The organism is Porphyromonas uenonis DSM 23387 = JCM 13868 (genome assembly GCF_000482365.1).
In the GTDB taxonomy this organism is placed as follows: Bacteria; Bacteroidota; Bacteroidia; order Bacteroidales; family Porphyromonadaceae; genus Porphyromonas; species Porphyromonas uenonis.
This window is the reverse complement of the sequence record NZ_KI535310.1, coordinates 8,956-66,626: the sequence shown is the minus strand read 5'-3', so window position 1 is coordinate 66,626 and position 57,671 is coordinate 8,956. Positions and strand designations below refer to the sequence as shown.

The window sequence follows — 57,671 nt, the reverse complement described above, 5'->3', positions numbered from 1 at the left end:
CCTTCGTGCGCATCGTGGGGAATGAGATTAGTTGCTACCCGATGAAGGGGACGATAGATGCGACCCTGCCCGATGCAGCTGCGACGATCCTCAGCGACTACAAGGAGACGGCCGAGCACTACACGATCACTGATCTGATACGCAACGACTTGAGCTGCGTGAGCCACGACGTGGCGGTGAGGCGCTTTAGGTATATCGATGAATTGGTTACTAGTCGTGGACACTTGCTTCAGGTGAGCTCGGAGATCGTTGGGCAGCTTGCTCCCGACTGGCGTGCTCATCTCGGGAGTATCCTGAGCGAACTGCTCCCGGCGGGCTCTATTAGCGGAGCGCCCAAGGAGGCGACCGTACGGGCTATCGCCACAGCGGAGGGGGAGCCGAGAGGCTTTTACACGGGCATCTGTGGATACTTCGACGGGGAGACGCTGGACAGTGGCGTGATGATACGCTTCATAGAGCAGCAGGCGGATGGAGCGCTGCGCTACCGTAGCGGTGGCGGGATCACGATCAATAGTCACTGTGCGGAGGAGTATCGGGAGGTGTGTCAGAAAGTTTATCTACCATTCGTATGAGTCGAGTACCGTTATTACTAGAGAGCATCCGCTACGTAGATGGCGAGCCGGAGCTGCTGCCCCTGCACCAAGAGCGTGTCGACCGGTCGCTCGCTGAGTATGGCGTCAAGCCTCGCTGGCGACTGGCGGACTATCTGGCGCAGCACCCTTGTCCGGCGTCACTCATGGGGGTGGTCAAGTGTCGTCTCCTATATGATGCGGAGCCTCTGGAGGTGGGCTACGCTCCTTATCATCGGCGTACGATCGGATCGCTAAGAGCTGTCGCTGCGCCTGCGCTGGACTACCATCTCAAGTGGGCCGACCGGGAAGCTTTGCAAGCACTACTGGAGTTGCGTGGTGAGGCGGATGAGATCGTGATCGTCAATGAGGAGGGCTTGCTCACGGACAGCTCCTACACGAATATCGCTTTGCGCCAAGGGAATCGCTGGTACACGCCTCGTGTGCCACTACTTGCTGGGGTGCAGCGCGCGCATCTGATCGCCGAGGGCGTACTGACACCTCGAGACATACCGCTCGCTACACTACCCGCCTACGATCGCATCGCCCTCATCAATGCGATGATGCCGTGGTCGGAGCGGATAGAATTAGAGATTAGAAGTTAGAGATTAGAGATTAGAGGTTAGAGGCTAGAGGGACGAGTAGCACTTTGTAGGGACGCACGGTCGTGCGTCCGTTGTATCAAAGGTTATAGCGTTGTGGTTTTAACGGGGACGGACGCTCGACCGAGCGTCCCTACAGCCGTTACACGTCTTGCTGTACTACAACGGACGCACGACCGTGCGTCCCTACAAAGGGTTACATGTTAAGAGGATTCTCTCTCGCTCTCTTGACAAAAACAGGCTCACACCCAGAGTGACGTATGCTCTAGGTGTGAGCCTGCACATGCGCTAGATAGGGAGCTATCTAGAGCATGTAACCTTATGGGTTAGGAAAGAGGTGCGACGGGATACTAGTACTCGTCAGATACGGATAGCTTAGCGCGACCCTTGGCGCGACGCATAGCTAGTACCTTGCGACCTGATGCAGTCGCCATACGAGCTCTAAATCCGTGCTTGTTCTTTCTCTTACGGTTCGATGGTTGGAATGTACGCTTCATATCGGTATGTCTCTGATGCTTATGATTACTATGGTGAAGGACTCACTCGCTATGAGTAAAGGCTTCGGTTGGCAAAGGTACAAAAAATATATTTACCCGTCGCCTCTACTTCGCAAAAAACTTACGAACAACCCTTTGTAGGGTCACACTTGACGAGTAACGATTTGCGGAGTATAGGGTAGGGACGGACCTGAGTGTCCGTCCGTTATTGACAAGCGACTAATATGCCCACATTTATTTATCGGGCGGACACGCAGGTCCGCCCCCACGAATGATTACACCTATCGCTTTGACACAACGGTCCCTCTCCCGCTAGGCACGCTATCGTGCGTCCCGACGGTTTGCGTCTGACCTTTTGTCTAGGCATGTGAGTAACGGGGGCTGACAGCTGTGGTATGGTGGCTTATAAAAAGAACCATCCGCTCTTCCTTGCTAGGCAAAGAGGAGCGGATGGCATACGCTAGGAGTACTATGGTGTAGTCGTATTTGTGCTACAGCATAGTCTCACGGGTGATTACTTATTCTTGCGAAGTAGCATGCTTAGATCAACGTTCTCATCAAGTACTGGGCGAATAGCCGTACGAGTAGCTAGAGATGACGGTGCCTTAGGACCTCTGCAAGTGATCTGGAAGCTAACAATGTAGACAATTCCATCTTTTGGATCATCAACCTTATCAGAATAAGCCAAAAGCTCTAGAGGCTGATCTTTTCCTCTTGATAGGTTGTAAGCACTAAACGCATTTGATCCATCTTTTAGTGTGCCTGAAGAATAGTCCTCTGTAAAGCCGTAAGCCTTAGCAACGGTTCTGATCAACTTGTTTATCTCCTTGCCATTTGCATCAAGCTTATCTTCTGGTGCGAGAGGATCAATTCCCTTCCACGCACTCTGAGTGCCTACACAGAATTTATTGCCCTTTTTAGGGTTGTGATAGTATGCGAAGCCTTTCATCTGCCAATCCTGAGCCTTTTCCTCTGGAGCTTGGAATAGGAAAGCCATATCGCTATTTGGATCATTTTTGTAATGCGTGAACTCCCAACCCTTAGAGGTCATAGCGTAGATAATCTCTTGCTGCTTAGCCTTTGTTAGGTCAGCTGCTTTGTAAGGCATGTAGATCGCAGGGATTTTCTTCTCCAGTCCATTGTCGTAAAGACCGATGTACATATCGTCCTTGAGGTCAGCGAGAGGAATAACCTTAACAGTTACATCCTTAGTAGCAGTACCTGCGGTTACGGTCACTGTGGTCTTGCCCTCAGCGACACCTGTGATGACGCCCTTCTTGTCGACAGTTGCGATAGCGGGATCCTTAGAGATGCAAGTGTACTCAGCGTTAGCTGGCTTGGTCTTGATCTCTAGAGCTGCGGTCTTGCCAATCATTACAGTTAGATTGTCTGGACTAACAGCAAGCTTGACATCTGTGGGTGTGGGGTTATTGCCTTTGTTGTCCTTCTTACAGGACGAGAAGCACAGTGTGAGTGCTGTGAGCGCTGCGAGCGCTAGTAAGATTTTTTTTGTCATAGTTATTGTGTTGGTTATTGGTGAATGTCTATTTGTAAGATGATAGGCTCTGTCGTCTACCCTCCTGATGCAAAGATAACAATATCTTTTGAATTAACAAGCGGTGAAGAAAGTGTGAGGAGAGAGCTATCTTGCGGAAACTAGACGGAGACGGGCGCAGGGATGTGCGGATAGGGGTTGTAATCGGTGAGGGTGAAGTCGTCGTAGACGAAGTCGAAGAGCGACTGCCCTCGGTCTCGGAGGGTCATCGTAGGGAGTGGGCGTGGCGTGCGGGTGAGCTGCAGTCGCGCCTGCTCGAGATGGTTCTTATATAAATGTGCATCGCCAAGGGTGTGGATGAAGCGTCCGGGGCGTAGCCCTGTGACTTGCGCTGTCATCATGAGGAGGAGGGCGTAGGAGGCGATGTTGAAGGGGACCCCGAGGAAGATGTCGGCACTGCGCTGATAGAGCTGCAGGTCTAGTTTGTCCCCCACGACGTAGTACTGCATGAGACAGTGACAGGGGGAGAGGTGCATGAGGGGTAGGTCGGCAACGTTCCACGCTGAGACGACTATGCGGCGGCTGTCGGGCTGATGACGTATCAGGTCGAGCGCTTGCTGCATCTGGTCAATGGTCTGCCCCGTGTGTGGGTCGAACCAATGTCTCCACTGCGCCCCGTAGATGGGCCCTAGGTCGCCCGCTTCGTCGGCCCACTCGTCCCAGATAGAGACCTTGTTGTCGTGCAGGTACTGAAGGTTAGTATCGCCCTTGAGGAACCATAGTAGCTCGTGAATGATGCTGCGCAGGTGTAGCTTCTTGGTGGTGAGCAAGGGGAAGCCGTCGGCCAGGTCAAAGGTCATCTGATGTCCGAAGACACCGACGGTGCCAGTGCCCGTGCGGTCAGTACGTTCGTTGCCCTCGGTGAGGACACGCTCTATCAGGTCAAGGTATTGCTGCATAGTGGAGTGGGGAGAATAGGAGGTGTCTGAGCTATCTGAGCTATCGGAACTATCAGAGCTATCGGAGTGAATCTGATACAGATAGTCCTTGTAGGGACGCACGGTCGTATTTGTTTTGACGGGGACGGACGCTCAGATCGAGCGTCCCTACAAAGGGTTACTCGTATTGTGCGTCCGTCCGTGTCTACAGCCCTCTACGCCTCAGCGGGCGTAGAGGTCTGCACAGCGTAGTGCTGGAGCTGCTTGGGATCGAAGCGACGTATCTGCCCCTCGCACTTGTCCATCTCTCCACTGGCGTACTGTATATATACGTGTGTGGAGTGCTCGTAGAGGTCGGGACGCTCCTGCGCTGCGATGAGTAGCAGGTGTGCGAAGATGCAGTGCCCACACATCTCGACGAGACGACGAGCGTGGTAGTCGAGGAGGGTCTGATCCTTTGCCTCGGTGACGAGCTCGGTGCAAGCCTTGGCACGCTCTATCCAAGTGGCTAGTAGCTCCTTCGTCTCCTGCCACTCGGGCGAGACAGCTACCTGCTGGTACTCCTCTAGGCGTGCGAAGTATGTGCCCGTGGTGACGTGGCGGATAGCCGCTACGACCTGTAGCTGCGTGGTACCCTCGTAGATGTTGGTGATACGCACGTCACGATAGAGACGCTCGCAGGTGTAGTCCTTCATATAGCCTGAGCCACCGTATATCTGGATGCAGTCGTAGACGTTTTGGTTGGCTAGCTCGGTGCTCATGCCTTTGCCAATAGGCGTATAAGCGTCAGCCAGACGGCTGTAGTACTTCTGCTCCTTGCGCTCCTCGGGGGTAAGCTTGCGCTCACGAGCTATGTCGTCGTAAGCCTTGTACATATCCACGAAGCGGCTCGTCTCGTAGAGATGCGCACGGGTTGCGTCAGCCTTAGCACGTATGAGGGCTAGCATCTCATAGACAGCGGGGAACTTGTCGATGGCGTGCCCATACTGATGACGGTCAGCAGCGTAAGCCTTAGCCTCACGATAGGCAGCCTCGGAGATACCGACAGCTTGCGCCATGATGCCTAGACGAGCACCATTCATCAGAGACATGACGTAGCGAATGAGTCCTAGACGTCGATCACCACATAGCTCGGCTGGAGCATCCTTGAAGACAAGCTCGCAGGTGGGGACACCCTTGATACCCATCTTGTTCTCTATGCGGCGGACGGTCACGCCCCCCTTCTTAGCATCATAGATAAACATGGAGAGACCACGCGCATCCTTGGTTCCCTCCTCACTACGTGCCAGTACGAGGTGGATATCGGAATCGCCATTGGTGATAAAGCGCTTGACACCGTTGAGGTACCACTGCTGGTCAGCCTCATTGTAGGTAGCCTTGAGCATAACGGCCTGCAGGTCACTACCTGCATCAGGCTCGGTCAAGTCCATAGACATCGTCTCACCGGCGCAAACACGGGGGAGGAAGCGCTCACGCTGATCCTCAGAGCCAAACTCGTAAAGCGTCTCGGCGCAGTCCTGTAGTCCCCAGAGATTCTCAAAGCCAGCGTCAGCACGTGAGACCATGTCGGCAGCCATAATATAAGGAGTGATCGGCATGTTGAGTCCTCCGTAGCGACGGGGAAGTGCCATACCCATGAGTCCAGTCTGTCGTACGGTGTCTAGGTTTTGCGCCGTGAGCGGATCGTAAGAGACACGTCCCTCGTGGAGCGTTGGACCCGTCAGGTCCACCTCGGCTGCATTGGGCGCGATCACCTCGCCACACACCTCACCGACTATCTCTAGTACACGCTGGTAACTATCCAGCGCATCGGCATAGTCTGAGGGGGCATAGTCATACTGGTCAGCATCGGCGTAGTCACGCTCCTTAAGCCGTGCAATGCGCTCCATGAGCGGATGCTGGAGGTGGTACTGTATATGTGGATTGTCTGTATAGAAGTTTGCCATGATTCTGTCGTCTAGAGGGAATTACTTAGAGTTTTGCTTGTAGTACTTGATGAGCTTGGGGATAACCTCCTCGATACGTCCCGTGATGACGTAGTCAGCGATCGTGTTGATCGGAGCGTCGGGGTCCGTATTGATAGAGATGATCATGGAGCTCTCCTGCATACCAGCCACATGCTGTATCTGTCCACTAATACCGCAGGCGATGTATAGCTTAGGTCGTACGGTCACACCAGTCTGTCCTATCTGTCGCTCATGCTCGGTAAAGCCCGCATCGACGGCTGCACGCGTAGCACCTACCTCTCCGCCTAGGAGATCGGCCAGCTCGTGAAGCAGCTCAAAGCTCTCAGCACTACCGACACCGTAGCCTCCCGATACGATGATGGGGGCTCCGCCAAGGTTAATCTTGCTCTTGGCAACGTGGCGGTCGATGATCTCAATGACAAAGTCCTCATCATGAACGAAGTCAGCCACCGAATGGTTGATCACCTCGCCCTTGTGGTCAGCTTTGTAAATCTCCTTCTTCATCACACCAGGGCGTACTGTCGCCATCTGTGGACGATGCTCAGGGTTGACAATGGTTGCCACGATGTTGCCACCGAAAGCTGGGCGGATCTGGTAAAGGAGGTTCTTGAACTCCTTGTCCTTGTCTGTATAGTCGCCGATCTCCAGAGAGGTACAGTCAGCAGTTAGTCCGCTGCCGAGTGACGAGGAGACACGAGGTCCTAGGTCACGTCCTATGGTTGTCGCACCGAGGAGGCAGATCTGCGGCTTCTCCTGCTGGAATAGCTTGATGACGATGCTCGCGTGTGGTAGCGTTTGGTAATGCTCTAGACGAGGGTCTACGAAGAGGTGTAGCTTGTCTACGCCATAGGGCATGACCGTGTCGGCGATCCCCTCAGCGCGGTCGGTGATAGCTATCGCCTCTAGTGCCACGCCCAGCTGGTTGGCCAGTGAGCGCCCCTTGGTGAGTAGCTCTAGGCTGACGTCGTGTACGCTCCCATCTTCGATCTCTAGGTATACGAATAGATTGTTCATAGTCTGTCTTATTATATGGGTGTGCAAAAGCGGCACTCTTTCAGCCGATGGTGTGGTTTGCTAATAGGGTTTGTATCAAAGTCTCTAGGTCGGCATCGCTGCTGGAGAGGTGCATCACCTCCTTAGCCTTAAAGACGACGCTCTCGATACTCTTGACCTTCGTCGGAGAGCCCGAGAGACCGCACTGAACGATGTCTGCGCCCGTGCTCTCAGCCGTCAAGATGTCGATCGTCAGCTCCTCCGGATTGCGCTCTATACGCTTGCGCCATGTCTCGGGCAGTGCGTCTAGCTCTAGAGCCGAGGCTGCATACTTGTACTTCTGTACACGCTTAGCATTGCGCAGGCGACAGGGTGCTGCGCTGCCCGTGACCGTCAGCAGGAGTGGCTTGTGAGCACGTACCGTCTCCACGCCATGCTCCAGACGGCGGGTGATGGTGAGCTGGTCGCCCTCTATCTGATCGATCTGCTCGCAGTAGGTGACTACGTTGATGCCGAGCTTCTCACCCACCTGCGGCCCCACCTGAGCGGTGTCGCCATCGATAGCCTGACGGCCACCGAGGATGAGGTCGGGTAGTCCGCCCTTGTAGATATGACGTATAGCGCAGGCCAAAGCGTAGCTTGTGGCAAGCGTATCAGCCCCAGCGAAAGCTCTATCGGTCAGCAGGTAACCGTGGTCAGCGCCACGGTAGAGCGCCTCACGAATGATCTCAGCAGCACGGGGAGGCCCCATGGTGAGTACGGAGACACGGCAGTCGGGGTTCTGCTCCTTGATACGGAGCGCCTGCTCGAGCGCGTTTAGATCCTCGGGGTTAAAGATAGCGTCGAGGGCGGCACGGTTCACAGTGCCGTCAGCCTTCATAGCATCTTTGCCGACATTACGTGTGTCGGGGACTTGCTTGGCAAGTACGATGATATCTTTGATCATATTTAGGTCGTAGTTGTGGTTTATGCTTGTTTAGATAGTTTGAGTCGCTCGAGGACTTTGTTTTGTCCCACGACTGCCTTGTAGGGCTTGACATAGTTTGGCTCCCAGTAGGCGGTGTCGACGTATCGCTCCTCCAGCCAGTATCTGCGCGCCACGGTGGCGAGCGTTTCGGCCGTTGGCGGAGCGACAGCGGTACCCTCTACGGGTAGCGAGCCGACATAGACGATACGGCTCTCAGCGGGTGCGTGCCAATCTGATGAGATGGTGACAAAAGTTGCTTTGTCACGAGGTGCCCCCTCGGCGTCGAAAGTCTGCTGATAAGCGTTTCCATGCCCCGCATCGAGCAGCGCAACGGTCTCACCAGCGAAGCTCGGCAAGCCCGCCAATAGGAGCTGCAAAGTGGAGACGGCAATGAGCGGGATGCTCCGCCCGAAGGCTAGTCCCTTGGCCAGTGCAGCCCCTATGCGCAGCCCCGTGTAGGAGCCCGGACCATCGGTCGTCGCTATGGCTGCTATCTGGTAGCCCTGCTCTTGACACCAGCTGATAGCCTCCTCTGTGTAGCGTCCGATGAGCACCGCATTAGATATTTCTGTCTCTTGGTACACCTTAGCGTATAGGACCTGCTCGCTGTCGGTCACAGCGACGCTACACCCCTGCAGGGCGGTGTCGATAGCTAGGAGTACAGGTTTCATTGCGTTCATAAGCACTAGGGTGCCAGACGGTTGATAGTCCACGAATTGTCCTCCTGACGCTCATAGAGGAAGCGGTCGTGCAGACGACTAGGACGACCCTGCCAAAACTCTATACGACTAGGCAGCACCGCAAAGCCTCCCCAGTTGTCGGGGCGGGGTACAGTCTGCAGGGCAAACTTAGCGGCCTCCGTGACAAAGTGCGTGTAAATGTAGTTGCGGTCAGGTATCGGGTGGCTCTGAGGCGATATGCGTGCTCCGATACGGCTCTTGTAGGGTCGCGTGGCGAAGTACTGATCACTGATCTCAGGCTCTAGGTGTCGCACCGTCCCCTCGACATGTATCTGTCGCTCCAGCTCGTGCCAGAGGAAGGTGAGGCTGACGTGTGGATTGGCAGCCATCTGCTGACCCTTGCGACTCTCGTAGTTGCTGTAGAAGATAAACTCCTCGCCGAGTAGCTCCTTGAGCAATACGGTCCGCGAACTAGGGTGTCCATCGGGTGTACTGGTGCAGACCAGCACAGCCGTAGGCTCTAGGACCTTAGGATCGTCCACAGCCTCTTGTAGCCATAGTCTGACCAGGTCAAAGGGATCGTCCGTCAGATCCTTACGGCTGAGGCTCCTGCGCCCGTAGTCACGTCGTATGTCTTCGTAATGTAGATCCATAACTAATAAGGTGTCATAGGAGGGTGCTGCGAAGCCACAGATGAGCTCGCTCACCCCTCATTCGCTCACAAAGATACGGAATTTGCTCTTAACGCTCTGATCCTGCGAGCCAATTGTAGTTTCATACGGGTGAAACTACAGTTTCATAGGTAGGAAACTCCAGTTTCATGGGTAGGAAACTCTAGTTTCATGGGTAGGAAACTGACGCTTTGAGCGATTTGGCGAACAATCGTCGAGCTACCCAAAAGAAAAGACTGCCACCTCGGGGGCGACAGTCTCTTAGTTATGGACGTATGGATGGGTTACTTGTGCTTGGTTTGTATCAGGCGAGGTCGAAGGTGTGCCACGAGCCGTGCCACAGGTCGACGGTGAGGAGCTTGCCGAGGAGGGCGGGCGTCTGCCCTAAGGCTAGCTGGAGCGTTTGACTCGCTTGGATGCTACCGATGACACCAGCGGTGGCGCCGATGACGCCGGGCGGTACGGTCTTCTCTGCGCTGTGCGGTTCGCTGTACAGGTCGCGATAACGTAGACTACTAGAGGGCGCAAAGATAGTACATTGTCCTCGCCACCCCTCGATGGCTCCATGCACAAGCGGCTTGGCGGTGCTATGGGTGTAGTCGTCTAGGAGGTAGCGTGTAGGGTAGTTGTCCGTAGCGTCGACGATGATCTGGTAGTCGGCTAGTAGGGTCGCCACATTGGCTTCGTTGAGTCGCTCGGTGATGGCCTCGATATGGAGGGTACTATTGAGCGCGGTGAGACGCTTTTGCGCCTGGATGGCTTTGGGGTGTGCGAGGTCGGACTCACCGTAGAGGATCTGACGCTGGAGATTGGACGGGGAGACGACATCACAGTCGATGATGGCGATGCGCCCGATGCCTGCAGCCGTAAGGTAGTAAAGTATAGGAGCCCCCAAGCCCCCAGCGCCAACGACTGCCACGCTCGTCTGAGCGAGTAGTCGCTGACCCTCGGGACCTATCTCGGGGAGCTGTAGCTGACGCTCGTATCGTGCGCTGTCAGCGATGCCAGCGTTGCCCGTGTTGTCGTGGGGCGTGCGGGTTACATCCACTGGTCCCAGTCTTTCCAGATGACTTCGTATCCCTGTGCTTTGATAGCAGCGATCATCTCTTCGGGAGAGCGTGAGTCGTTGATAGAGAATTGCTCGAGCTCAGGATTAGGATCGACATAACCGCCAGGCTGTGTGCTACTGCCGGCACTCATAGAGTTGGCGCCGATGCGTACAGCCATATCTCTGAAGGCACTGCTCTCACGTGTGGATAGCGAGATCTCGACCTCGGGATCGAAGATGCGGTAGGCGCAGATGAGCTGTACCATCTGACGGTCGTTGATCGGGTCTGCAGGCATGTAGGAACCTACGTGCGGACGCAGACGGGGTAGTGAGATGGAGTACTTGGTCTGCCAGTGGTGGCTCTCTAGATAGTCTAGGTGTAGCGCTGTAAAGAAAGCATCCGTGCGCCAGTTGTCTAGTCCTAGGAGGGCACCGATACCGACTTTGCGAAAGCCCGCCTCGGCAGCTCTGTCGGGCGTCTCTAGGCGGAAGCGGTAGTTGGCCTTAAGCCCCTTGGGGTGAAAGCGTGGATAGCTCTCCTCGTTGTAGGTCTCCTGATAGACGCAGACGTAGTGTGCGCCCGCCTCGACGAGAACTTTGTAATCCTCGACAGACATAGGCTGTACCTCGATCGATATTTGCGCAAACATGGGGCGGATGAGCTCGATGACCTGACGGTAGTAGTCGACGCCAGCATGCTTGGGCGACTCGCCAGCCACGAGGAGGATATGGGTGAAGCCCATGTCGGCGATAGCTTTTGCCTCAGCCTGTACCTCCTCCATGGTGAGTACCTTCCGGACGATCTTGTTCTCCTGATTGAACCCACAGTAGACGCAGTGGTTGTGGCAATAGTTAGAAAGGTAGAGAGGCTCGTACATGCGTATGGTCTTGCCAAAACGCTCGATGCTGAGCTGCTGTGCTTTGGTCGCCATAGCGTCTAGGTAAGCATCTCCAGCGGGGGAGATGAGTGCCTTGAAGTCGCGTAGGGTAGGCGTAGCTGTAGCGATGGCGTGCTCTACATCTTGAGCAGTAAAGGTGTCAAACTCAGCACACTCCTGCTCCCAATTGTACTGCTGCTTATAATCGTAGAATGTCATTAGTCAAAGAATCCTTGGAGTGGTGAAGTGGCGGTGGCGGTCATATCGGTGGCGGGCTGGTGCAGACCCATCTCGTAAGCTGAGCGACCAGCTTCGACAGCTTTTCTAAAGGCGATGGCCATAGCTACAGGGTCGGCAGCGGTAGAGATAGCGGTGTTGACGAGTACCGCATCGGCTCCTAGCTCCATAGCCTCGGCAGCGTGCGAGGGGCGACCGATACCAGCGTCTACAACTACGGGGACGGTGCTCTCAGCGATGATGATGCGTAGCATGTCTCGCGTGGTGAGTCCCATATTGCTCCCGATCGGAGCACCGAGGGGCATGACGCAAGGTGCACCGACCTCCTCAAGTCGCTTACAGAGCACAGGGTCTGCCTGTATGTATGGCATGACGATGAAGCCCTCCTTGACGAGTTGCTCGGTGGCGCGGAGCGTCTCCATAGCATCGGGGAGAAGGTACTTGGGATCGGGGTGTACCTCTAGTTTGATCCAGTTGGTATGTAGCGCCTCACGGGCTAGCTGTGCCGCATAGATCGCCTCATCGGCAGTGCGTGCGCCAGAGGTGTTGGGTAGGATGATGACATTGGGGCGTGTGATGCTCTCAATGAGTGTATCGTGGAGGCCTGCAGAGGTCTCTACTCGGCGAAGCGCGACGGTGATAAGCTCGCTGCCAGAAGCGTCGAGGGCGTCTGACATTAGTTGATTGTTGGCAAATTTGCCAGTTCCGATGAAGAGGCGCGAGGTGAAGTCGTGATCTCCGATTTTCAATGACTTAGTCTGCATGTATATAGTAAATTAGAATGTATGTCTATAGGATATATTTAGGAAAGCTTGATCTGCCACGCCGTAACTGTGATACGGTATGGGCCATATCGGTGGCGTGCTCGATGGCACCGCTCACGGCGATGCCGTCAATGTTTTCGTTGCCTAAGAGCGTCTCAGCATCTTCCGGCTGTATGCCTCCGATAGCCACGATCAGAGGAAGGGTGTAGCAGCGATCAGTCTCTAGAGCTTGCTGAGCGATCTGCGAGATCCCCTCTAAGCCCAGGATAGGAGCGAGGAGAGCCTTGGTCTGTGTGTCTCGATAGGGACCCACGCCGATGTAGTCAATGTTGGCCGCCAAGGCAGGCGGTAGGTCGTCAAGGCTATTGACCGTATAGCCGATGATGTACTCTTCGCCTAGGATGCGCCGTGCCTCTTGTGGAGGACAGTCTCGCTTGCCGAGGTGAACCCCGTCAGCGTCAACAGCGATGGTGGCGATGATGTCGTCGTCGATGAGTAAGCAGGCATGGTAGCGATCGGTCAGTGTGCGGAGGCGCAGTCCCATCTCGATGCGCTCCTCGGTGGTCGCCTCCTTGAGTCGTAGCTGCACCCAGCGCCCGCCCGCCTCGAGGTACTGGGACACCTTATTATATAGCCTGTCGGGGTCTGACTCGTTGGTCACATATTGCAGGGCAAAGTGTGCGTATAGATGTTTCTTCTTCCAATTTCCTGAAAGAAACTTGGGGTAAAGTAGCTGTCGCCCAGAACGGTTTGGTTGCCCCGCAAAGATAGTGGCGAGGTAGTGGCAAGCATGCTGCACAGAGCTAACGAGGCTGTACTCCATAGCCCAGTAGCTGGCGATCGCTGCGGAGAGCATACAGCCTGTGCCGTGGATCGACTTGTCGTAGCGATGCGTGTAGCAGGGATAGATGCCGTCGCTGGTGATCAGATGGTTGATGACAAGATGTGGCGAAGTGGTGTCGTGTCCACCCTTGAGTAGGATAGCCACGTCGTGCTTCTGAGCAATGCGCTGGAGCTCTGCGGGATCGTCTGTGCCGAAGAGCGCCTGAGCCTCAGGCTTATTGGGCGTGACGAGGCTCACCTCATTCAGTAGGGTAGCGAGCTTGTCCTGCTCCTCTGCCCAGAGGCGGGGCTGCGTCTCCTCGGCTGCTGTGGGCTGGAGAATAGGGTCCCAAATGATTCGCTTGACGCCTAGCGCCTTCATCTGCGCAACGATCTGTATCGCCTGCTGTAAGTCCTGCACCATACCGAGCTTAGCCACGGTGACTGGGTGGTCGGTGAGGAGCGTCGTCAGCGATGCCTGTAGTTGGTCGGACGGCGTAGCGGTAGCAGAGACGAAGCGGTGCAGACTCTGTGCCGTGAGCGTAGATATAACGCTGTAGCACTGCACGCATAAGTCGTTTGCAATGCGGGTGTCTACGCCGATGCCAGCTCCTGATGTAGGGTCGTGACCCGCAACGGTCAGGATGGCGGGCGTTTGGTACTGATCCAGACGCTCTTGTCGTTGTTCCTGCGGTTGCGACCAGATGTCTCCCAGTACAGCGACCCCAGCGTAGCCTGCCTTTGCCACGGTCTCTTGCCTTTCGGGGGTGATGCCCCCAAGAGCGTAGACGGGGTAAGGAAGCTTGATCAATGCCTCCCGACACGAAAGTAACGCGGGATTGCCCTGATAGCCCTCCTTGCTAATGCTATCAAAGAGTGGACTGAGCAAGGCGTAGTGTGGTGTGAAGGGTAGCTCTTGCAGCTCTTGGATCGAATGGGCCCCGACCGCTATCGTCTGGTGAGGAGCGAGAGGGATATCCCTCCACTCCGACACACGACGATAGGGTAGGTAGACGCCCGCCACGTCATACTCCGCCAGTAGCGCATAGTGATCACACAGCACGACATACTGGTGATAGGCGGGCTCTAGACTGTCTAAGACTTTTCTAAAGTCAGCCTCAGAAGCTCCAGGCATACGCAGGTGTACCTTACAGATGCAGCTTCTTACGACATCAATGATATCGCCAGCTACATCTTCGATACACTGACGTTCGGGCGGTGTGATGATGATCATGGGGCGTCGGGAGGTAACTGATTACTTGTCGTCCTCGATGCGCTTCTGCAGCTGACGACTAGCACGCATCGAGCAGAAGTGCTCGCCACACATGGAGCAGAAGTGTGCCTCCTTGTGACCCTCAGCAGGTAGCGTCTCGTCGTGATACTGGAGCGCTGTCTCGCTGTCGAGGGCTAGGTGGAACTGATCCTTCCAGCGGAACTCATAGCGCGCCTTGCTCATAGCGTAGTCACGGTAGTAAGCGCCTGGGTGTCCCTTGGCAAGGTCGGCCGCGTGGGCTGCGAGCTTGAAGGTGACGACACCCTCCTTGACATCGTCCTTGTTGGGCAGACCTAGGTGCTCCTTGCGGGTTACGTAGCAGAGCATCGCTGTGCCACGCCACGCAATCATAGCACCACCTATGGCACTGGTGATGTGGTCATAGCCTGGAGCAATGTCGGTGACCAGCGGGCCGAGCGTGTAGAAAGGAGCTTCGTTGCAAAGGTCTAGCTGCAAGTCCATATTCTCCTTGATACGCTGCATAGGCACGTGACCAGGCCCCTCGATGAGGACCTGAACGCAATGCTTGTCCGCAATGCGAGATAGTTCGCCCAGTGTACGTAGCTCGGCAAACTGCGCCTCATCGTTGGCATCGGCGATAGAACCAGGACGCAAACCGTCCCCGATACTGATACCTACGTCGTAGCGAGCGCAGATCTGACAGATCTCGTCAAAGTGCTCGTAGAGGAAGCTCTCACGCTTGTGCGTCGTACACCAGTTCGCCATGATCGCACCGCCACGAGAGACGATCCCGGTAAGGCGCTTCATCGTCAGCGGAACGAACTGCCAGCGCAAGCCTGCATGGATGGTGAAGTAGTCGACACCCTGCTCAGCCTGCTCGATGAGGGTGTCACGGTAAAGCTCCCACGTAAGCTTGTCGGCCTGTCCCTTGACTTTTTCCAAAGCTTGGTATAGAGGTACGGTGCCTACGGGTACTGGCGAATTGCGAATGATCCACTCTCTCGTCTCGTGAATGTTGCGTCCCGTGGAGAGATCCATAATGGTGTCAGCACCCCAGCGGATAGCCCAGACCGCCTTCTCTACTTCCTCCTGGATAGAGGAGGTGATGGGCGAGTTACCAATGTTGGCATTGATCTTGACGAGAAAGTTGCGCCCGATGATCATCGGCTCGCTCTCCGGGTGGTTGATATTGTTGGGGAGGATAGCTCGTCCAGCAGCGATCTCGTCACGAACGAACTCAGGGGTGATGCGCTCAGGGATATTAGCTCCAAAGCTCTCGCCTAGATGCTGCGGGTACTGCTCTCGAATCTCGTCCATGAGCTGATTCTCACGAATAGCCACATACTCCATCTCGGGGGTGATGATCCCCTGGCGTGCGTAGTATAGCTGCGTGACAGGATGCTCCTCGGTGCCTACGAGTGGCTGGTCATTGAGATGGGCAAAGCGCAGATGATCCAGCGAAGTATCTTGTCTCCGCTTGCGACCGTACTCCGAGCTCTGCTCTTTCAGTCTTGTCGTGTCGCCACGCTCCTCGATCCACTGCTGGCGTATCTTAGGTAGCCCTTGGTGCGGATCGACATGATAGTCAGGATCGGTGTAGGGTCCCGAAGTGTCGTAGACCACTACCGAGCCGTTGTTGTGCCGTACGCCCTCCTCGTCGATGGTATCAGAGAGTGTGATGCGACGCATCGGCACGCAAATGTCGGGGCGAGAGCCAGTGACATATATCTTAGTAGAGCCAGGGAGTGGTCCCTGAGAGATGTTTAGATTGTCCGTTTGATCTTTTTGCTTCATAGAGTAAAGAGATTAAGTGTGTTTGGAAGAAGAGGTGTGACTTAGCCACCCATAGCTGCGGTAATGATCGTGACGGCATCACCCTCACAGAGCTGGTGCGTAGGCCAGGCATCACGTGGTATGACACGATGATTGACCGCTAGCGCCGTGTGGTCGAGCGTTGCGACGACAGGCGATACCGCCTCTAGTAGCGAGGTACCTGCCGGCAGGTCATGTGGAGTCTTATTGATCGTTACTTGCATAAGCCATATAAAAAGAAAAAGAGCCTACATACCTTCGTTAGTCTGGTATGTAAAACTCTTAGTGTGTACCGCCAAGCTCAAGGGCTTGACAAGTAGGGTGTCCCAGTATGAGAGTCTGCACGGTCAGCGTGTAGTCGTTCTCTTTGCCTACGCCAGTATTATCTGGATCAGGTCGAGGGTCTCATCTCAGCCACCACGCAGTCGCACTGTGGCACCCCTAAGAGTCTGATGCAAAGGTAATGAAAATATCTCAGAGTAGAGCTATCCCATCCGAGTTCTTAGGATAAATGGCTCTAGGACTAGATAAATAAAAAAGGGGCTGTCCTAAGACAGCCCCTTCTCATTAACCTTAAAATCTAACACCATGAAAAACACAGTGCAAAGGTAAGACTTATTCTTCATATATGCAACACGCTAGCGCAACATCTTCGTAATATTTTTTTGACTTAGAGCTCGTCAAGTCCTAGAATTAGCTCGACTAGATGCGGTCGCTGATATAGTGAGAGCGAGCAACTCGGAGGGTGAAGCCCTAGAGTTACTCGCTCTTGCTATTTCGTATTGCTAGTTCCTTACGGAGGCTTCTGTCACAGAGTGTGATAGACGTCCCGTAGGATTGCTAACTTCATTTACTTAGCTTTCTTAGCATCGCGGATGATGACCTCGATGTGGTTATCCTGCTTGAGGATCTCCTGAGCGATCTTCTGAACGTCTGCGGGCGTGATGCCGTTGAGCGTCTTTTCGTAGTCAGTCTGGAAGTCACGACCATCGAAGAAGAAGTCGACCATATGGTCGAGCCAGTAGCCGTTCTTCTTGAGATTCTCAGCGTAGTCCTTCTTCATATTGAGGATTGTCTTGTCAAACATCTCCTTGTTGGGACCGTTCTTGGCTACCTTGTCAAGCTCTGCGTAGATAATCTTGTTGAGTCTGTCTACCTTCTCAGGATCTGTCTGGTAGAAGATCTGGAAGACTGTCTCGCCCTCAGGATTGTCACTGATAGATCCTCCCGAGCTAACACCATAGGTGCCACCCTCGTCCTCACGGACGGTTGCTGTGTAGACCTGATCCATGACACCACCGAGGACCTCCATAGCTAGGTCGTTGTGGAGCGTGTAGGGTAGCTTGCCCGTATAAGCTGCTATGACCATAGCCATAGGAGTAGCGAGCTCCTTCTTGAAGTCAATGCGCATAGAGCCCTGACGTACTGCGGGTACGAGCTCCTTGCACATGTCGTGCTTACGACCCTTGGTGGGTACAGAGGCTACATACTTCTCTAGGTAAGGAATGAGCTGCTCTGGAGTTACATTGCCGATGAAGTAGAGCTGTAGGTCTCCTAGATCAGCGATGCGCTCCTTCCAGATCTGCATCACACGGCCGTAGTCGACAGCTTCTATCTCAGCAATGGTAGCACGTCGCATCTGAGGATCGTTGTTGTAGAGCGCATATATGAGCGAGTCCTGGAAGGGAACCATAGGATTGGACTCCATGTTCTTGATCTGCTCGATCGTATTGGTGCGCCAGTTTGTAAAGGCATCAGCATCCTGTCTAGGCTGCGTCATGCGAAGGTAGAGGAGCTGGAAGAAGGTCTCCATATCCTCAAGCGTAGAGATACCACTGAAGTAAGTTCTCGTGCCACCCATAGAGCCCGAAGCAGAGACGCTACGACCCGTGAGTGCCTTGGTGAGGGTAGGATTGTCAAACTTGCCTACACCACCCAGTGCGACGACGCTGCTGAGGTTCTTGATGTTGGGTAGATCCTTAGCGTTCTTGAGGTAAGCGTTGGTACCACCAGGAGCGACAGCTGTGAGTGAGATCTGATTCTTCTTGTAGTCAGTCGTCTTAAGGTAGACTACCATACCGTTGCTCAGTGTGAGGCGCGTCGTACCAAACTTGAGGTTGTCCTCACGCTTGGTTACCTTGCCAGCCTTTGGAGCCTTCTCCATCAGCTTCATATCAGATACAGCGTCCTTGATAGGCTCTACGGGGAGCTTGCGGTACTCGTTGACCTTAGTGATTAGCTCAGCCTCGGTAGGTAGCGCTAGACCCTTCTTGTCGGGAGCCGTGAGCATAAGAACCATGTTCTTGTCCCCGATGAGAGACTGTACCATCTGGTTGACTACATCTAGGGGTATATTTTTAGCAACTTGCTCCATGATGGCCTTCTCCATCTCGATACCTGGGATGTATCCACCGGTGGTGAAGTAGTCCTTGTACTCGTTAGCGTAGGCGCTGTTCTTGCGCGTCTCACGCTCGTTGTAGCTGTTTTCAAAAGCCTTGAGGAGGCCGGTGCGTGCACGCTCATACTCACCCTGTGTGAAGCCATACTGGCGTATGCGCTCTATCTCAGCCATAAGAGCCTTGAGTGCTACGTCTAGTTCGCCCTCACGTGCCGTGGCGCTGAAGGTTAGAGCGTCCTTAGTCTGAGCGAGGAAGTAGTTGCTTATATAGCCACTAGCACGGATGAAAGCGGGGTTAGGCTTGTGCATAAGGTCTGTAAAGCGCTCATCAATGATGCGGTTTGTGACGCCATATAGGTAGTTCTTCATGACGCCAGCGATGGTGCGGGTCATCTCGACAGGCATAGCGTCTGTCTTGAACATAACCATAATGTCGGTGCTGGTAGCCTCCTTGTCCTTCTCGATAGCTACGAGAGGCTCATCATTGTCCTCTACGGGGAAGTAGACACGCTCAGCAGCGTTGACAGGTGCGGGGATGTCGGCAAACATCTCTTTGATCTTCTTCTCCACATAGTCTACATCGACATCACCTACTACGATGATAGCCTGTAGATCGGGGCGATACCACTTGTGGTAGTAGTCGCGTAGCTCGTTGTACTTAAAGCCGTTGACTACGCTCATCAGACCGATAGGCAAGCGATGACCGTAGCGGTTGTTGGGGTAGAGCTTGGGGAGTGCCGTATTGAGCATACGCATCTGCGCATTGTCGCGTGAGCGCCACTCCTCGGTGATGACACCACGCTCCTTATCTATCTCCTCGTCGGCTAGGGTTACGAAGCCACTCCAGTCGTGTAGGATGAGTAGGCAGCTATCGATGAAGCCGTTGCGCTCTGTAGGTGCCTCCATAAGCGTGTAGACCGTCTCGTCAATACCCGTATAGGCATTGAGGTTGTAGCCGAAGCGCATACCGTTTGACTCAAGGTAGCTGATGAGTGTCTTGTCAGGGAAGTTCTTCGTGCCATTGAAGCACATGTGCTCTAGGAAGTGAGCCAGACCGCGCTGATTCTCCTCCTCGAGGATAGATCCGACACGCTGAGCGATGTAAAACTCAGCACGATTCTTCGGTTGCTCGTTGTGACGGATGAAGTAGGTCAGCCCGTTGGGGAGCTTGCCCGTACGTACTTGTGGGTCTATGGGTAGTGGTTGACTCATGTCCTGAGCAAAGGCTACACGAGGTAGCAGCAGCGTCAGGAGGACCACAGTCATAGACAGCATTCGCTTTAGATTCATATCTAGTTGTCTAAAAGTTATTGATGTATTACTAGTTGTCAGTTCAAAAATCGTGGGTGTAGTGCTATAGACATACACTATTATGTAGACGAGTGGAGCCCAGTATATGTTGCAAGAGGTCTTCACTTAAATCTAGTACATGCACCCAGATGCAAAGATACTCACTTTTCACAAACCATCGATTGTCCTAGATTTGCAGAGCGGAGCTGACACATGATAAAAAATGAATTTGTCTCAGTTTCTTCCGAGGAAATCCAAATAGCTCGGGAGCTGTTTTTGATTTTCCCTCCATAGAAAACTTCGATTTCTCAAGGATGAACTCAGCAGAAGCGCTTTCAAAGAAAAAGGGGAGGACACCGTCGCTTGGTATCCTCCCCATAAAAATAGGATGATGTATGTGCGCTTAGAAGCGGTAGCCCACGGAGATAGCGGGGTAGACGTAGAAGTCGTCAGCGCCTTCGCCCTTTACAAGATTGCGTCCCGCACGTAGACTGATCTCGCCACTCCAGTTGCTCCGAGAGACGAACTTCCAGCCGCCACCGAGACCGATACCCCAAGAGGCGCCTTGCTTGGTCTCGCTTGTCGTTTGGTTATTCATCCCGTCGTAGTTCTTTCTGGTAAAGCGATGGTAGTTGATAGCCGTGTTTGCCTCAATAAAGAAGCCTGAGTTAGGTCTTGTCATTGAGAGCTTCTTGCCACCGAAGTACCAGCGAGCATAGGGCATCACGCCAAAGGTGGGGAAGAGTGTGGTCTCATAGTCTCCCGTCTTGGCAAAGCTGGCGCTGATGGTAGCTCCGAAGCCTAGGTCTTTTACCTTGGTTGTGGAGCGCTCGTACTCGAGTGAGACAGCCTTGAAGGCTACGGGTGCTAGGAGGTTGAGGCGCACCTCGTTGAGCGTCTGTGGTAGTGGAGCCTCTGGCTCGCTCTGCACGACGACTACTTGTGCTGAGAGAGAGTATCCCATGGCGAGGACGAGAGCGCAGAGTGCGAAGACTTTTCTGAGTAAGCTGTTCATAAGGGTATTCATATTTGATTGGTTATACTTGCTTGTGAAACCAAAGGTAGCAAATAATTTTCAAATCGTTGTAGATTCGTCTGGCGCGTTCATAAACAGCCGGAGGATTACAGGATGTTGACCCCCCTCTTTTGTAGTTCCTTATACTTTGGATTGTTTCGCACGACCCGTGTGTTTTTACCGATGCAAGGATAGGGATAACCCCACTCCGCAGAGATCTCCCAGAAGTAGCGAGCCAGCTCTACATACCTATGCTCTATGAGCGTACGAAGCAGGAGATAGAAGTTGCTATCGTCTAAGATACCTAGCTCTTTACACTTCTTGATGTTATCGGTTAGGATTTGCATTGCTTGCTTCTTATGCCCCCAACCAACGAGGGCAAAGACGCGTGTGAGAGATTTATCGCCAAAGGTTTCTTCTAGTACGGTCTTGTAGTCGGCTTTGGCCTGCTTGCCCTTCCCTTGAGCAGCATAGATGTCTCCACGGATTAGGTATGCTGAGGCGGTGGGGGCGGTGTCTTTTGCCATTGCTTGCTCTACATCAGCGAGTGCGCCAGAGAGGTCTTTGATCTCAGTCTTGTAGTAAGCTCGCTTGTAGTAAGCCTGAGCGTCGTCTTTGTCGCTATTGGGATGTGCGAAGTAGTTATCGAGCTCTGTGATGGCAGCTTTTGTATCTCCAAAAGCGTGGAGTATCATCGCCTTGTTGTAGTGATAGCCTGCGAAGGAAGGGTCTGTCTCGATCGCCATGTCTGTGTACATTAGAGCGGAGTCTAGACTTCCCAACTCTACATAGCATCTTGCCATCTGCTCAATAGTTGATAAGTAAAAGTAACCACTTCGAGGTACCACTTTTAGAGCTTTCTGGAAGTAGTAGAGAGCTTGCTCACAATCTGCATGACACGAGCTATCGTATAGGGTCGCGAGCAGGAGTGTCCACTCGGGGCGATTGGGTTGCTTGCGCATCTCCTCTTGGAGCTTAGATATCCATCTTGCGTCATCGTCAGAACGAGTCAACAAAAAACATAGATGCTTATAGAGCGTATGATCCTTGTCGTCACCATGTCGGCTTAACTTCTCTATAGCAAGATTTGTCTCCTCAGCCCGGGACTCATTCACGCCAAGATCCTTCGAGTCTTGCTGATATGCTTCAGCAGGAGTGGATGCAAGGGTTAAGAGGCTATCTTGGGATGTGGGGAGTTCTTTGTCCTGGTTTCGCGTGCTGATCTTCACTAGGTATAGAGTGATCAATACTAGACCTAGTAAGATCACTAGACCGATTCCTAATCGCTTCATAGATTTGCTCGATTGTTGTGTGCTACAAATATACCTTATTTTATGGACTACACACACTGTGTCAAGAGCAACACCACTTCAAATGCGCAATTTCAGGTGGCATGATAGGCTTCTTTCGTTATCCTGTTGTATCTTTGTGGTGTAATAACTATAAGTCTACCTGTACTATGAAACAAGACGCTACTGTTACAAAGCAAAGCTCGACGAAGAGCTACTCTTGGCTAATCTATCTAGTCGCATGGCTTGTCATCGTGCTGATCCAGTCCATCCTGATCGGACAGAGCAGTACAATGGCTAAGTCCTTCTGGCAAGAGCCATCACACTATCTCTCTACATGGCTGCTGGATATCTTTCTGGTCGCAATCTTCTACCTCAACTACTACTATGTCGCTGGGCACATGATGCGTCGTCGTCACTTCGGTGGCTATATCGCTTTTGTGGTGATCGTGGCGGTGGTTGCGCTCTTTATGCCGATCCTCTGCAAGGCGCTCTTCGGGTGGCGTACGCCTACGCAGGATCTGCCCTTCGTCACGGTCTCTTGGTCGGGCGCTATCGGTGCGGTCACGGTCATCACGATCGGACTGGCTGTGCGTGCTCTCCTAGAGTGGCTCAAGCTCAACAAGCTCACGGCTGAGCAACGTGAGGAGTTGATCAAGCTGCGCAACGAGGTGACCTCGTATAAGATGCAGGCGAAGAGTGACACAACCAAGCCCACCACGGTGGCAACACCTACACCGGCTGAACTGCCCTCCCAAGAGCCAAAGCCTATTGCTCCCGCTCAGCCTGACTAAGCGGACAAGATGCGAATGATCGTGAGCCCATCACGGAGCGGTAGGAGGAGCTGCTCCACACCGCTGTCCTGAGCTACCAGTTCGTTGAAATGCTGGATCCCTTCCAGCTGTAGGTCGTGATGGGTCGTTGGGACGGTTACCTTACCGTCCCAAAGGGTATTGTCCGCTAGGATGATCGCCCCAGGGCGTAGGTGTTTGCGCAGTAGCTGGTAGTAGTCAGGGTACTGACGCTTGTTGGCATCAATGTAGACGAGATCGTAGTCTTGCTGCGCTAGTAGTGCGGGCATCAGCTCTAGAGCCTGACCGTGGTGTATGTGAATGCGCTCGGCACACCCGCTGCGTGCTACAAAAGGGGAGAGGAAGTGGATCATCTCGGCATCACACTCGATGGAGTCGATCTCTCCACTCACAGGTTTGAGCGCCATCGCCATGGCTATCGTTGAGTAACCACTATAAGCACCCAGCTCCAGGACACGCTTGGTACCACTGAGCTTGATGAGCATCGAGAGTAGTCCCGCCTGCGTAGCTCCACACACCATCCTCGGCTGTAGGAGGCGCACATAGGCGGTGCGGAGTAACTCGTCTAGTAGGGGATCCCCGAAGGAGCTGTGTTGCTGGGCATAAAGCTCTAGCTCTGCGTCCATAGTCTATGTAATATAAGGTGTCAACGGCTCAGCTGAAGAGCTGCTCGTACGGCTAAGTCGTAGCTGGCCACGCCAAAGCCAGCGATACTCCCACGGCAATAGGGTGCTATGAGCGAGGTGTGGCGGTAAGACTCACGGGCTAGTGGCTGGGAGATGTGCACCTCGATGACTGGTAGAGAGATAGCGCGTATCGTGTCTGCGATAGCTACGGAGGTGTGCGTATAGCCCCCCGCATTGAGTATGACCGCTTGGTAGCCTAGCTCCTGGGCCATGTAGAGGTACTCGATGAGTGCGCCCTCGTAGTGCGAGTAGCGGATGGCAATGGTCGCCTCCGTGGTGGCACTTGCTAGTTGTTCCAAGTAGGGGACTAGAGGGGTCGAGCCGTAGATCTCGGCTTCGCGCTGACCCACCTGGATCAGGTTAGGACCATTGAGGATGAGTATGGCTGGCTTGTCCGTGGTCGGTGTAGCAAGGGGTTCGGTCAAACTATTTATAGACATAGTAAACTTGTCGGTTTAGATGCAAATGGCTAACTTCGTACGGCAAAGATAGTAAGAAACTCCCTTGCAATGAGTCTAGAACCAAGACAGCAACTAATACAGCGCTACAAAACTTATCTGAGGCTGGAGCAACACCTCTCGGACAATAGTATCGACTCCTACCTCTACGACGTGGACAAGCTCTACACCTACATAGACGATATGGGGCTGAGTCTGCGGGAGGTAACGCTGCTGCATCTCAATAACTTTGCGGCGCATCTGCTGGACTTAGGCATCTCGATGCGTTCGCTGGCTCGTGTGCTGAGCGGGGTCAAGAGTTTCTTTCGCTTCCTATCGCTAGAAGAGGAGATAGAGCGTGACCCGACAGATATGCTGCAGACGCCACCGATACATAAGAAGCTCCCGGAGGTGCTCACGCTGGCAGAGATAGACAGCCTACTCGGAGCTATCGACGAGGATCGTATCGAGGCCTCACGAGACACGGCGATCATAGAGGTGCTCTACAGTTGCGGGCTACGTGTGTCGGAGCTTTGCGGGCTGACCTATTCCGATGTCTTCCTCGACGAAGGCTATCTGCACGTCTGGGGCAAGGGTCGCAAAGAGCGTCTGGTGCCGATGAGTCCCAAGGCGGTCTCTGATGTGCAGCGCTATCTCAATGATCCCTATCGCTATAATGCGAAGCCTGAATATGATCAGTATATCTTCATCTCACGTCGTGGTCAACCGATCTCTCGCATCACGGTCTTCTGCCTGATCCGCACGCTTGCTGAGCTGGCGGGCATACATAAGGAGATCAGTCCGCACACGTTGCGCCATAGCTTTGCTACGCACCTCCTTGAGGGCGGAGCCGACCTGCACGCTATCCAGCTGATGATGGGGCACGAAAGCATAGCGACGACAGAGGTCTACACCCACGTGGACCGCACTGCACTCCGTGCCGACATCTTGCGCTACCACCCTCGCAATCAGCAGCACCCTGCGTCGCATGACGAGTGACCCTACACAGTTTTAAATGCAAAAGCAGGAGACAACTCGTAAGTCGTCTCCTGCTTTGATTGTGTTGTAGCGCTTCGCTAAGACTTAGAAGCGATAGGTGGCACCGAGTGAGAGATAGGTTAGTCCATAACCAAACTCACCCATGATAGCCCAGCGGTCGGAGAGATAGTAGCGAGTACCGATGTGCGCCCCCCAACCGAAATCTGTCGTGGTGTCCTTGCTCTTGACTTTGCCTCCAGGAACCGTTACTTTATAGTCCCAGCTAATGAGCTTAAGACCTAGCACGAGGCTGAAGTAGGTGTCGAGCCTATCTACAAACTGGTAGTGCAGAGATCCGCGCGGACCGATTATTGTCTGATTCCAGAGTCCCTTGTCATAACCCTTGATGTGATAGAGCTCAGTGGCAAAGTACCCACCCACACCGATAGATCCGTTGCCATCAAAGAGACCACTGACTACGCTGTGGTCGATACCTAGAGATAGCGGAGGTAGGATGACATTGTAGTCATCACTGAAGAGGGTACCACCGATACCGAGTCCGAGGTTGGCAGTCGTCGTCCCCTTGCTAAAGGTGGACTGAGCCTGCGCTGCAAAGCCAAGCGTGAGCATGGCGATGATGAGTAGTGCGATTCTTTTCATAGTTTGTTGTGTTTATGAAGTGATTGGATTGTTTATGCTTTGTTGGCGCGCTTGCGGTCTAGCTCGTTGAGGAGTATCTTGCGCAGACGCATAGACTTAGGCGTGACCTCCACATACTCGTCTGCCTTGATATACTCCAGCGCATCCTCTAGGCTGAAGACGACGGGAGGCGCGAGAGCTACCTTGTCATCACTACCGGCGGCACGCATGTTGGTGAGCTTCTTGCTCTTGCAGACGTTGACCGTCAGGTCGTTGTCCTTCGTATGCTCGCCGATCACCTGACCAGCGTAAACCTCCTCTTGAGGAGCGATGAAGAAGCGTCCGCGGCTCTGGAGGTTATTCAGCGCATAGGCAAAAGCGGTACCGCTCTCACCCGCTATGATGCTACCATTGTTGCGACGCTCGATATCTCCGCGCCAAGGTCCAAACTCCAGGAAGCGGTGTGCTATGACAGCTTCACCAGCCGAAGCGGTCAAGACGCTGTTGTTGAGTCCGATGATGCCACGCGAAGGTATTGTGAAGACGAGGTGCGTACGACCGTTCTTGCTCTCCATGGCGGTCATCTCGCCCTTGCGCTGTATGACCATATCAATGATACGGCTACTGGTCTCGTCGGGGAGATTGATCGTCAGTTCTTCGATAGGCTCGCACCGTACGCCATCGATCTCCTTGATAATGACCTGAGGCTGACCCACCTGTAGCTCGTAACCCTCACGGCGCATCGTCTCGATCAGCACGGAGAGGTGCAGGACGCCACGGCCGAAGACGTTCCACGAGTCCGCCTGGTCAGTCGTCTCGACACGCAGAGCGAGGTTCTTATCCAGCTCACGCATCAGACGCTCATGGATATGGCGAGAGGTGACAAACTTACCTTCTCGTCCGTAGAAGGGAGAGTTATTGATCGTAAAGAGCATCGACATCGTCGGCTCATCGACCGAGATCGTGTCTAGCGCCTCGGCATGCTCAGGGTCAGCGATCGTGTCGCCAATCTCAAAGTGGTCAAAGCCCACGATGGCGCAGATGTCGCCACTGGAGACAGAGTCCGCTTTTGCCTTGCCAATACCCTCAAAAGTGTAGAGCTCCTTGACCTTCTCACGATGTGGCTCACGCTCTTTGTGGCAGAGGAGCACGGTGTCGCCGTTGTGTATGGTGCCACGATGCACGCGCCCCACGGCGATACGTCCCACGTAGGAGCTGTAGTCCAGCGAGGTGATGAGCATCTGCAGAGGTCCGTCCAGCTGTTGTGGTGCGGGGATCTCAGAGATGATCGCATCAAGTAGGGGCGTGATGTCTTCCGTAGGCTTCTCCACGTCACGGCTCATCCAGCCCTGCTTGGCACTACCGAAGAGAGTGACGAAGTCAAGCTGATCATCGGTCGCCTCTAGCGAAGCCATCAGGTCGAAGACCATATCCTGCACCTCCATGGGGCGGCAGTTGGGCTTATCCACCTTGTTGATGACGACGATCGGCTTAAGTCCTATGGCGAGGGCTTTCTGCAGTACGAAGCGGGTCTGAGGCATCGGTCCCTCGAAGGCGTCTACGAGTAGCAGGCACCCGTCGGCCATGTTGAGCACGCGCTCCACCTCACCGCCGAAGTCGGCGTGTCCTGGGGTGTCTATGACGTTGATCTTGACCCCCTTGTAGGTGATGCTGACATTCTTAGAAACGATCGTGATACCTCGCTCTCGCTCTAGGTCGTTATTGTCTAGAAAGGTGTCGACCTCGGCAGCTTTGTCCTCTCTAAAGAGCTTGGCTGCGAGGAGCATTTTGTCGACAAGGGTCGTCTTACCGTGGTCGACGTGAGCGATGATGGCGATATTTCGTATTTCTTGCATGTGTGTGGAGCTTCTGTCCTATAGTTATACGGGTACAAAGGTACGAAAAACGGCATTAGCGTAGTGCAGAGCAGACCGAAAGCTTAGGGCTGACGTATTATAACCAGCCGTCTAGAAGCTGCACGTGACGATAACTAGGAAACAGGCTTTTCGATTATCGCTACAGAGTGTGGCTACGGAACCTCTCTGATTACGCACTCCTTCCGAAGAATGGAATTCCTACCTAGGAATTTGCCAAATAGGTACCTAGGAATTTGCCAAATAGGTACCTAGGAATTTGCCCAATTCCTACCTAGGAAATCAAAAATACTTCGGAGGAATCAAATGAAACTTCGGAGGAATCAAATGAAACTTCGGAGGAATCAAAAAATAAGTCCGAAGAATTTGGCCATTTCCTAGGTAGGAATTTTGGCAATTCCTAGGTAGGAAATGAAACGAGCTCATTTTCATCATGCGTCAACCCTGACCGAAAGCTTTGCCCCCTACGTTGGAACCGAAAAGTTCCTCCGTTGGAACTGAAAAGTTCCTCCGCTGGAACTAAAAAGTTCCTGCCTTGGAACTAAAAAGTTCCTGCCTTGGAACTAAAAAGTTCCAAGAGGGGAACTGCTTTTGGAACTCGTATGTGCTACGGATACAGTACGATACGAGCGAAGCACCCTATGCCCTAAAATGATAAAAGTCCCTAGCGCTACAGATAGCACTAGGGACTTGTCGTAATATAGGTCAGGGTATTACCCTTGTATCTCAGCTCTGATGTCGATCATCTGGAGCGCAGCGATGGCACACTCGGAGCCTTTGTTGCCTACGGCACCGCCAGAGCGGGCACGAGCCTGTTCGATGTTCTCGACAGTGACGAGCCCGAAGATGACAGGCGCCTTGCCACGTAGGTTGAGCTCGGTAGCTCCCTCGGTGACGCTGTTGCAGATGAGGTCGTAGTGCGAGGTCTCGCCACGTATGACGCATCCGATGATGATGATAGCGTCGTAGGGTTGGGGCGCCTCACTGAGTAGGGTAGCCGTATAGGTTAGCTCGAAGGCACCTGGCACGGAGAAGGTCTCGATCTGCTGGCGCTCTAGTCCGCACTCTAGGAGTGTCGTGACAGCTCCGTCGCGGAGGGCGTGAGTGATCTCAGCATTCCACTCCGAGTAGACGACAGCGATGCGACGTACGTCCGCCGTGCGCCTGTGCTGGAGCGTGTAGTGAGCCGGTGTCTGCTGGCTGTGGAGTTGTGAAGACATGGATTTTAGAGGTTAGAGGTTAGAGATTAGACTTTAGAGGTTAGAGGTTAGAGGTTAGACTTTAGAGATCGGAGGGATCAGAGCTATCGGAGTGGATCGGAGTGATCGGAAGTCTAATCTCTTGCTTCTAATCTCTAACTTCTAAAGTCTAATCTCTAAAGTCTAACCTCTAAAAATCTATTTCTTAAGCTTAGCCTCTACGCGTATGATCGAAGCCTCGATGCTCTCAGACTCAGGCGCTGTGTAGTACTTGTCCTGGATCTCTTTGTAAGCCTTGAGTGCCTTGTCATACTGACCTAGCTCCTCGTAGACATGGCCTGCCTTGATAAGACAGCTCGGAGAGACAACGGGGTTGTCGGCAGCCTTGGCTGCGTCCATAAAGTACTTAGCAGCTTCGTCGTACTTGCCTAGCTCTACGTAGCAGTCGCCGATGAGACGGGTGATAGAGGGAGCGACCATCTTCTCCTTAGCTTTGAACTCTTTGAGCTCACGGATAGCCTCCTCGTACTTGCCCTCGTCGTAGTAGATGATACCAGCGTAGGCGTGAGCCAGCTTGCCAGCGTCGGTGCTGCTATACTTGTCAGCAATCTCTAGGAGTCCCATGGCTCCAGCTGCAGGAGCGTTGAGTGCAGCGCTGTCAGCACCTGCCATAAACTGCTCCTCAGCAAGGTATAGCTGTGCAGCTGCTTTGTCGGCACGAGGCTTGACCACCTTGCTGATGTAGAGCCAGATGCCTACACCTAGCACGATGACGCCCAGCACACACCAAATGATGACCTTGCTGTACTTCTCAATGAATTGCTCGCTACGAGACACAATCTCCTCAGAGTGGTGAGAGCCTTGTGACCCAGATTCTTTTAATGCCATACTATATCAATTCGTTTTATGTTATTCTATGTGGAATGAGCTATTGCCTGCAAAGTTAGCAGTTTCGGAGGAATAAATCACTCTTTTGCCTATTTGACCTTCACAAATGGCTCAATCAATGTAGCGACGGGTGATCTCTCCGTAGCTCTCTATGCGCCGATCGCGCAGGTAAGGCCACCAGCGTCGGACGAGCTCGGTACGCTCTAGGTCGAGCTCCACGACGGCGCCCGCCTCCTCGGTCTGGCTCAGATCACAGAGCATCTCGCCCTGCTGACCTGTGACGAAGCTGTGACCCCAAAACTGTATCCCCTCGGTGACGCCTGAGGGGTCGGGTTCGTAGCCGACACGATTCACCGCAATGACGGGGAGGTTGTTGGCGACGGCATGACCACGCTGCACCAGTTGCCACGCATCGATCTGGCGCTGCTGCTCTTCGGGCGTGTCGTAAGCTGCGGTGCCGATGGCGGTCGGGTAGATGAGTAGTTCGGCGCCCTTGAGCGCCATAAGCCGTGCAGCCTCGGGGTACCACTGATCCCAGCAGATGAGGATGCCGAGGCGACCTACGGAAGTGTCGATCGGCTCGAAGCCTAGGTCGCCTGGAGTGAAGTAAAACTTCTCGTAGTAGGCGGGGTCGTCCGGTATGTGCATCTTGCGATAGCGACCCGCTATGGAGCCGTCTCGCTCTAGTACTACGGCGGTGTTGTGATAAAGGCCTGTGGCGCGCTTCTCAAAGAGTGAGAGGACGATCACGACGCCCAGTTCACGCGCTAAGGCGCCGAAGCTTTCGGTGGATGGCCCCGGTATCGTCTCCGCTTGGTCAAAGAGTGCGACATCTTCGGTCTGGCAGAAGTACAGTCCGTTGTGCAACTCTTGTAGGACGATTAGCTCGGCACCTTCGTGGGCTAGCTGGCGGATGCGCTCCTGGAGGCGGTGGATATTGTTCGTATGGTCAGCACCGTTGTGCTGCTGTATGATACCTACTTTCATCTTGTTATGGTGTCTAGAAGTGAGGGGTTGAGGAAGCCTTGCGGTATCTGCATGGAGATGCAGTGCAGACTGCCGTGCTGCTCGAGCAGTATGGAGCAGTCGATCGGCACGACCTCAAGGTGAGGCAGTGCTTGCTGGAGGATGCGCTGCGCCTCGCTGTCGGTGCTGCGACCGTAGATGGGGAGCAGGAGCGCACCGTCAACGAGGAGAAAGTTCGCATAGGTAGCTGGTATGAGGCAGTCCGCCTCATAGTGTGAGGGGAAGTCGCCCACATCGGGGAGAGCGATCAGTCGCAAGGCGGGACGCTGACGAGCTAGCTCTTGTAGCTGACGCTCTAGCTGTGTCAAGGCGGCGAAGCTCTGCGCCGTAGGGTCGCTCGGGGAGACATATATAATAGTGTCGGGGTCCACAAAGCGGGCAATCGTGTCTATATGTCCATCGGTATCGTCGCCCGGTAGGGGAGCCACTTCGAGCGAGCAGTAGTCGGTCAGTCCGAGACGAGCTAGCAACTCCTCATATATGTGAGGTGTCTCGCAGAGATGCGGATTGCGGTGCGAATCCTCTACGCAGGACTTGGTGGTCAAGAGGAAGCCCTCGCCATTACACTCCAAGGCTCCCCCCTCGAAGGTTAAGTCCAAGGCGTCTATGTAAGCGACCTCTGGGGCAAAGAGCTTGTCAGCGACGAGGTTACGTACCACTTGATTGTCTAGTGTAGCGCCAAACTTACCACCCCAAGCGTTGAAGGTGAAGTCTACCAAGCCTCGTGCGCCACTGGGACTCTGGAGAGCCAGCGGACCGTAGTCACGGCACCACGTATCGTTGGTCGGGCAGGGGACGAGTAGGCAACGCGAGCGTAGCTCCGACGGCAGAGTGGTGTACTCGTCTGGATCTTCAGGCACGAGTAGCACGACGGGCTCGAAGCGTGTCACCTGCTCGATGATGTCGCAGTAGGTGCGCTGTACCTCGTGTAGGATCGGAGCCCAGTCGCTCTGGCTGTGTGGCCAGGCGAGGAGGATCGCATCTTGTGGAGCCCATTCGGGAAGCATCTGTAGAGTCTTTTGTGTCATAAGTCTTTCACCGCATTAGCGTGTTACGACCTTAAGATCCTGACGCTGGCTCGCAGCCATACTGCCGAGTATGCCGAGACCGTCGTGGATGTTGTTGTAGATGAGGATAGGCTCCGAGAGCCCCGTCTCACTCATGCCATTATAGCGGTCTGAGGTAACCGTCTGCCAGTAGTGATAGAGGTCGCCCGTGATCGCATAGACTGTGACACGCAAGGCGACATAGTCCGAGACCTCGCTCGTAGTCTGCGCCTCATCTGTAGAGCCATCGGCATTGCAGACCTTCGTGGCAAAGGAGAGCGTCGTCCTGAGCGTGTAGTCGCTTGTGGAGACGTTAGAGCCAGCGAGTAGATTCATCGGGTAGGCTTTGGCCGACTCGAAGATCAGATCGCCGCTGCTAAACTTTGCTAAGCTTGGGTCCTGCAGCTGCTCCTGAAACCATCGGTATTCCTCTGGTTGGATGCCCTCTCCTCGCATCACTGCTTGCCGCTCTACGATGATACGGTAGAAGCCATCCTTCGTGATGCCTTGGAGCGGGACGGATAGTTCGTAGTTTTGTACTTCTAGGTACTGACCTTTCTGTAGCTTTACGTTTGAAGCATTGCTCACCCACGAGGTACGACGACTTTTGTCTAGCGTCTTGACCTCTACGGTGCCCACGGTAGGCTGTGTAGGTACGGTGGTAGTGGCAGAAGCAGTCTTGAGCCCAGGCTTCTCTACCGAGATCGCTATGCGGTCGCCAGTCTGGGGCTTGTATTGCGCCACTTCGTTGATCGGTATGAGCTGGTCGTTGACCCTGAACGTCATACGATAGGGACAGTCGGGGTGGTAGTAGGGATAGTAGACATTCGTAGTGGAAGAAGAGACACCCGTCGGCTTGCTCTCGGAGAGCGATATGTCGATGCCCTGCTGCTCTGTGGCGACCGCATTGATGACGATGCGTGGCGTGTTGTCGCCTAGGTCGAGGGGAATAGTCGTCCGACAGCTCGCGAGGAGTGTGATGAGTAGTGCGCTGCTGGCTAACTGAATATATTGTATAGGTCTCATAGTGGTCTCAAGCTAAAAGGAGTAGGTGTAGCTGATGTTGGGCAGGATCGGGAAGATCGTCACCTGCTGCAGCACGGTGCGGTAAGAGTGGTCGCCCGTCTTCTCGCTCACAGGCGTGACCAGGAAGGGGTTCATATTATTGTAGACATTGTAGACGCTTAGGTTCCACAAGCTCTTGCCCCGCTTGTGATGCTTCGTGTAGGTGACGCTTAGATCCAGTCGGTGGTAAGGTTTGAAGCGGTAGTTATTGCGCTCAGACACATAGTTTAGCGACCCCGCTGCGCCATACATTGATGGAGCTAGTGGATCTTTCATACCACCGTACTCGTGCGTTGCGATGGTTCCCGTCTGGCCCGAGGCAAAGACCCAAGTGGCGGCAAAGTCCCAGCTCTTGCTCAGCTGATACATCGCAGTGATCTTAAAGTCGTGGATGCGGTCATACTTAGCGGGGAAGGTGCGCCCGAAGTTGAGCTCCTCGCCCGGCTGGTCGAAGGTGCGCCACGTACGAGCCCAGGCGTAGCTCACCCAGCCCGTCAGCTTACCCACCTTACGCTGCCAGAGCAGCTCCAGACCGTAAGCCGTGCCACGTCCCATGGCAACCATCTGCTCCCAGTTTGTCGAGACACCATAAAAGAAAGAGCCCTCCTTGTACTCCAGTACATTGCTCAGAGGCTTGTAGTAGCCCTCTACCGAGAAGTCGCCCCACTGAGGCACATGGAGGAATAGCCCCGCCGTAAAGTGGTGTACGTGCATCGGCTTGATGCGGTCCGTCGAGGGCACCCACAGATCCGTAGGCAGGCTCAGGCTATTGTTCGTCAAGAGGTGCACATGCTGTGTCATCAGAGCGTAGCCCACCTTAGCCGTTAGGGCAGGCGTGATGCGCCAAGCAGCACTCACACGAGGCTCTATATTATGGTAGCCCTTGCCACGCACATAATAGAAGCTGTAGCGCAGCCCCGCATTAAAGGTCCACTTGTCCCCCAGCTTCATCTCATCCTCAGCGTAGAGTGAAGCTTCGTGGGCATAAATCTGAGGATTGCTCCCGAAAACGTCAAAATCCGTCCCAGTGAAGTCGTTGAAGTCCTTGCCGTTCACCCGCACCGAAGTCATCTCAGGGCGAAAGGTGTGGAAGGTGTAGTTGGCTCCGAAGAGCAACTGATGCTGCTCGACAGGCGAGTAGTGTAGCTCGCTCGTTAGGAGCCAATCACGGATGCCCGAGTCGTAGCTCATCGCTACGGGTGGCTGATCCTTGGTCTCCTGCATCTTCATGCGTAGCCTAGAGCGGTACTGCGTGTAGGAGGCGGTGGTATTGAGAAAGAGCTGTCCGTTGATGACATGGTTCCACCGCAGCGAACCCATCGCATTGCCCCACAGCCAAGACATCTGCTGCTTGTCATCTCCACTAGTATAGCGTGTCCAGAGACGGTCGTTGCCATAGTAGCCGAAGAGGTACAACTGATCTCTATCTGAGAAGCGGTGCGTCACCTTCAGATTCAGGTCGTGAAAGTCATATCCGCCCTTCATCTTCTCGCCATCCTCGCCCTCCTGGCGATTACGTATCGCAAAAGCCATCGCAGCCAGCAGGTCTAGGTAGGTGCGCCGTGCTGAGAAGTTGAAGGTGGTGCGATCCTTGACGATAGGTCCCTCGACATTTATCTTTGAGGAGATGAGTCCCACACTCACATTGCCGTGGTACTCCTGCAGGTCGCCATCTTTGAGACGTACATCCACGACCGAAGAGAGACGCCCCCCGTAACGAGAGGGGAAGGTGCCCTTGTACAGCGTCACCGACTTCACCGCATCGGGGTTGAAGGTCGAGAATGCTCCCAGCATGTGATTCGGATTGTAGAGCGAGATACCGTCCATGAGGATCAAGTTTTGGTCTGGATCGCCACCTCGCACGAAGAGTCCCGACGAACCCTCCGAACCGCTCTGTACGCCGGGTAGCAGTTGTAGCGCCTTGATCACATCTTGCTCGCCAAAGAAAGCGGGCAGTCGCTTGATCTCGCTCGCCGATATATGTTGTGCGCCAATCGTGGCTGTCTCAACGCCCGAGGGATTCGGACTACCCACCACGACCACCTCGCCGAGGAGCTGACCCTCAATGAGCGAAGCCGAGAGCGTCGTATCGGATGATAGCTGCAGACGTATCGTGTCGCTCTGGTAGCCGACGTAGGAAAACTGCAGGCGCACCTCTCCCGCTGGGAGCGTCAGCGAGTAGTGGCCGAACTCATTCGTAACGGCACCTGTGCGGCTGTTGAGCTCCATCACATTGGCGGCGATCAGCGTCTCGCCACTCTGTACGTCATGCACGAAGCCATTGATCGTGAACTTGCGCTGCGCTTGCTTTTGTGCTTGCCCGCTAAGTGGCGTGGCGAGCATCATCAGTAGGAGAGCCAGTAGCCCCACGGCAAAGTCATATCGACGTAAATAGATCATAAGTAGGTCGCTATACGTTGCTAAATGAGAGTTTAAAGCGTGATCGCCGACTGTCAGTTCACGCTCCACCCTTGCAGTTAACTGGTACAAAGGTACACTTTTGACCGAACTAACTAGGGTTGCTGAACGGATTAGACAAAAAAGAGGAGACTTAACCGCATCTAATCTGCGATTAAGTCTCCTCTACGTGAGAGGGCGTCTGACTTCCGTCAGAGGGCGATGGGGGAGCGGCTCGCTGCTAGTATTGTCGCTCGCCAAAGATGGCGGTGCCGATGCGTACGATGGTGGAGCCCGCCTCTACGGCTAGGGGCCAGTCACTGCTCATGCCCATGGAGAGCTCGTCCCACGAGATGTCGGGGTAGCGCTCTCGTAGCTCCGCCTGTAGGGCCCGGAGCGTGTCAAACTCGTGACGTATCTGCTCTTTGTCCGCCGTCAGTGTCGCCATACCCATCAAGCCGCAGATGGTGATGCGCTCCCGCCACTCGGGTGTCGCTAGGTAGTGATCCACGAGTGCTAGGAGCTCAGCGTGGTCTAGCCCGCTCTTGCTCTCTTCTTGAGCTATCTTGTACTGCAGGAGGATGCGTAGCTGGCGGTCGAAGCGGTTCGCCTGCTTGACGATCTCCTGGAGGAGTGACTCGGAGTCAACGCTCTCGATGAGAGATACGTAGGGGACGATATACTTGACCTTGTTACGCTGGAGGGTGCCGATGAAGTGCCACTGAATGTCTTCGGGGAGCTGGGGAGCTTTTTCGGCAAGTTCCTGAGCACGGTTTTCGCCAAAGAGTCGCTGACCAGCTTCGTAAGCCTCACGGACGGACTCTACGGGGTGAAACTTGGAGACGGCGACCAGCTGCACCTGCGCTGGTATCTGACTCCGTATCTCTGCTAGACGCTCTGCGATCATGATGTGTGGGGGAAAAGAGGGTGTATAGAATACAAAAGAGAGACTGCTACCTGTCTTGTCTGGGTAACAGTCTCTCCATGGGGATAGATTATTCGTTGGGCTTGGAGAAGTCTATCGGCCAAGCGTCCATGATGATGGTCTCGGTGATGGCGGCTATCTCGTAGGGAGAGAGAGTCGTGGACATCTCCTTCTCGAGGCGCTTGAGGGCGTTGGGCAGGCTATCGCTCTGCACGATCATAGCAGCTGCGGTGCGCTTCTCGACACCTCTCGTCTCGTCGAGCGAGATGAAGTTGACTTTGCAGCGATAGAAGCGGTCGTCCTCGGGGTGATCAGAGAGGAAGAGCTCTGCGAGCTTGATCCGCTTGATCGTATTGATGATTAGTTCGCCTAGAGAGGTAAAGGGCGTGAGCTCCTTAGTGAGTCTTTCTTCAATCTCCGTATAGGTGTCGCCCTGTACGAGGTACCCCTCGGAGGTACGCTTGGGCGTTCCGTTGTCGACCATCTTTTCGTAGGTCACCTTGCATTCAAACCAATTGGCCATATAGTTGCTATTCGTCTAAAAAGTGAATTGATGTGGGGCAAAGGTACGGATTTATTGAGATGCACGAAAGAGCCGCTCACTCGGAGACTTACGCCTGCATGAGGTCGCGTAGGAGCACCTTGAGACGTACGAGCGAAGGCTTGACGAGGAGGTATGAGGAGGTGGCTCCGAGGGTGACTCCGATGAGTGGCGCCTTGCGACCGATCCAGGCGGTGATGCCACCCTTGGCGGATAGGATGAGGAGACGCTTTGAGATCTCGGCTATGACCTTGTCGATGGGGGACTCTTTGCCTAGATAGCGCATCGGTGTGATGGAGACTTGCCCCTGGTATAGTGTGCACGCACTGCGCAGGAGCTCATCGGCCTCACGTATGCCGAGCATGCTACCCATGAGGAAGGTAAAGCGCGCTCTGGTCTCTGTCGTCACAGATCCGTAGGTGAAGAAGTCGTCCCAGCCGTAGAGGTAAGAGAGCTTTTGTATCAAGAGGAGGATGTTGACGCTGTACTGCGCTAGCTCTGTCGGTATGCCGACCCAGGTGCCTACGCAGCCGGTGAGACTGCTACCTGCCGAGCCCATAGCTAGGAGTTCGGTGTGGCGACGTATCTCTTGGTTGGCTATGTGGTTGAGGACTTTCACTGAGAGAAAGCGGTGCGGAGGCTCCGTGGCGAGTTGCTCTAGCTCCGTGATAGAGAGAAAGGGGTAGAGTACATCGGTGAGCCACTCGACGCGGTTGACGCGAGCCATGTCCGAGCGTAAGAGGATATTGAGGAAGCGATCCCAAGCTTTGGAAGATAGTGACATAAGTGTAAAGCGATGAAGTGAGTTAGAACTTAAAGCCGAAGGTGGCTACCCCGTAGATGCGCTGCTTCTGTAGCTGGATAGCCTGAGGCGTCTCAACGTGAAACTTAGTCTTCTCATCGTAACCTGTCGGGAAGGGGTACATGTGAGACTTTTGTCCCTGATAGACGACCGCTAGATCTACATAAGAGGAGGGTGAGAAGCGCCAGCCTAGTCCGCCCGTGACGCCATAGCCCATGCCGACGATCTCGTAGTGCGGCACGGTACCAGCCTCGTTGACATGGATCTTGGCACTCTGCTTAGGATCGGAGTCGAAGCTCGCCTTCATAGGAGCTTGTCTCCAGTATCCACCCGCACGAAGACTGAACTGAGGCGAGACTCTCAGCTCACCACCGACACGTAGGGTGCTCTGCATCGGGGTGAAGTACTCCTTCATCAGTTTGTTGTCATCGACAAAAGGACCATAGGTGTCTTTGAGCTGGATCCCCGAGTAGTTGGCCAGCTCATAGTCGAGGCTTAGCATGCCATGCCTCCCGACGAAGGCTCCACTGAGGACGATCTTTGTTGGGGTCTGTAGCTGGTATTGCCAAGCAGCATCGCTAGGTGTCTGATCCTTGACTGTCCAATCCTTCTCGGGTAGAGGCTTGCCCTCTTTGTCTACTCGTAGGTGTCGAGACTCGGCTCCTGCCACGTAGTTGTCTTGCAGTGTGAACCATGTGGGAGTCTGTACAGCAGCGCCTAAGCGCAGATGGTCTGAGACACGAGCGATCAAGCCGAAGCTAACTGATGCGCCAGAGCCTGAAGTGCGAAGCTCGTTGGCGAGCTCTAGGTAGTCCTTGTCTATGAAGTCCTCGCCGTAGTAGGAGTTCATCCGATAGTCTAGCGCACTGAGCTTGACGCCTAGACCGAAGTAGAGGCGGTCGTTGTAGTTAAGCCCGCAGGTGAAGTCGAAGTCCTGGATCCCTCCACGCTCGTTGACCCGTAGTTGCGAATTGCTCGGCCCTAAGATACCCCCCTTGTCGCTATATTTGAAGGCACTCTCGTAGAAGCCGTTTGGATGTGGCACTGTCCAGCCAGCTCCATGTCCTAGTATGGTGAGCCAAGGTGCGCGGACGTTGCCATAAGCATTTTTGCTGAGGAGATCCTCGGAAGAGACATTGGTCGGCGTGATAAGGGCCGTGTAGTCTGCTAGTGAGAAGTCCGTGATATGATGGTTGCTTACGTCAAAGGAGCGAGCGAAGCTTTGACGCTGGTAGAAGCCTAGGGCGAAGTTGAAGGATAGGCCCGACCCTCTGAGCGGTGTCGTTAGCACGACGGACATATTGCCCCCGAAGGCGGTGCGTCCCTTCTTGTACTGCTCATTATACCAAGTGGCTTTGTCCAGATTCTGCCCGAAGGAGATGGTTCCTTGTATCTCGTTACTGCGAAAGAGCCCTAGACCAGCGGGGTTTTGTCGCAAGCTACCGTAGTCAGCGCCTACAGCGCCGAAGGCTCCACCCATAGCCTGGTAGCGAGCCGTCCCGTCGAGGGTCTCGGTGCTAAAGCGTAGCGCATTGTCATGGGTCTGTGCGGATAGGTAGCTCCCCGTGATGAGTAGGAGGGCTGAGCTTATGAGGGGAATGAAATAGTGTCGAAGCATAGTCTATATGTGTGGGTGTATAAACGAATGAGACTTGACCATTAGTCAGATCCTGAGTGTGGTGGCTAATGATACAAGTCTCATACTTAGAAGTGTTTACTATCGGCGTCCTCTAGCACTGCGGCCAGAAGAGGAGGAGCTACTGGATGAACTACTGCTTCTTGATGAAGAAGAGGAGGACGATCCAAAGCTACTGCTAGAGGATGATCTAGAGCTGGGAGAGTCGTAACTGCGACTGCGACTGCTACGAGCGGAAGAGCTAGAAGAGCTTCCCTGCCAGCTACTGTTGCCTCGGTTAGAGCGTACGGAGGAGGAGCTGTTGTTTTCGCGATAGCTTCTACTTGGAGTATCATAGCTTCTTCTCTGGCTAGTCGTTGAGGCGTTGTAGCTACCACGACGAGAGCGTGCGGAACCCGTGTCGTAACTGCGACTAGGTGAGGAGACCTGCCTCTCCTGTCTTACCGTGCTACTACCCTCAAAGTAAGAGCCACGGCGAGAGCGTGCGGAGCCTTGCTGGTACTGCTCAGAGGAGCTACGGCGTGCACTGCTTGACTGGTCGTACGATCCACGTGCGCTGCGTCCCTGCGTATTGTCATAGACACGATTGCGGTCATCCCTCCAGAAGTTGCCCCGGTCAGCCACCTCGTTGCGACTAGAAGCTGATGTGTCTAGCGAACCTCTACGAGCATTGCCCGAGAGTGTACCTTGGTTGCCCCGAGAGGCGCGTGGGTTGCTGCTATTGTTCTTGTCATAGTAGCTGCTACCTAGGCGACCGTTGGAGTAGTAGGTCGAGGGCTTGACATAGTTACCATAGTATGGGTCGTAGATGCCGTACGAGCCAGCATAGTATCCGTCCCAGTATCCATTGTTATAGCCAGCACCGTAGCCGTAGCCTCCGTAGTGTGGGTAGTATCCGTACCAATAGCTACCGCCCCACGACCAGGGATTGGTATACCAAATGGAAGGTCCCCAGTAACCGTAGCCACCCCAGCTGTAAGGGTAGGCGTAGCGGTTCGTGTACCATGGATACCAAGAGCTGTACCACATATAGTCATAGTAGTAGTCCCAAGAGGGATACCAGCCAGGGCTCCACAGATTGATAGAGATGCCGACGGGGTTGTATCGGTCAGCTACGTAGTCGTAGCGGTCGGGGTAGGTGTAGATCCCGTAGGTGCCATCCTCGTTGTAGTATACGTCTACATTGTCCGAGTCGTATATGTATACAGTGGCCGGATTGTGAAAGCGAGAGATGCGACGGCTATACTTGCCTACACCTTTCTGTGGCTGCGAAGAGGAGTAGCTCCGTCCGCGCTCTCCCGTGTACTCTTTGCCACGATGGTTGTAGGCATCGAGCTCGTCTTGGTCATCATACTGATCCTTGTCGTCGCCCCACGGATTGCTAGAACGACTATCCTGCTGAGGCGTGCTGGAGGGAACGTAGTACGCGTCGTCATCCCAGTCCACCTGTGCCGCACTCCATATGAATGATGAGAGGGCGACGATCACGAGTAGAGATATAGATCTTGTTAGCCTCATCATAGTATTTGTTCGTTTAGGGTTTGTAATCTGTTTAAGCTGGGTGCTGAGGGGAAGCCTCTTGGCGAGCTACTTCCTCCTCAGTCACCTTTGCTTGCTTAGAGAGCTTAAAGTTAATTCCGTTTAATCACAACTCTCTGCGTGAAGGTCTCTTGTGCAGTACGTATGAGCGCAATGTATGAGCCCTCGGGTAGATCGGTCAGATCAATAGAGCTACGTAGCGCATCGCCTTGTAGCGCTAGGAGACAGCGTCCTGACAGGTCGTAGAGCTGTAGCGATAGCGCCTCGTCCGCCTCAGTGAGGGTCGCCAGATCTCGTATGATAGAAGGATAGAGATAAGGCTGCTGAGCGCCCTTTATACCCTTATCTACAGCGAGCTTCTCGGGAGCTTCGTACAGTACCTCGATACGGTAGTTGTCACCCTCCTTGCCTGCAGCGTCTTGGTAAGAGAGTTGGGTAGGCTCAATCTGGGAGATAAGCTCGTCATTGCGATAGACCGCGTAGCCTTTGACCTCGGGGAGTGGAACGGGCAGTGGGCCACGTGTGAAGGTCTCACGGATCGTATCGCCTCGGGTGAGCGTAGGATTGTCAGAGACAACCAGCTCGATAGCCATGTAGCCTTGGTCTGTAAAGTTAGTCATTGGTTCAAACTCACCTATACCACGAGAAAAGAGAGCAGCGAGACCTCCGTCCACACTAATGTATTCATCCTTAGAGTTTGTATCGATGTACACCTCGTGTGGAAGGTCTGTTGGAATTTTATATCCTACTTCAAGATTCTCCTCCATGTGTAGCTTAAATGGCTTTAGGAGAGGTACCGAGAGCCACTCAGGCGCTCCAGTTACATCCTTTTCCTTGGGACTTTTATAGAATTGAATGTATTCGGGGCTATTATTGAGTTTCTGGCGCAAATAGATATAGTGTAGTCTGCCTTTGCTACTTGGCACAGGGAGGATGTTGACTTGGAGCACATAGAGTGGCTTGTCAAAGGGTGAGAGCCCTAAGCGGAACTTGTCAAAGTAGCGTAAATCAAAACTTTTGTTAGTAGCAGATACCCCGCTGTGGGATGCTTTGACAGGATGCATCTTTGCTCTGTCCGCAATCTTAGAGACGATCTGCGCATTGAGAGGAGCTGACCAAGAGAGTGAGACTCCTCCATTTGCATCATTAGCCTTGACATTAGCCTTGACCTCTTTGACGAGTTTACCCGTATAGATGGTACGGTAAGCAGCAGGGGTAGAGGCTGGCTTGCCTTCGACATCATAGATAGCCTTGACAGCATAGCTGACAGAGCCTGGTGCTGTCAGGTCTGAGGTTAGCTGGTCTGTATACTTCGTCTCTGTCACCTCCTTGAGTAGTATGCCATTACGGTATATCTGATAGCTGATGGGGTAGCCCTGTGCATGTGCAGGAACTGCATCCCACTCGAGCTCTACCTTGGGGTGGTCCTGGAGGTCTAGCTTACCACGTAGCTCACGTATAGGGGCAAAAGGCTCGTATCCCTGGCGCCATGTGCCAGCCACCTTGAGAGCTCCCGTATTCTCTGGGTCAAGGTACATATCCATGTGGTGGAGCTTGCCCTTGTCCTTGTACTTGTTGAAGTGTGAGCTGAGACGTCCATAGAATCCGTCTTGAGCGCAGGTAGCTGTCATACCACCTGTCAGAGTGCCGATCTGCTCTTTTTGCTCATTGTATAGTGGCGAACCAGAAGAGCCACCCTCGGTATTCCCTTTGTCAAACATGAGCTTGTAGTGATCATACAGCCCCCCTAAGGTTGTAGGATTCGTTGCAAGGCCTTCCCTCCACTGACCAAGACTCATGCCTCCACTGTATAGGGCAATCTTGGTCGCATCTCCTGCAGGGTGATGGATACCCGCTCCAGTACGCCAAGTATCGCTCTCAGTAGCATTCCAACCCGAGTAGTAGACACGGTAGTCGAGAGGTATATCCTCCTTGAGCTCTAGGAGCATACCATCGGAGTAACCATAGGGAGATGTGTAGGTGCGGATCGTAGCGCCGGTGAGTGTCTTGGTCGTTTGGAAGCCGTAGTCACTATTGTTGCAGCGTGGCTTCTCATAGTGAAAGCCAAAAATCCACTGATCCATCTTCTCCTGGTCTATACCGAAGTCTCCTTTAAATGCTCCTACCGAGGGGTCTTTCGTCTCACCCTCGCCAGAGCAGTGTGCTGCTGTGAGGATATAAGGCTTGAAGTCTCCCTTGACATTGTTGATGAGGTTGCCCGAGCAGAGAGACATACTACCGTCCGCAAAGATAGGCATATAGATGACGGAGCTACTCTTCTGCTCTTGCCACTTGTCGCCTTCGGGGCAGTTAACATTGATTTGACAGTACTTGTCTCTGCCAGGATCTGAGCCGTCTTCGCGCTCTATCGTAGGCATCGCCTGCATTGTCGAGCGGTAGAGGTAGCCCACGCCACTGATCTGGATAGAGGGCCTAGCAGAGCCTCTAGGAGCCTCATAGTCTAATATGAGCTTATTACCGCTCAGAGGCTCAGAGGCAAAGGCCCCATGCCGAGGATGTGTCTCGTGTGTGTAGGCTCCGAGGAGCTGATCGCCACTAGGTGTGTAGATATAGAGTCGACCACCCTGGGGAATGAAGAAGTCGGAGTAGTACAGATTCAGACCTACAGGTGTCTGCTCCATATCTATCTCTAGTCGGTAGATGTCAGTGCCTGCTACGGAGCCGATGAGCTCAGCAGCTGTGGCGAAGTCGATGGAGCATGGGACTACCTTGCCGACGTTGTAAGGTTTGCGCTGGAGTGTCCCTTCGTGCCATGCCTCTTTGCGGAGTAAGTCTTGAGGGTTAAAGTCTGGGGCAAGCGATATACCTGCCGTTGCGGTACGTAGTGTACCCTCTCCGAGGAGCTGTGGTCTGCCCCCGAAGGATTGTTGTGCGCTACCGCTATTGGCTACAGCGAGAAGGCAGAGCGGAAAGAGAATCCGCAGGATCAGTCGATTCGTTAAGTGATGCATCAGTCTTCGTTCGTATTGTATGGTTGCTTAAGTAGTAGATAGATCTCTCTTTAGGTACAGAGCCAGTGAATCCTCGTCAGATGCACTCTCCGTGCACCCTAGTGACCACGTCCTCGGTGGTGAGGGCACGAGCGCACCTGACCTTGTAGCTATTGGTGTGATAGTATGTTTCGGTTCTATCGTGTTCGCTTTCGGTCTGGTTACATACCTCAGGCAAAGATATAAAATGTTTTGAAGCAAAGCAATAGAGAGCGTCCCCCTGGACTTCGAGTAGCCTAGGGCTGACGCATGATAAAAAAAAAGAGCTCGTCTCAGTTCCTCGGTAGCTATTGTGGAAAATTCCTCGGGAGAAAACAATTGCCACACGAATGAGGCTCGAAGTCCCATAGGTGTGGCAACCTTTGTGTGTGGGGAGTAGGTTTACAAAGAGACCTTGATGCCAGAGAGACGCATCAGTATCTGAGGTAGGTCGCTGAGGTTGTGTCGCTCTGTATTGAGTTGTAGCAGCTGATCTCGTAGGGTGGGCGATATGCGTTGCATAGCTGGGGAGAGGTAGAGTAGCATCGGCACCTGCGCTCTAGTGTCGGGAGTCACCTGATCGCTGGAGTAGGGGTGCCACTCACCGTATACGCCTACGGGGCTACAGAAGATAAGTATCGTGGGGGTGTCCTGGTAGTACGTTACGATTCGCTTGAGGAGGTCATCCTGGTAGTAGACGACATTGTAGTACTGAGCTAGGTGGTCTAGTGCATCGCCAGACAGGCTTATGTCGGTGTTTGCAGATAGACGGTTGTACCTGTAGAACTCCTCGGGGATGCGCCACCAAATGTTACTCCGACCTCCTAAGAGATGGATGGTGGTGAGGCGGGACTGGTCTTTTAGCGGCTTGAGGTAGTTGAGAACAGCATCGTCGTAGGGGATTTGGTCTGTCCAGTCCTGATCGTCTGCACGGAGATTGGTAAAGAAGAGGTCATCGCAGTCGGCTGCTAGCGGGGGGTAGACATCTAGTCCGTGAGCTATGCGTGGAGTGTTGTCCAGCCAATAGGTGTCGTAGCCTGCTACTCGAAAGATACTATAGATAGAGGGGTAGGTATCCCAACTGTCAGGACTATCCTTAGGACATAGGGAGAGCGTCCAGGCAGCTGCGAGAGCCGCATTGTCAGAGGCACTATAGATGCTATCGAGCTTGATGAGAGAGCCAGTCTGCTGGAGGGAGTCTATGGCGGGGGTGTTGTCGCTAACGATAGGATTGTAACAGTGCATCAGGTGCGGGTAGATATCTTCGGCGACGACCAGCACAACATTGTGCGGTGGTAGGAGCGAGTCTACGGTTACCTCTTGAGGTGTCGCTTGCCGAGGTCTGTAGTTGAGAGCGCAGTGCTTAGCGTTTTGACATAACATACGACTGCTCAGATAGAGGCGAGCTATAGGAGCGTGGATATTGTACTGGATACCCCCTTCGCTAGCCACTATACGAGTCTTACGTAGGTAGCTGATACCGAGTATGTGTGCCCCGACGAGGACCACTATGAAGAGGATTGTGGAGCTATATTTCTGGAAGCGTGTGATACGTTCGGGAGAAAGCCCCTTTTTAGCATCCTTGGCACGACTGATCAACCAAGAGCCTCCGAGCGGTAGAAAGATGGCCAGTAGTAGCTTGCCCCACTCTCGTAGCATGAAGGGCATATCTAGTCGTAGCGACTTGAAGAAGCCGTGTGCCTCTCCAGGATTGGTCGCAAAGATAGGTGTGGCGATAGCGTCACAGTAGGGCATCTGGTAGGTACTGACGAGGTAGAGATCCATAATGTGTACGGCACTGACCAGTACCAGCTCAGTGATGAGGACTACCTTGCGTGTGATGCGATGGGGTATCAGGGTGGGGATGACGTAGAGTAGGGTAGCCATCCAGAGGGTGTCCCATAGTAGGGGAATATTCTCCTTAGATAGATAAGGAGCACTCTTTGAGAGCAGATCTCTGAGGACGAGATTATTGAGCGTCAAGATCGCTAGCATCGCAATCAGTAGCCATACTAGCTGAGGAGCCCTAGCTTTGACCCCCTGGAGGTAGTTGAAGAGAGCCTTTTTCATAGCTGATCTGGATGCTTAGGGGTGAAGGTGACCTCAGTGCCAAAGCCCTTGATACGTCTAGGTCGGGTGGCGTCGTACTGGAGACTCCACAGCTGTAAGCGGGGGATGGTATAGTTTGACTGGATCCCCATCAGTCCCATCAGTGAAGAGGTGAAAAGGTCCGTCATGAAGGGCTTGTACTTAGCGCGCTGTACGGCTAGTAGGACGTCTGGATTCTCAGCTGCAAACTGGTCGGACATATAGACCATGAAGGGTATCTGGAGGGACCTCTCAGAGACTGAGTGAGCTGCTTGATGAGGTGCCTCGGGATTGTCATAGCGAGCTAGTCCATGGTCGGAGAAGTAGATGACAATGGAGGAGCTTTGGCTGTAGTACTTGATAATCTCTGAGACGATGTAGTCGTTGTAGAGGATAGAGTTCATATACTCTGCCGAGTTTTGCGCCTCGCCGGCACTGAGGTGAGGCTCCAATTGCCTCACATCTTCAGCCGTAAAGCGGCCAAAGCGGTCGTGTGGGTATCTATCGGCAAAGGCTGCATGATTACCCATTAGGTGGGTCATCACAAGTAGATGACCGCTAGGCGAAGTGGTCTGTCGGTAGTCCGTTAGATGTGGGAGGAGGAGTTCATCGTACTTGACTCGACCAGCCTTCCAGTGCAAGGCACTAGAGGTGCTTCCCTCTGTGTAGTACGAGCTATCTGCGGTAGAGGCTATGAGCGACACCTCCTCGATCCAATCTCCAGCCATCTCTTGATTGCTACACCAATAAGTTTTGTAGCCAGCGGAGGAGAAAGCGATAGGTAGCGTAGTCGTGGCATCCCAAGGCGCCTGCTCATCCTCTCCTCGTATGGTGAGGACACGTCGCAGTGAGGTGATTGTGTTGGGCTGTGGGCAGACGACATCGTCATATAGCGTGAGTGAGCCCGAGCGTACGAGCGAGTCTAGGTGTGGTGTATTCTCTAGCGGGTAGCCGTAGCAGTGCATATCTAAGCGACGTAGAGACTCGCCGATGATGACCACCACATTGTGCGGCTGACGCTGAGGCATGAGACGAACGTTGGTCGGAACGTTTTTCCATAAGTTCTGCGCCATATCATCGTATCGCTTTTGATTGGCAAAGACTCCTAGCGTCGTCCCGATGTAGCGACTCATCATATTGTACTCGTGAGCGAGGGTGTAAGCCTCATCATTGGAGATACCTTCGGCCACTATCGGGCTAATCTGCATGGCGTGTGGCACACCAGATATGAGCACCAATAGTATCAGAGAGAGTAGTCCCCAGCCCTTGCGTATTAACCAAGTCGCGAGGGAGATGACACAGAGTAGCCCGATGGACTTTAGGAGGGAGCGCAGCGGTATGCTCCAGAGTAGTAGTGAGCGACACACCTCGTCGGCACGGGGCGTATAGTACTGTAGCAATACAGTCTGCGTCAGGAGTGTGCCGTGCTGTGTCAGGAGATAGTACTCATATATAAATAGTACAGCCGAGAGCAGTACGATCAGGCTAGTCCACGTGATGCGCCACCACCGCTGAGGCAGGATGGCGGGGAGCGTCATCAGTATCGCTGTGCCGGCGATATAGCCTCCCAGCCAAAGGAGCAGAGGCATCTCCATGCGAAGGTGAAGTATCATTAAGCCACCCATGATCACCTGCAGGAGTGTCAGGAAGACAAAGAGGGTCGGCATGCTACACATGCGTCCCCACAGTTGCTTGAGATAGCCGCCACAGATGGAGAGAAGCCTTTTTATCTTAGGAAACATCAGAATCAAAGATTGCTCGTTAATTAGGATCGTAATAAGTCCAGCGCAAAAGTACGAAAAGTAGTGCTGTCCCCCTCACTTGTTTACTTATCGCTCTGAGCGGCGCAACGATGGTATAGACGGGTACACGCCTCGGTGAGTAGGTCGAGGACTAGCTCAAAGCCCGAAGCTCCACCGTAGTATGGGTCGGGTATGTGATCCCACGGCATCTGCTCGAGGTAGTCCGCCATGCGCACGACCTTCGCCTGCTGCTCTAACGTAGGCGCCAGCTCACGTAGCGCCTCGTAGTTGCCATCGTCCATGGCGACGATTAGGTCAAAGGTCTCAAAGTCTCTATCCGTCACCTGCCTCGCCCGGTGTGTCATCTCAATTCCTCGTCTTGCCGCATGAGCACGCATTCGTGGATCTGGTAGACTGCCTTGGTGCCAACCGCCGATGCCAGCCGAGTCCACCTCAATCCGAGATGAAGTCGCTGGGTCTTCGGCTAGAAGCTGCCGCATGATAGCCTCAGCGAGAGGCGAGCGACAGATATTGCCTAGGCAGACGAAGAGGATGCGATAAGGAGCCGTGGTGCTAGAGTTGCTCTGTGCCATCGTGGATGCCTTGCTGTATCGTATGGTAGACCTGCTCGCGGAGGTCTTGCATCGGCTGATCTGAGGTGTGGAACTCACGAGGATGAATAGGCTGGTGTATGTCTAGGTAGAGGCGACGCCAGTGGGGTAGGAGCGAGCCAGCACGCATTACTCCATAGGAGCCCGAGATGGAGACAGGAATGATCGGTATGTCTAGTTCGTCGGCTATGACGAAGCCCCCCTTTTTGAAGGGCTGCATACGCCCTGTGCGGGTACGACTGCCCTCGGGGAAGATAAAGATAGAGTAACCATCACCGAGCGAACGCTTCGCTTCGTCTAGCGAGTTGCGAATGTTCTGTATGCTATGCCCATTGACAAAGATAAAGCCCGCTACCTCGCACGCTTTACCCACGAAGGGAACACGCCGTAGCGACTCTTTCATCACCCACTTGAAGGGGATGCCGAGGAAGCCGTAGAGGAGGAAGATGTCGTAGGCTCCCTGATGATTTGCCATGACCACGTAGGGTCCGGCCTTCTTGTCGTAGTTCTTGCGCCCTCGTACGGTGACGGGACAGAGGGATAGGATTAGTCCTAGCCACGACCAGATGAGTCCAGGGTAGTAGCTAAAGAACTTGCCAAAGCCGAGCAAGCAGCCCACCGTCATAATGACTGCTAAGATGATGGTAAGGACCGCATAAATGGGAGCCGCAAATAAGACTATATATATAATGTATAGTATCCGTAGTAGCATAGAGAGGTTGGGTTGTCTCACGTACTGAGTCTGTAGCACTTGCCTCAGCGTTCACAAAGGTAGTGAAAAAGCCCTTGACATTCACCTCCTTCGCAGGGGTGACGCATGATAAAAATGCGCTCGTCTGATTTCCAACCTAGGAATTTGCCAAATAAGTACCTAGAAATTTGCCCATTTCCTACCTAGGAAATGGCAAATTCTTCGGACTTATTTTTTGATTCTTCCGAAGTTTCATTTGATTCCTCCGAAGAATTTTTTATTTCCTAGGTACCTATTGGGGAAATTTCTAGGTAGCTATTTGGCAAATTCCTAGGTAGGAATTTAATTCTTCGGGAGGAAGGCGTAATCAGAGAGGATCCGTAGACACTGTGTAGCGATAGACGAAATGCCTATTTCCTAGCTATCGTCATGTGTAGCTTCTAGACGGCTGATTATCATGCGTCAGCCCTGACCTCCTTCGCGATGTAGCTCTACTACTTGTAGATGAGCGTATGTCGCTGCGCTCTCGTGAGGTAGCGACTGACGGTATCGGTGACTTCTTCTGGCGTGATCGCCTGTATGCGTTCGGAGACCTCAGCGACGCTACTGACCCTGCCGAAGTAGAGGTAGCTCTTGAGCATGGTGATAAGCTCGCTGTCGTGCTGGTCATTGGCGAGGAGTAGCTGCCCCACGATCTGCTGCTTGCTGATGGCTAGTTGCTCCGTACTCATGGGGCTAGTGACATAGCGGTCTAGGATGCTATGCACCGCCTCAACAGCTTGCTGTAACGTGTCGCTCCCCGTGCCTAGGTAAACGTTCCAGACGCCATCGCTTAGGTAGGGCGTGTAGCTAGCCTCGACACTGTAGACTAGTCCCAGCTCTTCACGCAGATGTAGGTTCAGCTGTGAGGAGATGGCGGGACCACCGACGAAGTTGTTGAAGAGCGTCATAGCGTAGCGCTCACGGTCGTGCAGGCTCGGAGCATGTGTCCCGATGATGCAGTGGCTCTGGTTAGTGCGATAGTGGTGCGTCTTGGCGATGAGTCGCTCGGGAGTGGTCGTGGGCTTGACCTTTGGCACCTTAAATGGATCTCCCGCAGCTACTCGTGGCTCGCTGTAGAGATGTTCGATCATCTCCACTGCCTTGGCAAAGTCTATCTCGCCCCAGATGCCCAGCACCATATTGTCGGGACGGTAGTACTGATCCATAAAGCGTCGTACCACAGACGAGGAGATACGTCTGACCGACTGCTCAGAGCCTAGGATATTGTGCGCAAGCGGAGTGCCACCAAAGAGCAACTCCTCAAACTCATCGTATATCCGCTCGCTCGGAGCATCTAGGTAGCTAGCAATCTCCTCAATGATCACCTCCTGCTCCTTGCTCAGCTCTTCGGCTGGTATGTAGCTATTGAGCACGATATCCGTGAGCAGATGAACGGCTCTGAGTGCGTAGCGTGAGGGGATTGATATGTGCAGGGTCGTATCCTCCTTAGTGGTAAAAGCATTGAGGTCGGCCCCCACTGCCTCGACCCGATTCACCAAGTGCAGAGCGTGTCGTCTATGCGTTCCCTTAAAGAGCATGTGCTCCGTACAGTGTGCCAGTCCATGGTAAGGCTGCGGATCGTGAGCCGACCCCGTCTGTACCATGTAGCCTATATAGGTGACCTGGCTGGGGATAGGGTAGTAGACGATACGTAGTCCCTGGGTAGTGGTGTGGTATTGTAGTTGTGGAGATGTCATGATGAGAGGGAGGGTGACTGTCACATAGATAGATCGGTCAGCTCAAACGAGAAACCCAGACTACACAAAGTTATGCAGTCTGGGTCTCACTGGATATCATGATACATACGTATCCGTGTCTATACGACTTGATATGTCGTAGAGGTTATGTAGCTTGTTAGCTTACTCAGCAGCGGGAGCCTCTTCGGTAGCTGGTGCCTCCTCGGTGGCTGGAGCTTCCTCAGCAGCTGGTGCTTCCTCGGTAGCATTAGCCTCCTCGGCAGCCTCAGCTTCAGCCTTAGCAGCGGCCTCAGCTTCAGCCTTCTCGCGCTCGATGGCTGCTTTCTTCTCCTCTAGTGCCTTGCTACGCTCCTTATTTTGCTCTTCCTCAGCCTCGTGCTGCTTCTGAGCCATATCCTGAGCCTTCTGCTGGTCACGCTCAGCGACTCCCTTGAGGAGCTGCTGCTTGTTCGTGTGCCATGCCTCAAAGCGCTGGTCTGCGACCTCCTGTGTGAATGCACCCTTGGCGACACCACCATCGAGGTGCTTCTTAAGGAGGACACCCTCACGTGAGAGGATGCGACGTACGGTGTCACTAGGCTGTGCACCGACCTTGAGCCAATAGAGAGCGCGGTCAAACTTCAAATCTATTGTAGCAGGATTAGTGTTCGGATTATAAGAACCTATCCTCTCAATAAACTTTCCATCCCGTGGAGCCCTGCTATCAGCGATGACGATACGGTAGAAGGGGTAGCCACGACGACCGAATCTTTGTAGTCTGATTTTAGTTGCCATTGTTGATATTGAGATTTGAATGATTTGGATGTCCGTCAAGAGCCTTGGCTCGTACGAACCGTGCAAAGGTACGCAAAAAAGTTTACCCCACCATCACCTTCCCAAGATTTATTGCCGTCTGATCGTCCGCTCCTCTAGGGGAACGCTCGTTTTCCAACGCTGGAAAGCAAAGTTTCCTTCCTTGGAAAACTACTTTTCCTCCCTTGGAAATTTGATTTTCCAAGGCTGGAAAATCTTTGGAAATATCTCGGGGAGGTTCCTTTCTGCTTCTTTGTTATCTCCTGGCACTGGTCGGAGCGTGGCAGAGGAGGAGCGTGGGGCTTGACTTTAGCTAGCGCTGCGCTTTGTGCAGGGCTATGATGCGCTGATTGGAGCTGCCTCTGAAGGAGAGCTGAGGGTCGTAGAGACTCTGTACGAAGCGTCCATCGACGAGTACATCTATATAGTCTAGCAGTGGGGCGCGTGTGGGGTCTTGCTCGATCTGCTCGAGCGTGTAGCCTGTGTAGCACCAGATCTCTAGCCCCGTGTCGCTCTTGAGACGCTTGAGGAGCGTGAGTAGCTCCTCGGGACTGAACATCGGATCCCCTCCACTCAGCGTGATGCCGTCGAGGAGGGGATTGTCGTTGATCCTGTCAATGATCTGCTGCAGGTACTCCTCCGTCAGGGGTGTGCCTGCGAGCGGACTGTGACTCTCAGGGTTGTGACACCCTGGACAGTGATGGGAGCAGCCTGCTAAGTAGATGGAGCAGCGTATCCCATCACCGTCGAGGATGGTCTCGGGTATGACCTTGAGGACATTCATTTGAGAAGCCAGAGGCTTGAGAGGCTAGTGATGCTTGACGCGATCAGCCTCTTCGGCACGCTTGGCGGAGTTCCATGAGGCGAGGTCGCCCGTCAGGTAGCCCGTGATGCGGCGCATACGTAGTATGTCTTCGCCACCACATATCGGGCACTTCGCATAGATGACCCCTTTGTAGTGACATTCGCGACAAGTGTCTATCGGGTGATTGATAGAGCCGTAGCCAATGTGGTTGTCTTGCATTAGCTTGACAATCTTGGCGATCGCCTTGACATTCTTCTTAGCCTCGCCATCGAGCTCTATATAAGTAATGTGTCCTCCTAGCGTGAGTGCGTGGAAGGGAGCCTCCAGACGTATCTTGTCCGCAATGTGGATCTCCTCCTTGACATCGATGTGGAAGGAGTTGACATAGTAAGCTCTATCGTTGACCCCCTCGATGACCCCGTAGCGCTTACGGTCGAGGCGCGTGAAGCGACCTGAGAGACCCTCAGCTGGAGTGGCTAGTACGGAGTAGTTGAGATGGTAGCGCTCCTTGAACTCCTGTGCTACCTCACCCATGATCTCGATGCAGTGGTAGAGTGTGTGCCAAGCATCCTGGTTGGTGCCGTGTCCCTCGCCGTAGATGGCGCACATAGCGTTGTGCCCACCGATGAAGCCGATGCCGAGCGTACCGCTGTCTATCACGTGACCGACAGGATCGTTGGGACGTAGGGCACCCCCGCCCTTCCAGACATCATTGCCCATCATGAAGGGGAACTGACGCGCCAAGGCTGTCGCCTGAAACTCGTAGCGCGTGTGTAGCTGCTCGCCTACGAGCCGAGCCATCTCACGAATTGAAGTGTAGAGCTTATTGATTGCTATACTGCGCATTTTGCCTATATCCTCCTTCGTACCCATCTGCTCCTTAGCATAGCGCATTGCTTCGATGGCTAGGCGAGGTAGATTGATCGTCGTAAAGGAGAGATTGCCACGACCGATGGAGGTGCGTGGACCATTGATATTTTCAAAGACACGCGTACGGCATCCCATTGTGGCTAGCTCATGACGGTAGCGCAGCGGGTCCTCCGCATCCCACTCATCACTATGATTGAAGGGCGTATCGAGGAAGACAAAGTTGGGGAAAAGCGCCTTCGCCGTTGTCTCGCAAGCCTTCAGGAAGAGGTCGAAGTTTGGCGTCTCAAACTCTATCTCCCCAGCCACAGCACGGTCGAAGTCTTTCATCGCACGGTCGAAGTCCGCCTCGGAGTAGTTGACCCCGTCCTTGACCTTAAAGATCTGTATTGGGAAGACTGGCACTTCGCCACCTACGCCTAGACCTTCGGTAGTTGCTTTCATCAGCTCCTCAATGACCATACGTCCCTCGGCCGAGGTGTCGGTACCATAGTTGATCGAGCTAAAGACAACCTGATTGCCACCACGCGAGTGCATCGTGTTGAGGTTGTGAATGAAGCCCTCCATCGCCTGATGCGTGTCACGACGTGTGCGCTCGATCGCTTGATTGATCAGGAAGACCAGTTCTTTGCGTGGTATCTCCTTATTGACCCGCTGGCCTAGAGCTTGACACAGATTCGTCACCGCCGTCGAGGTCGGGACGATACTGTCTAGATGCTGACCAGCCAGCTCTCGTATCTCTTGCACTGAGGGCAGGTCTGTGGCTCCCTGGCAGTGAAGGAATAGGCGGGTCGTGTCGGCGATATGCTTGAGAAAAGTCTTGTAGACGCCAGGAGCCATGAAGAAGTCAAAGGCTGGTATCGCCTGTCCTCCATGCTGCTCGTTTTGGTTCGTCTGGAAGACGATCGTCGCCAGCGTGGCATAGCTTTGGATGCTCTGAGGCGTGCGTATGCTACCATTCTTCGTGTGGAAGCCCCGCTCGTAGAGATCCGCCAGGTCGTATTGGATACAGGTGGTCGTCTTGGTTGGGTAGTAGTCGAGGTCGTGGATGTGGATATCGCCACGACGGTGCGCCTCAGCATACTGCGTGGGGAGCAGGTAGCGGTAGGTGTAGTCCTTAGAGACTTCAGATGCGAAGGTCATCATCTGCCCAGCGGGCGTGTGACTGCTCATATTGGCGTTACTCAGATTGACATCGTTGCTGTCGATGGTGACGATGCCGTCGAGGTTGCGCTTGAGCTCGCTCTTCTTCTGACGCTCCGTGTTGCGCCACTCGCGATAGAGTATGTAGCGTTTAGCCACCTCAGGCTGCACCTTCATGAGCTCGCTCTCGACGAGATCTTGTACCTCCTCGACAGAGATGACCTCCTGATCGATGCGTCCGAGGACGCCCATGGTTACTGTCTTCGCCTCTTGGAGACACTCGGTCTGACCTGTGGCGATGTAGGCTTTGAGAACGGCGTTCTCAATCTTGGACGGGGTAAATGGCTCCTGAAGCCCATCCCGCTTGATGATTTGTTTGATAGTTGTTGTCATACTTCAATTCCCGAAAGTAATGTAGGTTGCCACGCTTCGTCCATCTCTCGTGCGACTGTCGCTCTTCTAGCGACACTCCTCGTCTTATCCCTTACGATCTCTGTATGCTAGGGTCGGTCTTCTGACTTATCTCGTCGGGACTATGCTCTGTGTAGCGTAGCCCTGCTCGGAGTAATCTCCTTCCCATCTTATGAAGCTAAGACAGTGGATATGTGATCCTCCTCCAAGGCGAGAATTACAGCAGCGGGTTCTGTACTGGACTCACACCAGTTTCCCAGTGACTAGGCGGTATGCGCTAGTTCACCCTATTATATATAGATCGCAGATTGACGAAAGAATGGGTAGCGTAGGGCATCCTTGTTTGTTTCGATTGCAATATTACTGCTTTCCTACGAGATAACCAAATAAAACAACTTCGAAAACGATGGCTGTTGAAAAGTTTTCCAAATGTAATTCGCAATAGCTTGTAGACTAGTCGTTTGAGAAAAATGAGCTTTTCGGAAGTTTTCCAATTGGAATCTTTGGTCTCTCTGTTTTGTCTACTAAGTTGTCGGTATTGGATAGCTTTTCTTTAGTAAAGCGGGTGGCGAAAGCAAACTCAAAGCGCATCCTCTTTGTAGTATCAAAAGTTTGTTGTACTTTTGCATCGTCAATGAGACGCCGAAATAGCTCAGTTGGTAGAGCAACTCATTCGTAATGAGTAGGTCGCCGGTTCGAGTCCGGCTTTCGGCTCTTATCTTGTTTAGCTAGGGCGTCGTCTATAGTGGTCTACCCGACCCTGTAGGGGGTGCCTTTTTACTTATACACTAACATAGTACTACAATGAAATCAGATATTCAGATAGCTCGTGAGTGTGAGCTCAAGCCTATTGAGGAGATCGCTCACCAGCTAAACATCACAGACAGTGAACTAGAGCCTTATGGCCACTACATTGGCAAGGTCTCCCTCGATCGGATAGACCCCGACAAGGTAGCGCAGAGTAACCTCATCCTCGTGACCGCCATCACGCCGACCAAGGCGGGTGTCGGTAAGACAACCGTCTCTATCGGTCTAGCCCTCGGGCTTAACAAGATCGGCAAGAGTGCTGCTGTAGCGCTTCGCGAGCCCTCCCTCGGTCCCTGCTTCGGTATGAAGGGTGGTGCCGCTGGTGGTGGTTACGCTCAGGTGCTCCCGATGGAGAACATCAACCTCCACTTCACGGGCGACTTTCACGCCATCACCTCAGCGCACAACATGATCACTGCGCTTCTAGACAACTATATCTATCAGAATAGAAATAGTTGCGAGGGACTCTCCGAGGTGCTCTGGAAGCGCGTCCTCGACGTCAACGATCGCTCCCTGCGCAACTGCATCACGGGTTTAGGGGGCGTCGGTAATGGCATCCCCACGGAGACTGGCTTTGATATCACCCCTGCGAGTGAGATCATGGCGATCCTTTGCCTCGCTTCTGACCTAGACGACCTGCGTCGTCGTATCGACAATATCCTCCTCGGCTACACCAAGGCTAAGGAGCCATTTCGTGTCAAGGACCTGGGCGTCGGTGGCGCTATCACCATCCTTCTAAAGGATGCGATCAAGCCGAACCTCGTGCAGACCACCGAAGGAACCCCAGCTTTCATACATGGCGGACCTTTTGCTAATATTGCTCACGGATGTAACTCGATCCTCGCGACAAAGATGGCTATGTCTTGCTGCGACTACACCATCACGGAGGCTGGCTTCGGTGCCGACCTCGGTGCGGAGAAGTTCCTCGACATCAAGTGCCAAGTAGCAGGCATAACGCCTAAACTAACGGTCATCGTCGCTACCCTCGCTGGTCTTAAGATGCACGGTGATGTCCACGAAAAGCAGATCTACGAGAAGGACATAGAGGGTGTCCGTAAGGGTCTTGCGAATCTAGATCGTCACGTGCACAATCTGCACAACTTCGGGCAGACGGTGGTCGTCGCCTTCAACCGCTACGCTACCGACACAGACGAGGAGATCGAGATTGTCCGCAATCACTGCGAGCAGGTCCTAGGTTGTGGCTTTGCGATCAACAATGCTTACAGTGAGGGTGGCAAGGGTGCTACCGAGCTGGCGAAGCTGGTCGTCAAGACGATTGAGAAGCATCCCTCAGAGCCTATCGATCACGTCTATCAGCTCAGCGAGCCGGTCAAAACGAAAGTAGAGCACATCGCCAAGCGCATCTACGGTGCTGCCAACGTGACCTATAGTAGCAAGGCTGAGAAGAAGCTCGCTCGTATCCAAGAGCTCAACATGGAGCGCTATCCTATCTGCATCGCCAAGACGCAGTACTCCTTCTCGGCAGATCCCAAGGGATATGGCGACATGCGAGGCTTTGATATGAAGGTCGAGGATATCGTCCTCAACAGCGGCGCCGAGATGATTGTCGTCATCATGGGTAGCATCATGCGTATGCCAGGCCTGCCCAAGGAACCACAGGCCGTCCACATGGACATCGTCGATGGTCAGATCGAGGGGCTGAGCTAGTAAGCCCTCACCACATAGAGACTACTGCACTCGTCAGTAGCTCACCCTCAGAGTTAGGTCGCATGGGAGACTACATCGCCGTAGTTCCTGTGCGACCTCTTCGTTTCCTATCTCCCCATAACGAATACTCCGCCTATCCTAATAAAAGGCTGCTCATATCGTGCTGGTTTAGTAGTATATACGAGTTCCAAAAAGAGTTCCCCTCTTGGAACTTTTTAGTTCCAAGGGAGGAACTCTTCAGTTCCAGTGGAGGAACTTTTCAGTTCCAGCGGAGGAACTTTTTAGTTCCAGCGGAGGAACTATTAGGGGGAAGGGCATTAGGGAGAGGATTGCGGGTAAGTGAATGGAAATGAGAGGGATTTGCACGATATCTCTGTGATTTGCACTGCGAGGTAAAGTGCAGAAAGCGTGGATTTGTGCAGAAGTTCCGTTACCAAATCGTTAGCCCATTCTCCGAATGGTAACGAAGAGGTAGGAGCAGGTAACTGACGGAAGAGTATTCGGTAAGTGAACTTTCTGCGATTTGGTTGCTGTTGCTCTGATATACAACGCTTTGCATAGCTGAGAACGCTTCGGTAACGGGTAACTTTGCCCATAAAAACAGAAGCGTATGCAAACAGACAAAATGAAGGTGTTGCTCTACCTCAAAAAGAGCGGATTG

46 protein-coding genes, 1 tRNA gene and 2 riboswitches (1 of these 49 running past the window's edge) are annotated in these 57,671 nt (G+C 53.6%); of the genes, 6 read left to right on the top strand and 41 right to left on the bottom strand.

Features of this window, described 5'->3' with window-relative positions; translation table 11 throughout:
* A protein-coding gene (locus tag L215_RS0108805; protein ID WP_025883287.1) for an aminodeoxychorismate synthase component I crosses the window boundary here: on the top strand, nt 1–572 show its 3' portion. The gene continues 397 nt to the left of window position 1, outside the view; 572 of the gene's 969 nt are visible here — the last part of the coding sequence; its start codon lies off the left edge, out of view; it ends in the stop codon at nt 570–572.
* The gene (locus L215_RS0108800) at nt 569–1,174 is read left to right on the top strand and encodes an aminotransferase class IV (protein WP_025883288.1); all 606 of its coding nucleotides are present in this window, start codon (nt 569–571) and stop codon (nt 1,172–1,174) included. Before L215_RS0108805 ends, L215_RS0108800 begins: the two co-directional genes overlap by 4 nt.
* Nucleotides 1,175–1,521: 347 nt before the next feature.
* Here L215_RS0108800 and rpmH read toward each other — a convergent pair whose 3' ends face one another.
* The 17 genes from rpmH to L215_RS0108710 form a co-directional block, all read right to left on the bottom strand.
* A complete protein-coding gene (gene rpmH, locus L215_RS0108795) occupies nt 1,522–1,668 on the bottom strand; it encodes a 50S ribosomal protein L34 (RefSeq protein WP_007364380.1) in 147 nt (48 codons plus the stop codon).
* Nucleotides 1,669–2,182: 514 nt separating this feature from the next.
* A complete protein-coding gene (locus L215_RS09540) occupies nt 2,183–3,184 on the bottom strand; it encodes an Ig-like domain-containing protein (RefSeq protein WP_025883289.1) in 1,002 nt (333 codons plus the stop codon).
* A gap of 140 nt (nt 3,185–3,324) precedes the next feature.
* Nucleotides 3,325–4,122, bottom strand: coding sequence for a thymidylate synthase (locus L215_RS0108785; RefSeq protein ID WP_007364401.1), 798 nt, complete (start codon nt 4,120–4,122; stop codon nt 3,325–3,327).
* Nucleotides 4,123–4,316: 194 nt separating this feature from the next.
* Nucleotides 4,317–6,047, bottom strand: coding sequence for an acyl-CoA dehydrogenase family protein (locus L215_RS0108780; protein WP_027451663.1), 1,731 nt, complete (start codon nt 6,045–6,047; stop codon nt 4,317–4,319).
* Nucleotides 6,048–6,068: 21 nt separating this feature from the next.
* Nucleotides 6,069–7,082, bottom strand: coding sequence for an electron transfer flavoprotein subunit alpha/FixB family protein (locus L215_RS0108775; protein ID WP_027451662.1), 1,014 nt, complete (start codon nt 7,080–7,082; stop codon nt 6,069–6,071).
* Nucleotides 7,083–7,122: 40 nt separating this feature from the next.
* On the bottom strand, nt 7,123–8,007 hold the full coding sequence (locus tag L215_RS0108770) for an electron transfer flavoprotein subunit beta/FixA family protein (RefSeq protein ID WP_025883290.1): 885 nt from the start codon (nt 8,005–8,007) through the stop codon (nt 7,123–7,125).
* Between the two features lie 20 nt (nt 8,008–8,027).
* Nucleotides 8,028–8,708, bottom strand: coding sequence for a tRNA (adenosine(37)-N6)-threonylcarbamoyltransferase complex dimerization subunit type 1 TsaB (gene tsaB / locus L215_RS0108765; RefSeq protein WP_025883291.1), 681 nt, complete (start codon nt 8,706–8,708; stop codon nt 8,028–8,030).
* Nucleotides 8,709–8,713: 5 nt separating this feature from the next.
* Nucleotides 8,714–9,361 carry a pyridoxamine 5'-phosphate oxidase gene (gene pdxH / locus L215_RS0108760; protein WP_025883292.1) on the bottom strand — a complete coding sequence of 216 codons (648 nt, stop codon included), beginning with the start codon at nt 9,359–9,361 and terminating at the stop codon, nt 8,714–8,716.
* A gap of 322 nt (nt 9,362–9,683) precedes the next feature.
* Nucleotides 9,684–10,427 carry a HesA/MoeB/ThiF family protein gene (locus L215_RS0108755; protein ID WP_025883293.1) on the bottom strand — a complete coding sequence of 248 codons (744 nt, stop codon included), beginning with the start codon at nt 10,425–10,427 and terminating at the stop codon, nt 9,684–9,686.
* Nucleotides 10,418–11,524 (bottom strand): 2-iminoacetate synthase ThiH, encoded by a 1,107-nt coding sequence (gene thiH / locus L215_RS0108750; protein WP_007365462.1) that lies wholly within the window; start codon nt 11,522–11,524, stop codon nt 10,418–10,420. Before thiH ends, L215_RS0108755 begins: the two co-directional genes overlap by 10 nt.
* On the bottom strand, nt 11,524–12,306 hold the full coding sequence (locus L215_RS0108745) for a thiazole synthase (protein WP_027451661.1): 783 nt from the start codon (nt 12,304–12,306) through the stop codon (nt 11,524–11,526). The genes thiH and L215_RS0108745 overlap by 1 nt, the downstream gene beginning before the upstream one ends.
* 25 nt (nt 12,307–12,331) lie before the next feature.
* Nucleotides 12,332–14,362 (bottom strand): thiamine phosphate synthase, encoded by a 2,031-nt coding sequence (thiE, locus tag L215_RS0108740; RefSeq protein ID WP_027451660.1) that lies wholly within the window; start codon nt 14,360–14,362, stop codon nt 12,332–12,334.
* 21 nt (nt 14,363–14,383) lie between these two features.
* The gene (gene thiC / locus L215_RS0108735) at nt 14,384–16,156 is read right to left on the bottom strand and encodes a phosphomethylpyrimidine synthase ThiC (RefSeq protein ID WP_025883294.1); all 1,773 of its coding nucleotides are present in this window, start codon (nt 16,154–16,156) and stop codon (nt 14,384–14,386) included.
* 41 nt (nt 16,157–16,197) lie between these two features.
* Entirely contained in the window at nt 16,198–16,398 is a 201-nt protein-coding gene (gene thiS, locus L215_RS0108730; protein WP_025883295.1) for a sulfur carrier protein ThiS, read from the bottom strand.
* A gap of 127 nt (nt 16,399–16,525) precedes the next feature.
* A riboswitch (TPP riboswitch) is annotated at nt 16,526–16,627 on the bottom strand.
* A 397-nt stretch (nt 16,628–17,024) separates the two neighbouring features.
* On the bottom strand, nt 17,025–19,862 hold the full coding sequence (locus L215_RS0108725) for a M16 family metallopeptidase (protein ID WP_027451659.1): 2,838 nt from the start codon (nt 19,860–19,862) through the stop codon (nt 17,025–17,027).
* A 403-nt stretch (nt 19,863–20,265) separates the two neighbouring features.
* On the bottom strand, nt 20,266–20,889 hold the full coding sequence (locus L215_RS0108715; RefSeq protein ID WP_238296414.1) for a hypothetical protein: 624 nt from the start codon (nt 20,887–20,889) through the stop codon (nt 20,266–20,268).
* 95 nt (nt 20,890–20,984) lie between these two features.
* Nucleotides 20,985–21,839: a tetratricopeptide repeat protein gene (locus L215_RS0108710; RefSeq protein WP_154657872.1), complete on the bottom strand. Its 855-nt coding sequence runs from the start codon at nt 21,837–21,839 to the stop codon at nt 20,985–20,987.
* A 497-nt stretch (nt 21,840–22,336) separates the two neighbouring features.
* Between L215_RS0108710 and L215_RS0108705 the strand changes: the two genes are divergently transcribed.
* Entirely contained in the window at nt 22,337–22,960 is a 624-nt protein-coding gene (locus L215_RS0108705) for a hypothetical protein (RefSeq protein ID WP_044111971.1), read from the top strand.
* Here the strand turns inward: L215_RS0108705 and L215_RS0108700 are convergent.
* Together L215_RS0108700 and L215_RS0108695 are read right to left on the bottom strand one after the other, a co-directional pair.
* Nucleotides 22,957–23,604, bottom strand: a complete 648-nt coding sequence (locus tag L215_RS0108700; RefSeq protein ID WP_025883301.1) for an O-methyltransferase — start codon at nt 23,602–23,604, stop codon at nt 22,957–22,959. The two genes, L215_RS0108705 and L215_RS0108700, sit on opposite strands and share 4 nt — an antisense overlap.
* 20 nt (nt 23,605–23,624) lie before the next feature.
* Complete coding sequence (locus L215_RS0108695) at nt 23,625–24,104, bottom strand: type II 3-dehydroquinate dehydratase (protein ID WP_025883302.1); 480 nt, start codon at nt 24,102–24,104, stop codon at nt 23,625–23,627.
* Nucleotides 24,105–24,173: 69 nt separating this feature from the next.
* Between L215_RS0108695 and L215_RS0108690 the strand changes: the two genes are divergently transcribed.
* Nucleotides 24,174–25,100, top strand: coding sequence for a tyrosine recombinase (locus L215_RS0108690; RefSeq protein ID WP_025883303.1), 927 nt, complete (start codon nt 24,174–24,176; stop codon nt 25,098–25,100).
* An 84-nt stretch (nt 25,101–25,184) separates the two neighbouring features.
* On the opposite strand, the gene L215_RS0108685 is transcribed toward L215_RS0108690, so the two are convergent.
* The 22 genes from L215_RS0108685 to L215_RS0108580 all read right to left on the bottom strand — a co-directional run bounded on the left by L215_RS0108685 (nt 25,185) and on the right by L215_RS0108580 (nt 54,517).
* Nucleotides 25,185–25,739: an outer membrane beta-barrel protein gene (locus L215_RS0108685; RefSeq protein ID WP_025883304.1), complete on the bottom strand. Its 555-nt coding sequence runs from the start codon at nt 25,737–25,739 to the stop codon at nt 25,185–25,187.
* A 32-nt stretch (nt 25,740–25,771) separates the two neighbouring features.
* Nucleotides 25,772–27,574, bottom strand: coding sequence for a translational GTPase TypA (gene typA, locus L215_RS0108680; protein WP_025883305.1), 1,803 nt, complete (start codon nt 27,572–27,574; stop codon nt 25,772–25,774).
* A 731-nt stretch (nt 27,575–28,305) separates the two neighbouring features.
* The gene (gene ribH / locus L215_RS0108675; protein ID WP_027451655.1) at nt 28,306–28,812 is read right to left on the bottom strand and encodes a 6,7-dimethyl-8-ribityllumazine synthase; all 507 of its coding nucleotides are present in this window, start codon (nt 28,810–28,812) and stop codon (nt 28,306–28,308) included.
* Nucleotides 28,813–28,989: 177 nt separating this feature from the next.
* Nucleotides 28,990–29,679 (bottom strand): tetratricopeptide repeat protein, encoded by a 690-nt coding sequence (locus L215_RS0108670; protein WP_025883371.1) that lies wholly within the window; start codon nt 29,677–29,679, stop codon nt 28,990–28,992.
* Nucleotides 29,680–29,790: 111 nt separating this feature from the next.
* On the bottom strand, nt 29,791–30,666 hold the full coding sequence (locus L215_RS0108665; protein WP_025883373.1) for a carbon-nitrogen hydrolase: 876 nt from the start codon (nt 30,664–30,666) through the stop codon (nt 29,791–29,793).
* Nucleotides 30,663–31,733: an agmatine deiminase family protein gene (locus L215_RS0108660; RefSeq protein WP_027451654.1), complete on the bottom strand. Its 1,071-nt coding sequence runs from the start codon at nt 31,731–31,733 to the stop codon at nt 30,663–30,665. Before L215_RS0108660 ends, L215_RS0108665 begins: the two co-directional genes overlap by 4 nt.
* Nucleotides 31,734–31,748: 15 nt before the next feature.
* Nucleotides 31,749–32,777, bottom strand: a complete 1,029-nt coding sequence (locus L215_RS0108655) for a DUF4249 domain-containing protein (protein ID WP_025883375.1) — start codon at nt 32,775–32,777, stop codon at nt 31,749–31,751.
* 12 nt (nt 32,778–32,789) lie between these two features.
* Nucleotides 32,790–35,216 (bottom strand): TonB-dependent receptor, encoded by a 2,427-nt coding sequence (locus tag L215_RS0108650; protein ID WP_025883377.1) that lies wholly within the window; start codon nt 35,214–35,216, stop codon nt 32,790–32,792.
* Between the two features lie 238 nt (nt 35,217–35,454).
* Nucleotides 35,455–36,120: a YggS family pyridoxal phosphate-dependent enzyme gene (locus L215_RS0108645; protein ID WP_036871863.1), complete on the bottom strand. Its 666-nt coding sequence runs from the start codon at nt 36,118–36,120 to the stop codon at nt 35,455–35,457.
* An 88-nt stretch (nt 36,121–36,208) separates the two neighbouring features.
* Complete coding sequence (locus L215_RS0108640) at nt 36,209–36,661, bottom strand: DUF4494 domain-containing protein (RefSeq protein WP_025883381.1); 453 nt, start codon at nt 36,659–36,661, stop codon at nt 36,209–36,211.
* Between the two features lie 88 nt (nt 36,662–36,749).
* Nucleotides 36,750–37,463, bottom strand: a complete 714-nt coding sequence (locus L215_RS0108635) for a hypothetical protein (RefSeq protein WP_025883383.1) — start codon at nt 37,461–37,463, stop codon at nt 36,750–36,752.
* Nucleotides 37,464–37,485: 22 nt separating this feature from the next.
* Complete coding sequence (locus L215_RS0108630) at nt 37,486–39,099, bottom strand: hydrocarbon degradation protein (protein WP_025883384.1); 1,614 nt, start codon at nt 39,097–39,099, stop codon at nt 37,486–37,488.
* Nucleotides 39,100–39,198: 99 nt separating this feature from the next.
* Nucleotides 39,199–40,638, bottom strand: a complete 1,440-nt coding sequence (locus L215_RS0108625; RefSeq protein WP_025883385.1) for a hypothetical protein — start codon at nt 40,636–40,638, stop codon at nt 39,199–39,201.
* Between the two features lie 110 nt (nt 40,639–40,748).
* Nucleotides 40,749–43,628: a T9SS type A sorting domain-containing protein gene (locus tag L215_RS0108620; RefSeq protein WP_027451653.1), complete on the bottom strand. Its 2,880-nt coding sequence runs from the start codon at nt 43,626–43,628 to the stop codon at nt 40,749–40,751.
* 420 nt (nt 43,629–44,048) lie between these two features.
* Nucleotides 44,049–45,716 (bottom strand): sulfatase-like hydrolase/transferase, encoded by a 1,668-nt coding sequence (locus tag L215_RS0108615; protein ID WP_025883387.1) that lies wholly within the window; start codon nt 45,714–45,716, stop codon nt 44,049–44,051.
* Nucleotides 45,713–47,476: a phosphoethanolamine transferase gene (locus L215_RS0108610; RefSeq protein WP_027451652.1), complete on the bottom strand. Its 1,764-nt coding sequence runs from the start codon at nt 47,474–47,476 to the stop codon at nt 45,713–45,715. The genes L215_RS0108615 and L215_RS0108610 overlap by 4 nt, the downstream gene beginning before the upstream one ends.
* Before the next feature lie 83 nt (nt 47,477–47,559).
* Entirely contained in the window at nt 47,560–48,069 is a 510-nt protein-coding gene (locus tag L215_RS0108605; protein WP_025883388.1) for a low molecular weight protein-tyrosine-phosphatase, read from the bottom strand.
* Entirely contained in the window at nt 48,050–48,799 is a 750-nt protein-coding gene (locus L215_RS0108600; protein WP_025883390.1) for a lysophospholipid acyltransferase family protein, read from the bottom strand. The genes L215_RS0108605 and L215_RS0108600 overlap by 20 nt, the downstream gene beginning before the upstream one ends.
* 473 nt (nt 48,800–49,272) lie before the next feature.
* On the bottom strand, nt 49,273–50,517 hold the full coding sequence (locus tag L215_RS0108595; protein ID WP_027451650.1) for a M16 family metallopeptidase: 1,245 nt from the start codon (nt 50,515–50,517) through the stop codon (nt 49,273–49,275).
* 162 nt (nt 50,518–50,679) lie between these two features.
* Nucleotides 50,680–51,291: a 30S ribosomal protein S16 gene (locus L215_RS0108590; protein WP_025883391.1), complete on the bottom strand. Its 612-nt coding sequence runs from the start codon at nt 51,289–51,291 to the stop codon at nt 50,680–50,682.
* Nucleotides 51,292–51,622: 331 nt separating this feature from the next.
* The gene (gene nrdG / locus L215_RS0108585) at nt 51,623–52,093 is read right to left on the bottom strand and encodes an anaerobic ribonucleoside-triphosphate reductase activating protein (RefSeq protein ID WP_025883392.1); all 471 of its coding nucleotides are present in this window, start codon (nt 52,091–52,093) and stop codon (nt 51,623–51,625) included.
* Between the two features lie 24 nt (nt 52,094–52,117).
* Nucleotides 52,118–54,517, bottom strand: a complete 2,400-nt coding sequence (locus L215_RS0108580; RefSeq protein WP_027451649.1) for an anaerobic ribonucleoside triphosphate reductase — start codon at nt 54,515–54,517, stop codon at nt 52,118–52,120.
* 94 nt (nt 54,518–54,611) lie between these two features.
* Nucleotides 54,612–54,840: riboswitch (cobalamin riboswitch) on the bottom strand.
* 336 nt (nt 54,841–55,176) lie between these two features.
* On the opposite strand from L215_RS0108580, the gene L215_RS0108575 reads away from it, so the two are divergent.
* Together L215_RS0108575 and L215_RS0108570 are read left to right on the top strand one after the other, a co-directional pair.
* Nucleotides 55,177–55,249: transfer RNA gene (locus L215_RS0108575), tRNA-Thr, on the top strand.
* A 90-nt stretch (nt 55,250–55,339) separates the two neighbouring features.
* Nucleotides 55,340–57,010 (top strand): formate--tetrahydrofolate ligase, encoded by a 1,671-nt coding sequence (locus L215_RS0108570; RefSeq protein ID WP_027451648.1) that lies wholly within the window; start codon nt 55,340–55,342, stop codon nt 57,008–57,010.
* Nucleotides 57,011–57,671: the final 661 nt, after the last annotated feature.

Coding starts and splice junctions, on each gene's coding strand:
- L215_RS0108770 (WP_025883290.1), bottom strand. CDS start 8,007: ATGATCAAAGATATCATCGTACTTGCCAAGCAAGTCCCCGACACACGT.
- L215_RS0108775 (WP_027451662.1), bottom strand. CDS start 7,082: ATGAACAATCTATTCGTATACCTAGAGATCGAAGATGGGAGCGTACAC.
- pdxH (WP_025883292.1), bottom strand. CDS start 9,361: ATGGATCTACATTACGAAGACATACGACGTGACTACGGGCGCAGGAGC.
- L215_RS0108725 (WP_027451659.1), bottom strand. CDS start 19,862: ATGAATCTAAAGCGAATGCTGTCTATGACTGTGGTCCTCCTGACGCTG.
- L215_RS0108670 (WP_025883371.1), bottom strand. CDS start 29,679: ATGGCATTAAAAGAATCTGGGTCACAAGGCTCTCACCACTCTGAGGAG.
- L215_RS0108780 (WP_027451663.1), bottom strand. CDS start 6,047: ATGGCAAACTTCTATACAGACAATCCACATATACAGTACCACCTCCAG.
- L215_RS0108610 (WP_027451652.1), bottom strand. CDS start 47,476: ATGTTTCCTAAGATAAAAAGGCTTCTCTCCATCTGTGGCGGCTATCTC.
- L215_RS0108640 (WP_025883381.1), bottom strand. CDS start 36,661: ATGGCCAATTGGTTTGAATGCAAGGTGACCTACGAAAAGATGGTCGAC.
- L215_RS0108650 (WP_025883377.1), bottom strand. CDS start 35,216: ATGATCTATTTACGTCGATATGACTTTGCCGTGGGGCTACTGGCTCTC.
- L215_RS0108660 (WP_027451654.1), bottom strand. CDS start 31,733: ATGACACAAAAGACTCTACAGATGCTTCCCGAATGGGCTCCACAAGAT.
- L215_RS0108715 (WP_238296414.1), bottom strand. CDS start 20,889: ATGAATACCCTTATGAACAGCTTACTCAGAAAAGTCTTCGCACTCTGC.
- nrdG (WP_025883392.1), bottom strand. CDS start 52,093: ATGAATGTCCTCAAGGTCATACCCGAGACCATCCTCGACGGTGATGGG.
- thiE (WP_027451660.1), bottom strand. CDS start 14,362: ATGATCATCATCACACCGCCCGAACGTCAGTGTATCGAAGATGTAGCT.
- L215_RS0108685 (WP_025883304.1), bottom strand. CDS start 25,739: ATGAAAAGAATCGCACTACTCATCATCGCCATGCTCACGCTTGGCTTT.
- L215_RS09540 (WP_025883289.1), bottom strand. CDS start 3,184: ATGACAAAAAAAATCTTACTAGCGCTCGCAGCGCTCACAGCACTCACA.
- L215_RS0108690 (WP_025883303.1), top strand. CDS start 24,174: ATGAGTCTAGAACCAAGACAGCAACTAATACAGCGCTACAAAACTTAT.
- L215_RS0108600 (WP_025883390.1), bottom strand. CDS start 48,799: ATGCTACTACGGATACTATACATTATATATATAGTCTTATTTGCGGCT.
- L215_RS0108625 (WP_025883385.1), bottom strand. CDS start 40,638: ATGATGAGGCTAACAAGATCTATATCTCTACTCGTGATCGTCGCCCTC.
- typA (WP_025883305.1), bottom strand. CDS start 27,574: ATGCAAGAAATACGAAATATCGCCATCATCGCTCACGTCGACCACGGT.
- L215_RS0108605 (WP_025883388.1), bottom strand. CDS start 48,069: ATGGCACAGAGCAACTCTAGCACCACGGCTCCTTATCGCATCCTCTTC.
- tsaB (WP_025883291.1), bottom strand. CDS start 8,708: ATGAACGCAATGAAACCTGTACTCCTAGCTATCGACACCGCCCTGCAG.
- L215_RS0108705 (WP_044111971.1), top strand. CDS start 22,337: ATGAAACAAGACGCTACTGTTACAAAGCAAAGCTCGACGAAGAGCTAC.
- L215_RS0108655 (WP_025883375.1), bottom strand. CDS start 32,777: ATGAGACCTATACAATATATTCAGTTAGCCAGCAGCGCACTACTCATC.
- thiH (WP_007365462.1), bottom strand. CDS start 11,524: ATGACATTCTACGATTATAAGCAGCAGTACAATTGGGAGCAGGAGTGT.
- ribH (WP_027451655.1), bottom strand. CDS start 28,812: ATGTCTTCACAACTCCACAGCCAGCAGACACCGGCTCACTACACGCTC.
- L215_RS0108570 (WP_027451648.1), top strand. CDS start 55,340: ATGAAATCAGATATTCAGATAGCTCGTGAGTGTGAGCTCAAGCCTATT.
- L215_RS0108695 (WP_025883302.1), bottom strand. CDS start 24,104: ATGTCTATAAATAGTTTGACCGAACCCCTTGCTACACCGACCACGGAC.
- L215_RS0108620 (WP_027451653.1), bottom strand. CDS start 43,628: ATGCATCACTTAACGAATCGACTGATCCTGCGGATTCTCTTTCCGCTC.
- L215_RS0108745 (WP_027451661.1), bottom strand. CDS start 12,306: ATGCAGACTAAGTCATTGAAAATCGGAGATCACGACTTCACCTCGCGC.
- L215_RS0108595 (WP_027451650.1), bottom strand. CDS start 50,517: ATGACATCTCCACAACTACAATACCACACCACTACCCAGGGACTACGT.
- L215_RS0108645 (WP_036871863.1), bottom strand. CDS start 36,120: ATGATCGCAGAGCGTCTAGCAGAGATACGGAGTCAGATACCAGCGCAG.
- L215_RS0108710 (WP_154657872.1), bottom strand. CDS start 21,839: ATGCGCAAGCAACCCAATCGCCCCGAGTGGACACTCCTGCTCGCGACC.
- L215_RS0108635 (WP_025883383.1), bottom strand. CDS start 37,463: ATGTCACTATCTTCCAAAGCTTGGGATCGCTTCCTCAATATCCTCTTA.
- rpmH (WP_007364380.1), bottom strand. CDS start 1,668: ATGAAGCGTACATTCCAACCATCGAACCGTAAGAGAAAGAACAAGCAC.
- thiS (WP_025883295.1), bottom strand. CDS start 16,398: ATGCAAGTAACGATCAATAAGACTCCACATGACCTGCCGGCAGGTACC.
- L215_RS0108630 (WP_025883384.1), bottom strand. CDS start 39,099: ATGCTTCGACACTATTTCATTCCCCTCATAAGCTCAGCCCTCCTACTC.
- L215_RS0108590 (WP_025883391.1), bottom strand. CDS start 51,291: ATGGCAACTAAAATCAGACTACAAAGATTCGGTCGTCGTGGCTACCCC.
- L215_RS0108785 (WP_007364401.1), bottom strand. CDS start 4,122: ATGCAGCAATACCTTGACCTGATAGAGCGTGTCCTCACCGAGGGCAAC.
- thiC (WP_025883294.1), bottom strand. CDS start 16,156: ATGAAGCAAAAAGATCAAACGGACAATCTAAACATCTCTCAGGGACCA.
- L215_RS0108800 (WP_025883288.1), top strand. CDS start 569: ATGAGTCGAGTACCGTTATTACTAGAGAGCATCCGCTACGTAGATGGC.
- L215_RS0108615 (WP_025883387.1), bottom strand. CDS start 45,716: ATGAAAAAGGCTCTCTTCAACTACCTCCAGGGGGTCAAAGCTAGGGCT.
- L215_RS0108700 (WP_025883301.1), bottom strand. CDS start 23,604: ATGGACGCAGAGCTAGAGCTTTATGCCCAGCAACACAGCTCCTTCGGG.
- L215_RS0108580 (WP_027451649.1), bottom strand. CDS start 54,517: ATGACAACAACTATCAAACAAATCATCAAGCGGGATGGGCTTCAGGAG.
- L215_RS0108665 (WP_025883373.1), bottom strand. CDS start 30,666: ATGAAAGTAGGTATCATACAGCAGCACAACGGTGCTGACCATACGAAC.